General features: G+C 72.6%; 42 protein-coding genes (2 of these 42 running past the window's edge). 26 read left to right on the top strand and 16 right to left on the bottom strand.

Translation table 11 applies throughout. The annotated features are described in order from the left end of the window. Positions 1-1130: the 5' portion of a DNA replication/repair protein RecF gene (gene recF, locus WMF24_RS42450; RefSeq protein WP_437733172.1), read on the bottom strand. Its footprint begins 22 nt before the window's first position; 1130 of the gene's 1152 nt are visible here — the first part of the coding sequence; its start codon is at positions 1128-1130; its stop codon lies beyond the left edge, outside the window. Beyond that, entirely contained in the window at positions 1127-2257 is a 1131-nt protein-coding gene (dnaN, locus tag WMF24_RS42445) for a DNA polymerase III subunit beta (protein ID WP_437733171.1), read from the bottom strand. Before dnaN ends, recF begins: the two co-directional genes overlap by 4 nt. Before the next feature lie 750 nt (positions 2258-3007). Here dnaN and WMF24_RS42440 point away from each other — a divergent pair. Then, on the top strand, positions 3008-4390 hold the full coding sequence (locus WMF24_RS42440) for a serine/threonine-protein kinase (RefSeq protein WP_437738918.1): 1383 nt from the start codon (positions 3008-3010) through the stop codon (positions 4388-4390). Between the two features lie 26 nt (positions 4391-4416). Continuing rightward, complete coding sequence (locus tag WMF24_RS42435; RefSeq protein WP_437733170.1) at positions 4417-5073, top strand: ATP-binding cassette domain-containing protein; 657 nt, start codon at positions 4417-4419, stop codon at positions 5071-5073. Between the two features lie 987 nt (positions 5074-6060). Here the strand turns inward: WMF24_RS42435 and bioD are convergent. The 3 genes from bioD to zapA form a co-directional block, all read right to left on the bottom strand. Then, a complete protein-coding gene (bioD, locus tag WMF24_RS42430) occupies positions 6061-6708 on the bottom strand; it encodes an ATP-dependent dethiobiotin synthetase BioD (protein WP_437733169.1) in 648 nt (215 codons plus the stop codon). Between the two features lie 44 nt (positions 6709-6752). Continuing rightward, a complete protein-coding gene (locus tag WMF24_RS42425) occupies positions 6753-7919 on the bottom strand; it encodes an aminotransferase class I/II-fold pyridoxal phosphate-dependent enzyme (protein ID WP_437733168.1) in 1167 nt (388 codons plus the stop codon). A 65-nt stretch (positions 7920-7984) separates the two neighbouring features. Continuing rightward, entirely contained in the window at positions 7985-8314 is a 330-nt protein-coding gene (zapA, locus tag WMF24_RS42420; RefSeq protein WP_437733167.1) for a cell division protein ZapA, read from the bottom strand. A gap of 175 nt (positions 8315-8489) precedes the next feature. Here zapA and WMF24_RS42415 point away from each other — a divergent pair, with 175 nt between their 5' ends. Beyond that, positions 8490-9104, top strand: a complete 615-nt coding sequence (locus WMF24_RS42415) for a hypothetical protein (protein WP_437733166.1) — start codon at positions 8490-8492, stop codon at positions 9102-9104. A gap of 31 nt (positions 9105-9135) precedes the next feature. On the opposite strand, the gene WMF24_RS42410 is transcribed toward WMF24_RS42415, so the two are convergent. Beyond that, positions 9136-9903 (bottom strand): hypothetical protein, encoded by a 768-nt coding sequence (locus WMF24_RS42410; protein WP_437733165.1) that lies wholly within the window; start codon positions 9901-9903, stop codon positions 9136-9138. Between the two features lie 253 nt (positions 9904-10156). Here WMF24_RS42410 and WMF24_RS42405 point away from each other — a divergent pair, with 253 nt between their 5' ends. From WMF24_RS42405 to WMF24_RS42375, 7 genes are all read left to right on the top strand, one after another. Then, positions 10157-10495 (top strand): DUF167 domain-containing protein, encoded by a 339-nt coding sequence (locus tag WMF24_RS42405; RefSeq protein WP_437733164.1) that lies wholly within the window; start codon positions 10157-10159, stop codon positions 10493-10495. Then, positions 10492-11289 (top strand): diaminopimelate epimerase, encoded by a 798-nt coding sequence (dapF, locus tag WMF24_RS42400; protein ID WP_437733163.1) that lies wholly within the window; start codon positions 10492-10494, stop codon positions 11287-11289. Before WMF24_RS42405 ends, dapF begins: the two co-directional genes overlap by 4 nt. Then, complete coding sequence (locus tag WMF24_RS42395) at positions 11286-13172, top strand: diguanylate cyclase domain-containing protein (RefSeq protein ID WP_437733162.1); 1887 nt, start codon at positions 11286-11288, stop codon at positions 13170-13172. Before dapF ends, WMF24_RS42395 begins: the two co-directional genes overlap by 4 nt. Before the next feature lie 38 nt (positions 13173-13210). After that, positions 13211-14821, top strand: coding sequence for a DUF4388 domain-containing protein (locus tag WMF24_RS42390; protein ID WP_437733161.1), 1611 nt, complete (start codon positions 13211-13213; stop codon positions 14819-14821). Between the two features lie 148 nt (positions 14822-14969). Next, on the top strand, positions 14970-16082 hold the full coding sequence (ald, locus tag WMF24_RS42385) for an alanine dehydrogenase (protein ID WP_437733160.1): 1113 nt from the start codon (positions 14970-14972) through the stop codon (positions 16080-16082). A gap of 18 nt (positions 16083-16100) precedes the next feature. Then, a complete protein-coding gene (locus WMF24_RS42380; RefSeq protein WP_437733159.1) occupies positions 16101-17213 on the top strand; it encodes an isocitrate/isopropylmalate dehydrogenase family protein in 1113 nt (370 codons plus the stop codon). A gap of 260 nt (positions 17214-17473) precedes the next feature. Further along, complete coding sequence (locus WMF24_RS42375) at positions 17474-21319, top strand: response regulator (RefSeq protein ID WP_437733158.1); 3846 nt, start codon at positions 17474-17476, stop codon at positions 21317-21319. A gap of 16 nt (positions 21320-21335) precedes the next feature. Here the strand turns inward: WMF24_RS42375 and WMF24_RS42370 are convergent, their stop codons facing one another. Then, entirely contained in the window at positions 21336-22022 is a 687-nt protein-coding gene (locus WMF24_RS42370; RefSeq protein WP_437733157.1) for a hypothetical protein, read from the bottom strand. A 419-nt stretch (positions 22023-22441) separates the two neighbouring features. On the opposite strand from WMF24_RS42370, the gene WMF24_RS42365 reads away from it, so the two are divergent. From WMF24_RS42365 to WMF24_RS42345, 5 genes are all read left to right on the top strand, one after another. Beyond that, the gene (locus tag WMF24_RS42365; protein ID WP_437733156.1) at positions 22442-24208 is read left to right on the top strand and encodes a DUF2169 domain-containing protein; all 1767 of its coding nucleotides are present in this window, start codon (positions 22442-22444) and stop codon (positions 24206-24208) included. A gap of 208 nt (positions 24209-24416) precedes the next feature. Continuing rightward, positions 24417-24827, top strand: a complete 411-nt coding sequence (locus WMF24_RS42360; protein WP_437733155.1) for a hypothetical protein — start codon at positions 24417-24419, stop codon at positions 24825-24827. An 11-nt stretch (positions 24828-24838) separates the two neighbouring features. Next, complete coding sequence (locus WMF24_RS42355; RefSeq protein ID WP_437733154.1) at positions 24839-25819, top strand: DUF2169 family type VI secretion system accessory protein; 981 nt, start codon at positions 24839-24841, stop codon at positions 25817-25819. A gap of 8 nt (positions 25820-25827) precedes the next feature. Continuing rightward, positions 25828-26838: a hypothetical protein gene (locus WMF24_RS42350; RefSeq protein WP_437733153.1), complete on the top strand. Its 1011-nt coding sequence runs from the start codon at positions 25828-25830 to the stop codon at positions 26836-26838. Further along, on the top strand, positions 26839-27996 hold the full coding sequence (locus WMF24_RS42345) for a DUF2169 family type VI secretion system accessory protein (protein ID WP_437733152.1): 1158 nt from the start codon (positions 26839-26841) through the stop codon (positions 27994-27996). It abuts the gene before it with no gap. A gap of 4 nt (positions 27997-28000) precedes the next feature. On the opposite strand, the gene WMF24_RS42340 is transcribed toward WMF24_RS42345, so the two are convergent. Continuing rightward, positions 28001-28933 (bottom strand): hypothetical protein, encoded by a 933-nt coding sequence (locus WMF24_RS42340; protein ID WP_437733151.1) that lies wholly within the window; start codon positions 28931-28933, stop codon positions 28001-28003. A 9-nt stretch (positions 28934-28942) separates the two neighbouring features. Next, positions 28943-31111 (bottom strand): type VI secretion system Vgr family protein, encoded by a 2169-nt coding sequence (locus tag WMF24_RS42335; protein WP_437733150.1) that lies wholly within the window; start codon positions 31109-31111, stop codon positions 28943-28945. Between the two features lie 540 nt (positions 31112-31651). Here WMF24_RS42335 and WMF24_RS42330 point away from each other — a divergent pair. Together WMF24_RS42330 and WMF24_RS42325 are read left to right on the top strand one after the other, a co-directional pair. Further along, positions 31652-34018, top strand: a complete 2367-nt coding sequence (locus WMF24_RS42330) for a sulfatase-like hydrolase/transferase (RefSeq protein WP_437733149.1) — start codon at positions 31652-31654, stop codon at positions 34016-34018. Between the two features lie 459 nt (positions 34019-34477). Then, the gene (locus WMF24_RS42325) at positions 34478-35239 is read left to right on the top strand and encodes a hemerythrin domain-containing protein (RefSeq protein WP_437733148.1); all 762 of its coding nucleotides are present in this window, start codon (positions 34478-34480) and stop codon (positions 35237-35239) included. Between the two features lie 38 nt (positions 35240-35277). Here the strand turns inward: WMF24_RS42325 and WMF24_RS42320 are convergent, their stop codons facing one another. After that, complete coding sequence (locus tag WMF24_RS42320) at positions 35278-36156, bottom strand: SOS response-associated peptidase (protein WP_437733147.1); 879 nt, start codon at positions 36154-36156, stop codon at positions 35278-35280. 61 nt (positions 36157-36217) lie between these two features. On the opposite strand from WMF24_RS42320, the gene acnA reads away from it, so the two are divergent. The 5 genes from acnA (at position 36218) to WMF24_RS42295 (ending at position 44295) form a co-directional block, all read left to right on the top strand. Continuing rightward, the gene (gene acnA / locus WMF24_RS42315; RefSeq protein ID WP_437733146.1) at positions 36218-38971 is read left to right on the top strand and encodes an aconitate hydratase AcnA; all 2754 of its coding nucleotides are present in this window, start codon (positions 36218-36220) and stop codon (positions 38969-38971) included. 119 nt (positions 38972-39090) lie between these two features. Continuing rightward, complete coding sequence (gene serS, locus WMF24_RS42310; protein WP_437733145.1) at positions 39091-40392, top strand: serine--tRNA ligase; 1302 nt, start codon at positions 39091-39093, stop codon at positions 40390-40392. Positions 40393-40655: 263 nt separating this feature from the next. After that, positions 40656-42674, top strand: coding sequence for an ATP-binding protein (locus WMF24_RS42305; protein ID WP_437733144.1), 2019 nt, complete (start codon positions 40656-40658; stop codon positions 42672-42674). Continuing rightward, the gene (locus tag WMF24_RS42300) at positions 42671-43693 is read left to right on the top strand and encodes a hypothetical protein (RefSeq protein ID WP_437733143.1); all 1023 of its coding nucleotides are present in this window, start codon (positions 42671-42673) and stop codon (positions 43691-43693) included. Before WMF24_RS42305 ends, WMF24_RS42300 begins: the two co-directional genes overlap by 4 nt. 152 nt (positions 43694-43845) lie before the next feature. Continuing rightward, positions 43846-44295: a universal stress protein gene (locus WMF24_RS42295; protein WP_437733142.1), complete on the top strand. Its 450-nt coding sequence runs from the start codon at positions 43846-43848 to the stop codon at positions 44293-44295. Between the two features lie 15 nt (positions 44296-44310). Here WMF24_RS42295 and WMF24_RS42290 read toward each other — a convergent pair whose 3' ends face one another. Then, positions 44311-44853 (bottom strand): chalcone isomerase family protein, encoded by a 543-nt coding sequence (locus WMF24_RS42290; RefSeq protein ID WP_437733141.1) that lies wholly within the window; start codon positions 44851-44853, stop codon positions 44311-44313. A gap of 417 nt (positions 44854-45270) precedes the next feature. Between WMF24_RS42290 and WMF24_RS42285 the strand changes: the two genes are divergently transcribed. Together WMF24_RS42285 and WMF24_RS42280 are read left to right on the top strand one after the other, a co-directional pair. Further along, positions 45271-46779: a vWA domain-containing protein gene (locus WMF24_RS42285; protein ID WP_437733140.1), complete on the top strand. Its 1509-nt coding sequence runs from the start codon at positions 45271-45273 to the stop codon at positions 46777-46779. A 276-nt stretch (positions 46780-47055) separates the two neighbouring features. Beyond that, positions 47056-48252 carry an aminotransferase class V-fold PLP-dependent enzyme gene (locus tag WMF24_RS42280; protein WP_437733139.1) on the top strand — a complete coding sequence of 399 codons (1197 nt, stop codon included), beginning with the start codon at positions 47056-47058 and terminating at the stop codon, positions 48250-48252. Positions 48253-48408: 156 nt separating this feature from the next. Here WMF24_RS42280 and WMF24_RS42275 read toward each other — a convergent pair whose 3' ends face one another. Then, entirely contained in the window at positions 48409-48729 is a 321-nt protein-coding gene (locus tag WMF24_RS42275; protein ID WP_437733138.1) for a hypothetical protein, read from the bottom strand. 1751 nt (positions 48730-50480) lie between these two features. Here WMF24_RS42275 and WMF24_RS42270 point away from each other — a divergent pair. Both WMF24_RS42270 and WMF24_RS42265 read left to right on the top strand, forming a co-directional pair. Beyond that, complete coding sequence (locus WMF24_RS42270; RefSeq protein ID WP_437733137.1) at positions 50481-52103, top strand: thiamine pyrophosphate-binding protein; 1623 nt, start codon at positions 50481-50483, stop codon at positions 52101-52103. Between the two features lie 4 nt (positions 52104-52107). Beyond that, positions 52108-52629: a M17 family peptidase N-terminal domain-containing protein gene (locus WMF24_RS42265; RefSeq protein WP_437733136.1), complete on the top strand. Its 522-nt coding sequence runs from the start codon at positions 52108-52110 to the stop codon at positions 52627-52629. A gap of 15 nt (positions 52630-52644) precedes the next feature. On the opposite strand, the gene WMF24_RS42260 is transcribed toward WMF24_RS42265, so the two are convergent. The 4 genes from WMF24_RS42260 to WMF24_RS42245 all read right to left on the bottom strand — a co-directional run. Continuing rightward, a complete protein-coding gene (locus WMF24_RS42260; RefSeq protein WP_437733135.1) occupies positions 52645-54711 on the bottom strand; it encodes an ATP-binding protein in 2067 nt (688 codons plus the stop codon). 570 nt (positions 54712-55281) lie between these two features. Further along, positions 55282-55929, bottom strand: coding sequence for a hypothetical protein (locus WMF24_RS42255; protein ID WP_437733134.1), 648 nt, complete (start codon positions 55927-55929; stop codon positions 55282-55284). Then, positions 55926-56981, bottom strand: coding sequence for a chromosome partitioning protein ParB (locus WMF24_RS42250; RefSeq protein ID WP_437733133.1), 1056 nt, complete (start codon positions 56979-56981; stop codon positions 55926-55928). The genes WMF24_RS42255 and WMF24_RS42250 overlap by 4 nt, the downstream gene beginning before the upstream one ends. A 46-nt stretch (positions 56982-57027) precedes the next feature. Then, positions 57028-57671 carry the 3' end of an AAA family ATPase gene (locus WMF24_RS42245; protein WP_437733132.1) on the bottom strand. The gene runs 1720 nt beyond the window's last position, so 644 of the gene's 2364 nt are visible here — the last part of the coding sequence; the start codon falls outside the window, past its right edge; its stop codon occupies positions 57028-57030.

Genomic DNA, 57671 nt, shown 5'->3' with positions numbered 1-57671 from the left:
ACGTGGAAATCGCGCCGTTCCGAGGAAGGTACCCCCGGCGTGACGATGAGATCGCGCCGCGTCGTCGTCAGGAAAACCTGTCCGCGCGCCATCCCGAGAAACAGGAACAGCGCGGCCGTGCGATCGGGGTCGAGCTCGCTCGATACATCGTCGAGAAGCAGAATCGGCTCTACGCCCCGGACGGAAGCAATCGCAGCCGTCTCGGCCGCCTTGAGCGCGAGGGTGAGGGCCCTGTGCTGCCCCTGGGAGGCGACGACGCGGGCCGGGTGCCCGTCGAGCTCGAGGAGCAGGTCGTCCCGGTGCGGACCGAACCCGGCGCTCGGCCGGTGGGCGTCGCGCCGCCGCTGCTCGCGCAGCGCCTCGCGCGCCTGCTCGGCGTCCCCGGAGCCGCCCGGCGCGTACCGCGCGGCCAGCGACAGGTCCGGCGCCGCGATGCGCGCGAACGCGTGCGCGAGCTCCGGCGCGAGCGCGTGAACGGCGGCCTCGCGGGCGCGGGTCAGCGCCGCGCCGTGGAGGGCGCAGAGCTCCTCGAACGCGTCGAGCTCGGCGCTCGCCTGCGCCGACGCGCCAGCGCCGCGGTGGAGCAGCTCGTGGCGCGCGCGGAGCGCCTGCGCGTACCGGGCGCGGTGGTCGGCGCTCTGCGGGTCCATGAACAGCGCCAGCCTGTCGAGCAGCGTCCGCCGCGCGCTCGCGGGCCCTGTCGACAGCGCGAGCTCCTCCGCGTGGAAGGCGACGACGGGCGAGCGCGTCGCGAAGCTCGCGAGGCTCGGCGGCCGGTTCCCGTCGATCCGCACGACGCACCGCTTGTGCTCCACGGCGGCCGTCTGCTCGCGCGCCAGCGGCATCAGCGCGTCGCGGCGCTCGACGAAGCGCGCCCGCGCGCTCGCGACCTCGGCGCCGTGGCGCACCAGCTCCGCCGCGCGGTGCGTGCGGAAGCTCCTCGACGTGGCCGCGAAGTAGATCGCCTCGAGCAGGCTCGTCTTGCCCTGCCCGTTGTTGCCGGCGATCACGTTGAGGCGCGGCGCGGGCTCGACGTCCACGCGTCCGAGGTTGCGGAACTCGCGGATGTGGAGCCGCTCGAGGAGCAGGCTCGGGGTCCGTCCCGGGAGCTCGTCGGCGGGCGCGCTCAAATCCGCATCGGCATGACGACGGCGACGTAGCTCTGCTGGTTCGACTCGCTGCCGGGCCGGAGCACGGCCGGGTCGAGCTCGCCGGAGATGCCGAGGACGACCTCCTCGTCGTCGATGGCGGCGAGCACGTCGAGGAAGTACTTGGCGTTGAAGCCGATCGTGACCTCGGGCCCGCCGTAGTCGACGGACAGCTCGTCGAAGCCGGCGCCGGTGTCCGGGCTCTCGCTGGTGATGCGGAGCGTCCCGGGCGCGATCGACAGCTTCACGCCGCCGGTCCGGTCGTTCGCGGCGAGCGCGATGGCCTTGAGCGCCTCGGCGAACTGCACGCGCGGCGCGCGGACCGAGCGCTCGGTGACCGACGGGATGACCTGCTGGTAGGGGGGGAACTGCGCGTCGATGAGCTTCACCGAGAACTGCATCCCGGCGATGTTGAAGAACGCGTTCGGCCCGCTCTGGGTGATGGCGACCATCGGCGTCTCCTTCTCGGCGCGCGCCTCCTCGGCGAGCCGGCGGAGCTCCGTGATCGCCTTGAGCGGGATGAGCATCGTGGCGGTGGCGGAGCTGCCGGAGACGGTCGCCTCCATCTTCGACAGGCGGTGGCCGTCGGTGGTCACCATCCGGACGCGATCGCCGGCCCACTCGAACAGCGCGCTGTTGACGTGGGCGCGCGTCTCGTCGGTGGAGATCGAGAAGTGCGTCCGCGAGATCAGGAGCGCGAGCTGCTCGACGGGCAGCTCCAGCGAGGGCGCGTCCTGGGCCGGGGCGGGGAGCTGCGGGAACTCCGAGCCGGGGAGCCCGGGGAGCGTGTAGCGCCGCGGCGATCCGACCGCCTTGAGCGACGTGTGCGCGCCCTCGGTGGTGGTGATCTGGACGGGGCCGTCGGGCATCGCCTTCACGCGCTCGAGCAGGTCCCTGGCGGGGACCGCGACCGAGCCGCCGGTCTTGATGTCCGCGTGCGTCTGGCCAGTGACCCCGAGGTACAGGTCGGTCGCGGCGACGCGGACGGCGTTGCCCTCGGCGGCGAGCAGCACGTTCGCGAGCGCTGGCATGGCGCTCTTCTTGTCCGCCACGCCCTGGCAGCGCGCGACGAGGCGAAGCAGATCTTTCTTGGGGATCACAAGGTCCATGGCCGACTCCGGAGCCGCTCCCTTTAGCAGGGTTATCGCCCGGGCGTGGGGCGAAATGAGGGCGCCGTCGACCTTGCGCGGCGCCTCTACTTTCCATGAAATAGATAGGTAAATACGACGTCGTCGTCGTAGGCGCTGTGGAGGGCGGGGATAACTCGGAATGATCAATGATTTCCACAAGTTAGAAGCGAACGCCCTGGGGTAAATGGACCGTCCTCAGGGGTAGGGAGACAGGGGACAGCCGGCGAGCGGCGCGTCTCCCCCGCTTTGTCCCCAGGGTTCCGGAAGGGGTTATCCCCAAGATCCCCCGTGCCGAATGCGGGAATGTAGATTGGGCGAGCACAGCGACTGCCCCTGGCTTCGTGCGCTGTGCGATTCCGGGCGGCCCCTGGATGGAGTATTGCAGAATGTACGGACTTGAGTTCGGTGCGGTGCATCCATTGCGGTAACCCCCACGACGTTGCGGCGGTCGTGTGTCCCGCGACCGGGCTCGTCCTCGAGTCGAGCGAAGATCCACCTTCGCGTAGGGGCCGAGCCGGCGCGGCGCCCGTGGGTCCAGTGCCCCGACCGGCCGCGCCTCGGCCCGGATCGGCGTCAGCCTGGCCGAGGGACGCTCCCGCTGCGCGCGCTCGCCTGACCTCGTGCGCTGGGCCGCGCGCGGATCAACGCGCGGATCAACGCGCCGGTTTGCACGCTGATCCGCGCGCCGGCGCGCCGCGCTCTCCGTCGCCGTCCGGCGCGGATCTTCGGATGGCTGGGTGGTCGAGGGAGGACGGCGCCATCTCGACCTCGCTCGGCCGCTCCCTGCTCGGTCACGTGATCGGGGACAAGTACGGGGTCACCGCGATCATCGGGGAGGGCGGCATGGGCGCCGTCTACGAGGCGGAGCACCTCCAGATCGGGCGTCTGGTCGCTGTCAAGGTGATGCATGCGCGGGAGACGCAGCAGCGCGAGGCCATGTCGAGGCTCGAGCACGAGGCGCGCGTCGCGGGGCGCATTGGACATCCGAACATCTGTGAGGTGTACGACATCGGGCGGCTCCCTGACGGCAGCCCTTACCTCGTGATGGAGCGCCTGCATGGCGAGACGCTGGCGCAGCGGATCTGTCGCTGCGCCGTGGTGCCGCCGGGGGAGCTCATCGACATCATGCTTCAGGTCCTCTCGGCGCTGGTGACCGCGCACGAGCGGGGGATCGTTCACCGCGATCTGAAGCCGGAGAACATCTTCCTGTCGGAGCGGGCGGGCATGTTGCCGGTCGCCAAGCTGCTGGATTTCGGCATCTCCCAGGCTTCCGGCGTGGATGGTGCGGCGATGGACCTGACCCGCACTGGCATGGTGATGGGCACGCCGTACTACATGGCGCCCGAGCAGGCTCGAGGGGATATGGACCTTGACCACCGGCTCGATCTGTGGGCGGTCGGCGTGATCCTCTACGAAGCGCTGACCGGTCAACGCCCGTTCGTCGCGCACAACTACAATGCGCTGCTCATCCAGATCCTCACCCTGTGGCATCGCCCGGTGACGGAGCTCGATCCATCGATTTCGCCGGCGCTATCGAGGCTTGTGGATCGCGCGCTGGCCAAGGAACGGGAGGAGCGATTCCAGAGCGCGCGCGAGTTCCAGGAGGCGCTCCGGCGGATCAGGAGCCAGGCGCCGGCACCGCAGAAGCGCCGGCCGGATCGCCTCGCCGTGCGGAGCATCGTCGAGGATCGGAGCGACGACGGCACGATGATGTTCGCTCGGCTCGCGGGCGACAGGGGCGCGGCCGAGCCCCGGCATGTCGCTCTCGCGCGCGGTCGTACGCCCGCCGAGCCTGTGGGGCAGGGATCGCGAACGCCGGCAGGCAACGGGGTTCAGCTACGCCACAGCGTCTGGTCGTCGCGGGCTCTCGAGGTCGCGACCGCCGGCGGCTCTGTGCGCAGGCGAAGCGATCCTGCGCCGGAGATGATGGACGGCCAGCCCCGCGACGACGATGCGGAGGATCGGCCGACGATTCCGTCGCTGCACCCGCCCGTGCGCGCGGAGCTCTCGGACGATGCGGAGGCGACGCTTGTTGATCCGACGCCGTTCCCGGAGGATATGACCACGCTCATCCGGGCCGAGGGTTGCGCGCGAGACGGCGAACAGAGCTGATCCGCGCGCGTGAGCAGGGGAGCGATGTGAGCGCTGTGGGTACGGTCGAGCGCGTCGTGGCGCGCGGCATCGTGAAGACATACGGAACGACGGCGGCGCTTCGCGGGGTGAACGCGACCATCGAGTCGGCTCGGTTGACGCTCATCGAGGGGGCGAACGGGTCCGGCAAGTCGACGTTGCTCGGCATCCTCGGCACGGTCATCCGTCCCACGTCGGGCACGATCAACTACGAGCCGTTCGGCGAGGACGCCGGGCTGGCTCGCGGAAGCATTGGCTGGCTGTCGCACGAGTCGCTGGCGTACCCGGATCTCTCTGGCCGGCAGAATGTCGAGCTGGCGGCTCGCTTCCACGGCATCGATGCCCAGGAGGCGTGGCGCCACGCGGAGGAGCGGTTCGAGCTGGGGAGCTTCGCGACGAGGCCGCTTCGCACGTGCTCGCGTGGCCAGCGCCAGCGCATCGCGCTGGCGCGAGCGCTCGTTCACCACCCCTCGCTCGTGCTGCTGGACGAGCCCACCACCGGGCTCGATCGCTCCGGGGTGGCGCGGCTTCTGGCCGTTGTCGAGGCGGAGGTGGCGCGAGGCGCGGCGGTGGTCGTTGTGTCGCACGAGCCGGATGTTTTCCGGCAACGAGCGTCTGCCCGGCTGATGCTGGAGCGGGGCCGCGTCGTCACAGACGCGTCCTGAGCCCCGTCGCGGGATACCGTCGGTCGCTGCGCCTCGCGCGAGGCGAGGAGAGCTCCGCGCCTCGCCAGGCGATGCGGCATCTTGTTCCGGCTCGCGTCCTCGCCACGTACCCGGCCGCTGGACGGTCGCACACGGCGACGGCAGCCGACGCCGGCTAGCTCAGCTCCTGCCGGGACTCCGCACTTGTGGCCGGGCTCGGAGATGAACGACCAGGTTGGGAGATCGAACGCACGCGACGGGAGGCGGGGCGCGAAGTGCTGGCCTGAGGTACGGCGCTCCGATCGCCTGCCGCGGTGAGCTCCGCACCGCTCCGCTGCTGACCGTGGCTGAGGCAGAGGTGGCACGGGTGGCGCTGTCGTTGCCCGGAGGCGTTGAGCTCGCAGTCGACGTCGATCCGCGAGAGAGGGGCGGTCGGCCGCATCTGGCGCGATGCGCCAGCCGAAAGCGCCCCGGTCGGCTCGCAAGACGCCAGTTCGCGACAGCATCGCATTCGGCATGGCTCGGAGGCGCGAGTGTCAGCCGGCTGCGCCAGAGACCGGGTCACATGAACCGGCACGCCATCCGGACCGAGTCGATGCGACGTATTCGCCACGTCGCGGGCGCCTCGAGGACGGGGGAGAACGGACCCGCGGATCCCGAGGAGCCCCATCCCCGGCAAGGCTCAAGGAGGCCGAGGGATCTCCGCGAGGACGCGCCCGGCCAGCGTTCTCCTCCTCGCCGGTTGTTGGCCGTGGTTGAGGTCGGGTACCCAGCGATGACCCTGGCTGCTTACAGGCAAGTGGCTCCCGACCGTGGTTGAGGTCGGGTATCCCGGCAGCCCGGTTGAGGTCGGGCAGCCGCCATCTCGGACGTGCTTGCCGCCGCCCGGGGGCGACTCCGTTGGCTTCTGCTGCCCAGCGAGCGCTGTCGACGCGCTCCTGAACCAGCCATTCGCAGGCCCGGGTAGTTTCACGTGAAACAGCGCGCCGCCCGTCGCGCGACCGACCGTCAAAGTCCGAGGCGTTCCAGCGCGAGCTGCGCTGCATCGAGCGACGCCGGTGCCGTGGAGGCATCGCGCGGCATGGCGATGGCGCCGGAGGTGATACCGAGCGACTCGAGCTCCGCTGCGTTGGTGCCGGTCGAAGCGTCAGGCGCCGCCGGTGGATTCAACACCACCAGCGCCGGCGGCAAGCCCGGAGCGAGCGTGCGCAGCGCCAGCAAGCAACAGGTGACCTCGTGGAGGACACCGAGCCGGTCGAGCCCGACCAGCACGAGGGCGTCCGGGGCCAGCGCACGCACGAGGTCAGCATTCGTCAGGCCAGGTCCGAGCGGGGAGAGAAGCGCGCCGGCGCTCTCGACGACCAACACCGGAGCTGGCTGCCTGGCCACCCAGGCGGCCGCGACGTCCAGCGAGATGGCGAGGCCGCACCGGCGCGCGGCCAGGTGAGGGGAGACCGGTTCGGCGAAGCGATACGGCGCAGGCTCGGCTGGGATCGAGCTGACACGGGCGAGCTGATCCGCGTCGGTCAGCGATGTGCCGTCGACTCCCGACTCGATGGGCTTCAGTCCGCTGACCTGCGCGCCGCGAGCCGCCAGCGCGGCCACCAGGGCGACCGACGCGTGCGTCTTGCCGACGCCGGTCCCCGTGCCGACCACGGCGACGCGGAGCGGCCCTGTTTCACGTGAAACAGTCCGGCCCCTCACCGCACCGCCTCACGGAACCCTGCGAGGGCGCGCTCGACGTCGGCCTCGGAGAGGGAAGCGCTCGACGTGATGCGGAGGCGCGATGTGCCTGCCGGAACCGTCGGCGGCCGGATCGCCTGCACAAGGATGCCCTCCCGCGCGAGCCGCTGCGACATCTCCACAGCGGCCGCGGGGGATTCCAGGATCCAGGGAAGGATGGGACCCGAGGACGCTGGAAGCAGCCGGGCCCCGAGTGAGCGAAGGCCGGATCGGAGCTGGGCGGTGACCATGGCCAGGCGCGCCCGTCCCGCGTCGTCCGCAGCGGCACGACGCACGCGGTCCACGGTGGCCAGCGCCAGCATGGGACTGATGCCGGTCGAGAAGACGAAGCTCCTGGCGCGATTCCACAGGTAGGTCCGCAGCGTCGAGGACCCCGCCACGAAGGCCCCGTGGAGCCCGAGGGATTTGCCGAGCGTGCCCACGAAGACATCCGGGCGAACCCCCGTTGCGGCGCACAGACCAGCGCCGCGTGGCCCGCAGACCCCGAGCGCATGCGCCTCGTCCACGATCAGCGCAGCGTCGTGACGATCGCAGAGCGCCCGGAGGGCGCGGAGGTCCGGCGTGTCGCCATCCATGCTGAAGAGCGACTCGGTCACCACCCACCGGCGGCGCGCGCCTGCGGCGCGAACGAGAGCCTCCTCGACCGACGGCAGGTCGCAGTGGCGTACCACCTCGACCGCCGCCCTCGACAGACGACACCCGTCGATGATGGACGCGTGATTCAGCGCGTCCGAGACGATGACGTCTCCAGGCCTGGCCAGCGCGGCGAGCGTACCGACGTTGGCCGCGTACCCCGACGAGAACAGGAGCGCCGACTCCGTTCCGAGCCAGGAGGCCAGCTCGCGCTCCGCCATCAGGTGCGCCTCGTGCGTCCCGCTCACAAGCCGCGACGCGCCCGCGCCGCTCGCGGCATCGCCGCCAGGGGACCAGGGGAGATCGGCGTAGCCGAGATAATCGTTGGAGCACAGCACCAGCATGCCGGCGGGAGCCGAGGCCACGGCTGGCGTGCGCAGCAGCCCGGCGCGCTCCAGCTCGGAGAGCTCGTCCTGGAGATGGCGGAGGGCGCCCGGGCCGTCGGGGGAGAGGCTGGGTATACGAACGAGGTCGTCCACGGTTGATGGCATGGCATCTCCAGTCGGCAGCAGGGCCGGTCGGCAGGGTCGCCCGGACTCGGCGGGGACTCCAGCGCTCAGGGCGTGCTGTCGTTCGCTTCGCCGGAAGAGGACGCCTCCGGGCCGGCGCCGAGCACCGCGTCCACCCGCTGAAGGATACGTCCAAACGCATCCCGCGCCCGCACGGCGATCGCGGCCGTGCGGGTTCGCTCCTGCTCCAGATCGTGGGCGAGCGCGATGGCAGCCAGCAACATGGCCTGGGGCGTCACAGAACGACCGGCGGGCACGACAGTCGCGAGCTTCTGGTCGACGACGGCAGCGAGCCGCTGGAGCTCCTCATCGCTCGCGGACGTCACCACGCGGTAGGTCTGACCCCCTACCCGTAGCTGCACAGTGCGGCGCGCCATGGCTCCCGGACGCTACCATGAACCACACCCGGCGCGCAGGGCGCGCTGCACCGCACGAACGGAGCGACTCGCTGTCAACGGCCTCGATCCATGAGCCCGGAAACCTCGGCTCCAGGGCGCGTCAACCGCAGTTTGAAGCGCGCTCTCCGGCAGCGCCCTGTAGCATCGCACCACCATGGCCACGGCGCGTTTCCGAGCCCTCTCGATCACCGCGCTCCTGGGGATCACCCTCGCGCACGGCACAGCGCGCGCCGAACCCCAGGCGAGCGTCGGTGTCACCCTGGGAGTCGCCGGCGCCGGCCTCGAACGACGCCTCTGGGACGCCACGCTCTTCCACGCGGGCGTGAGGGGAGACGTCCTGTTCGGCCGCGCCGCGAACGACGAGCTCGGCGTCGGGCCCTACGCCGAGGTGCTCACCCACGCCTTCGACGAGCTCCAGATCGGCGCCGGCGTCTCCGCGCTCGCGCCGCTTCTCGATCTGTTTCCGCTGGTGGTCTCGACCGGACTCTACGGCCGCTGGAGCGAGGACGCCGACGCCGTGGAGCCAGGGGTCGCCGCCGCCGTCTTCTGGGGCATCCGCAGCTACAACTTCCACTCGAGCTATTCGACGAGCGCAGGCCTGCTCGCCCAGGCGCGGATCGGCCTCGGCGCCTCGAAGGAGACCTCGGTCGTGCTCGCGGCCCAGCTCGACGTCGCGCTGCTGGGCCTGCCGTTCGTCTATGCGATCAACGCCATCAAGGGACCGTCTCCGGAAGCGGCCCCTGTTCGCCGAGCCGCGTCGGCGCCGTGAAGGCGCCTCGCTCCGGCCCGCGCCCGACGCCTCAGCGCCTGGGCCTGACGTCCGCGAGGTGCTCCTCGCAGGTTTGCCCCAGGCTGCGGCAGTCGCGGGGGCCCCGGATGCCAGGGCAGAACTCCTCGACGTCCTCGAGGTCCTCGCACTGCTCGTTCGGCTCGCCGTAGCAGCAGTCTACCGGGAGCGTGTCCACGCACGGGCTGCAGTCGAAGCAGACCCGGACGGGGTAGGACCACTCGGGGGCTTCGACCTCCTGGCCGCCGAGCGTCCTGCCCCGGACCACGATCGACGCCAGCACCTCGATGTCGCGCCGGGCGTCTGCCGCCTCGCCGCGCAGCCTGTCCATCGTGGCGCCGTCGATGAGGAGGACGTCGGTGCAGTTGTAGCCGGCGTTGCTCCCCGAGCCCGGGTCGACCACCCCATGGATCGGCACCACGTACCCCTCGTTCACGGGGCTGCCATCCATGTAGGAGAGACGGACCTCGGCCTCGTAGAGCTGGACGCGCGAGGTCTCGGTGCGGAGCACATCGGAGTCGCCGCGCTGCACGATCTGGTTGCCGACGAGGATCAGCGCGCTGTGGCTGCCCACGTAAGCCGAGTCGATGGCGTCCGCGCTCCAGAACGCCTCGGTCGGGCTGCAGCTCACGGTGCATTCCCCCGTCGTCGGCATGGCCATGCGCTGTCGGACGAACAGGCTGCTCTCGTTGTCGGCGCACGCGGACGCGAGCAGGCCACCCGACGCCGCGAGCAGCGCGAGCGTACACAACCTCGTCACCAGGCCGGGCGATGCGTTCACGGACCCTTCTCCCTCATCAGTCATGGCAAACGCCTCCACCGCGGAAATGAGCATCAGCGGCGAACATCGGAAACCGCTGGCGCGAATCGCCCCCGCCCGTCGTGGCCGCGCGAGCTGGCCAACGACCCGGCGAAAAGAGTAGCGGGTCAGCCTGCCGGGCGGCAAATTCGCGGTGGCCGGCCGGCGAGCGGCGTCACCGCGCCTCGCGGAATCCACGCGTGCGCTCGAGATACGCTACGATGCTGGCGGCGAGATGAGCAAACCCGAGGAGAGCGGCGCCGCCCACGACTGGAGTCGCCTCGCGATCACCGAGCGTGACGACGGCGTCCGCATCTCGGTCCAGGTGCGCCCGCGATCGTCGCGCTCGGCCATCGTCGGGGTGCGCGAGGGCGCGCTCGACGTGGCGCTGGCCGCGCCGCCCGTCGACGGCGCCGCGAACGCGGAGCTCGTCAAGCTGCTCGCGCGCGCGCTCGACGTGCGCCAGAGCGATGTCCAGATCGCCCTCGGCGCGAGCGGCAGGAGCAAGGTCGTCGCCGTCCGCGGGCTCAAGGTGACCGAGGCGCGAGAGCGGCTCGCCGGGGCGAAGCGATGAAGGAAAACGTTGTCCGGTTCGAGAAGTGGGAAGGTCTTGGCAACGACTTCATCCTCGTCGAGGCGGTCCCGATGACCGCCGAGGCGGCGCGGCGCCTCTGCGATCGGCGGTTCGGCGTCGGCGCCGACGGCGTGCTGGTCATCGACCGCGAGCGGCCCCGCATGCAGGTCTGGAACGCCGACGGGAGCCGCCCCGAGATGTGCGGCAACGGCATCCGGTGCGTCGCGGCCTACCTCGTCTCCCGGGGGACCCCCCAGAAGGCGCTCACCATCGCGACCGACGCCGGCGACAAGCGCTGCGAGGTCACGCGGACCGGCGACCGCTTCGACGTGCTCGTCGGCATGGGCAGCGCCCGCGTGGGCGAGCCGCTCGTCGTCGCGGCGCTCGGCGCAGAGCACCGGTTCGCGACCGTGGACGTCGGCAACCCGCACGCGGTGACGTTCGACCCCTACACGGAAGACGCGATCGACGAGCTCGGGCCGATCGTGGCGACAGCGCCGGCCGGGGGCATCAACGTCGAGTTCTGCCGCGTCCGGCCTGCCGCGCAGGGCGAGGCGGCGTGCATCGACGTCACCGTCTGGGAACGCGGGGTCGGCCGCACGCTGGCGTGCGGCACGGGCGCCTGCGCCGTGGCCGCCGCGGCCTGCGCGCAGGGCCGCGCGCCGTACGGGGCACCCCTCCGGGTGGTGCTGCCCGGCGGCTCGCTGCGGATCACCGTCGCCGCCGGATCGATGGATCTGCTCATGCAGGGCCCGGCGCGCCGGGCGTTCTCGGGCGAGGTGGTGATCGCGTGACCGCCTCGTTCGAGGGGGTCCTGAGCCCAAGCCGGGCGCCGGTCCACGAGACCTCGCTCAAGGTGCTCGCGGTCATCGCGGACGAGGCGACCCACACGTTGTTCTCGCGGGTCATCACGTCGGACGAGCTGATGCTCGCCAGCGACCTCGCGGAGGGGATCGCGCTGGCCGAGGCCGCAGCGCCGGACGTCGCGTTCATCGACGTCGGGCTCGGCGAGGGCGCCGGCCTCGCCATGGTCCACCACCTGAAGGCGCTCGCGCCCGAGGCGACCGTGTTCGCGCTCGCGACGCGCGCGGCGCTGGAGGCGGGTGCTCACGCCGTCGCGCTCGGCGGGGCCGGGCTCTTCCTGCTGCCGCTCGGCGGCGACGAGGTGCTGAACGCGGTCGGCTCGGTGCGGCTGCGCTTCGCCGAGCGAGCGCTCCGGATCCAGCTCGAGCAGGAGTCGGCGCGCAGCGCGCGAGCGGCCGGGTGGATCGCCCGCGTGGCCGAGCTCGCCGACGCGCGCGACCGCAACGCGGCGGCCCAGCAGCTCGCCGAGGTGTTCGTCGAGGCGACCGGCGCGGCGGCCGCGGCCGTGTACCTGACCGTGGGCGAGCGGTCCACGGAGCTGGCCCGCGCCGCGCTGGCCGGGCCGCTCGACCGCGCGCCCGCCTACGGGACCGAGGCGGACATCCTCGACTTCGCCCGGCGCGATCAGCTCGTCGTCGTCCCGCTCGCCCTCCGCAAGCTCGCCGCCGGGCACCTCCTGCTCCAGAAGGAGCCCGGCCGCAGCTCCGCGTTCCCCTCGGTCAGGCGGCCGGACAGCAGCAGCGCCTCGGCGTCGCGGCGCGCGCCGCTCCTCGACGGCCTCGTCAAGCTGCTGGCAACCCAGGCGACGACGGCGCTCGCCCTGCTCGGCGAGCGCGAGCGCTCGACAGGCGGCGCAGCGATGAAGGACCCGGCGACGAGCGCCTACTCGTTCGCCTACTACGTCGACGTCGCCGGCCGCGAGATCGACAAGGCGCGGCGGTACGGTCGGAGGTTCACCATCGCCACGATCGTCATCGAGCCGGAAGCGGCCCCGCCGGAGCGCCCAGGCGAGCTCGCGTTCTGGAGGACCACGCCGCCGCCCCCGCCGAGCGCGCTCAACCCGGGTCAGGTCGCCGAGCACCTGCTCCGCGCGGTGCGCGACACCGACATCCTGGCGCGCGTCGACGAGAACGAGTTCCACCTGCTCATGCCCGAGACGGCCGGGCTGGAGGCCCACGCCTGCCACCGCCGGATGCTCTCGCGCGTGGCCGGGAGCGAGAAGCGCGCGGGGTACCTGCCGAAGGGGCTGCTCGTCGGCGTCGCCACCTTCCCCCATGACGGCCAGAGCCTCGCGCAGCTCCTCCGCGTCGCCCGCCGGCGCGCCGACGCCACGAAGTCGTCGATCGTCCACCGCATCCCCCAGGATCGGCGGAGCATCGGCGAGATCTTCAGCCTGCTCGTGCGCGAGGCGCCCGCCGCCGACGGACCGTTCGCGGTCTCGGCGCCGCGCGCGCTCGACCTGTCGGTGTCGGACGCGGCGCTGCTCGCGACGTCGGTCGTCAGGAACGCGCTCCGCGGGGGGCCCGTGTTCATCCTTGTCGCGCACCACGACGGGCTCCAGCTGGGAGCGCAGGTGCGGACGCTGCTCGGCACGCCGCGCGAGGACGTGGTGGTGCACGCCCTCGACCTCCGGTCGTCGCCAGGCTGCGACGACATCGAGGCGCTCTGCGTCCTGGCAGAGCACGGCGCGTATGCCCTGGTCGGTCGCAACCAGGGCGGGTTCGTGAGGGGTATTCACGCGGCCGATCCGCTGCTCGCCGACTTCCTCGCCGAGCGGCTCGGTCGCGCGGTCGGGCTGCGGGTCTTCGGCTGATCGGGGGCGCGGAACCAGTGTCTCGCAGGGTGCTGCTGGTGGATTCGGACGTGGACGCGCTGGGCGCGCTCGCGTCGGCGCTGCGGGCGCGCGGCCTCACGGTGACCAACGCGAACGGCGCGTTCGAGGCGGTGGAGCAGGCGTTCAAGCGTCGGCCCGACGTCGTGCTCGCCGCCAGGGCGATCGACGAGGACAGCGCGCTCGCGGACGCGTTCGCCGCCGTCCCCGACCTCGCCGACACGCCGATCCTGTTCCTCGTCGACGGGGCGGAGGGCGAGCTCGGCCCCGACGACGTGCTGCGCGGCGACGTCGATCACATCGTCTCGCGCATCACCGAGGCCTCGCCGCGCGGCTCCAGGCCGACGGTGCTGCAGGAGACCCGTGGCGACCTCGAGCAGGTGCCGCTCGTCGACCTGCTCCAGCTCCTCGCGATGAACCGGCGGAGCGGCGTCCTCGGGATCACGACGCCGACCGGCGCGGGCGAGCTCCGGCTGTCGGCAGGGGAGGTGCTCGACGCCGTCTACCGTCGCCTCGAGGGGGAGAAGGCGCTGTACCGGCTGCTCGGCGAGCGCGACGGGCAGTTCGCGTTCTCGCCGGGCGAGCCGACGAGCGCGCGCCGCATCATGGCGCCGACGTCGCGGCTGCTCATGGAGGCGCTCCGCCAGGTGGACGAGGTCCAGCGCCGGCGGGGCGAGCTCGCGCCGGCCGGCGAGGCGTTCCTTGTGACCGAGCCATCGAGCGACGAGCTCGATCTGTCCCCGCTTCATGGACATGAACCGTTCGGCGGCCGTCCGGCGACCGGCGACGTCGCCGCGGCGGGCGAGGCCGGCGCGCCGACCTCGGTGCCCGACATCACCGCCGCGCTGCTGTCCGCCAGCGCCGCCAGCGCGGGCAGAGGGTCGATGCCGCCGCCGCCGACGCTCCGGGCGGCGGAGCCGGCCGCGGGCAAGGTCGACGTGGCGCGCTACCCGACGACGCCGCCCCCGGCCTCGGTCGGCGAGCCGACAGAGCGCGCGGCCGTGGCCGAGAAGATCACGGCGCTGCTCCAGATGCCGCACAACCTGGACGAGCTGCTCGACGAGATCGGCGCGCCGGATCTCCTGATCCTGGAGGTCCTGCTGGAGCTCGTCGCGGCCGGGAAGGTCCGCCGCATCTCGCTCGCGGACCTCACCACCCCGTTCGCGCCTCCGGAGCACTTTCCGGTGCTCCGGTCGCTCGTGACGCGCCTGGCCCGCCCGGGCTTCGCGCCGCCGCCGCACGTCGTCGTCGCCGCCAGCGCGCGCCGGATGACGACGCTCTCGCACGCCGTCCGCCGCATCGCGGACGCCATCGTCCCGGCCGAGCCCCCGCCGCGCGCGCCTCTGCCGAGGCCGCTCGGGGTGATCCGGCTCGGCGATGGTGTGGAGCTCGCCCTCGTCGGCCTGCCAACGGACGAGACCTTCGCCCCGACGTGGCCGCTCGCCCTCCACGGCGCGGCCGCGGTCGTCCGGCTCGGGGATGCCGGGAAGGACGCGCTGGCCGCGCACTGCGAGGCGCTGGAGCTGCTGATGCTCGACGCCGAGGCGGTGATGGGTCCGCTCGATCTCGCCTCTCCCGGACAGATCACGCTGCTCGTGCGCACCGCGCTCGAGGCCGCCGCGGGCGTGTGACCCGCCGGGGCCCGGCGCCGGCTGGAACGGATTTTCGGGTTTCTCCGCTTGAAAACCGGCGGCCGCGGCCATTGCGGCCCGCGTTGCAGCGGCGGCTTTCTGCTATCGTCGCCACGCCTCGCGCAGTACGGCGGGGCGAGGAGAGCGCGTGCTTATCGGAGTTCCCAGGGAGATCAAGACACGTGAATACCGCGTCGGCATGACGCCGGCGGGCGTCCGGGCCATGGTCGGCCACGGACACAAGGTCCTCGTGGAGACCGGCGCCGGCGAGGGCAGCGGGATCTCCGACGAGGCCTACGGGCGCGCGGGCGCCCTCATCGTGCGATCGGCCGCGGAGGCGTGGAGCGCCGACATGGTCGTGAAGGTGAAGGAGCCGCTCCCCTCCGAGTACGGCCACTTCCGCCAGGGTCTCGTCCTCTACACCTACCTTCACCTGGCCGCCGAGCCCGATCTCACGAAGGAGCTCGCCAGGCGCGGCGTGACCGGCGTGGCGTACGAGACGATCCAGCACGAGGACGGCTCGCTGCCGCTGCTCCGCCCGATGAGCGAGGTGGCCGGCAGGATGGCGGTCCAGGTGGGGGCGTCGTGCCTCGAGAAGGAGCGCGGCGGCAAGGGCGTGCTGCTCGGCGGCGTACCCGGGACGCGGCGCGGCCGCGTGGTGATCCTCGGCGGCGGCGTGGTCGGGCGGAACGCGGCGACCATCGCGGTCGGGATGGGCGCGCAGGTCACGGTGCTCGACGTCCGCGCCGAGACGATGAGCTACCTCGAGGACGTGTTCGGCGGGGCGATCGAGACGCTCTACTCGAACGCGGAGAACATCGAGACGATGTGCGAGCGCGCCGACCTCGTGATCGGCGCGGTGCTCCTGCCGGGCGCCAAGGCGCCGCTGCTCGTGACCGAGGACCTGATCCGCCGCATGGAGAAGGGGACGGTCGTCGTCGACGTCGCCGTGGACCAGGGGGGCTGCATCGCGACCTGCCGCCCGACGACGCACGACCACCCGACGTACGAGGTGCACGGGGTCGTCCACTACTGCGTCACCAACATGCCCGGCGCGGTCTCGCACACGAGCACCTGGGCGCTCACGAACACGACCATCGGCTACGCGGTGGCGATCGCCAACCAGGGCATCGTCGCGGCGGCGAAGGCCGACCAGGCGGTCGCCCTCGGCATCAACACCTACGGCGGGCACGTGACGTACGGCCCCGTCGCGGCGGCCCACCGGCTGGAGTACGTGCCGGTCGAACGCGCGCTCGGCTGAGCCCGGAAGCGCGACGACGTGGCAGCCGGAAAGCGGAAGAAGATCGCGATCATCGGGGGCGACGGCATCGGTCCGTCCGTCACCGCCGAGGCCAAGCTGCTGCTCGAGCTCTACCAGGAGCGGGCGGGGCTGCCGATCGATCTCTGGGAGCTCGACCTCGGGGCGGACAGGTACCTGCGCGACGGGACGACGTTCCCGAACCAGATCCAGGTGGCGATCCAGCGCGAGTGCTCGGCGGTGCTCCTCGGTGCGCTGGGCGATCCGCGGGTGCCGAACCTGGAGCACGCGCGCGACATCCTGTTCGGGATGCGGTTCGGGTACGACCTTTACGCCAACGTGAGGCCGGTCCGCGTGCTGTCGGACCGGCTCGTGCCGCTCAAGGGGCGGACCGCGAAGGACATCGACATCGTCGTTTTCCGCGAGAACACCGAGGGCATCTACGTCGGGGTCGGCGGGCAGTTCAAGCGGGGGACCGCCGACGAGGTCGCGATCAACGAGGACATCAACACGAGGAAGGGCGTCGAGCGGATCATCCGCGCGGCGTTCGATTACGCGCGCGCGAACGGGCGGACGCGGGTGACGATGGCCGACAAGTCGAACGCGATGCGGCACGCGCACGAGCTGTGGCTGCGCGTCTTCCAGGAGGTGCGCGCGCAGTACCCGGAGATCCAGTCGAACCACGTCTACGTGGACGCGCTCTGCCTGTACCTGATCCAGGATCCGTCGCAGTTCCAGGTGATCGTGACGAACAACCTGTTCGGCGACATCGTGACCGACCTCGGGGCGGCGCTGCAGGGCGGGCTCGGCATGGCGGCGAGCGCGAACGTGCACGCGTCCGACCCGGCGCGGGTCGCGCTGTTCGAGCCGGTCCACGGGTCGGCGCCGCCGCTCGCCGGCAAGGACGTGGCGAACCCGTTCGCGGCGATGCTCACGGCGGGGCTGCTGCTGGCCCACCTCGGGTGGCCCGAGGAGGAGCGCCGCATCGAGCGCTGCGTCTCGCGGGCGCTCGACCAGGGGATGTGCACGGTCGACGTCGGCGGCACGCTCGGCACGCGGGCTGCGGGGGCGTGGGTCCGGGAGCAGATCGCCGCGGAGCTGGGGCCGGCGGTTGGGACGAGCGACCCGGGTTGAGGCGGCCGACCCGGGTTGAGGCGGCCGACCCGGGTTGAGGTGACCGACCGAGGTTGAGGTGACCGACCCGGGTTGAGGTGACCGACCCGGGTTGAGGTGACCGACCCGGGTTGAGGTGACCGACCCGGGTTGAGGTGACCGACCCGGGTTGAGGTGACCCGGCGGGGTGGGCGCCGTGGGCGTGGGTCCGATCGCCGAGAAGTTCGGGTGTCCGATCCTCCTGTGATACGGGACCGCCAATGGGCGTAGGATCGAGGGCGGTGGAGCACGCGGGACCGCGTAGCAATGCAGCGGGCGACGCTCGGCACGAGCGGCTGGGCGGGGCGCGGGCCGAGTTCGTGGCGAACCTGGGTCGCCGCGTGGCCGAGCTCCGCGCGATGGTCCGGCGTATCGAGGCAGACGACGATGCGCCGCGGCTGGTCGAGGACCTGAAGCGGCGTCTGCACTCCCTCGGCGCAGGAGCGCGCCTCCTGCGCTTCGCGCGGGTCGCCGAGCGGCTCGCCGAAGGGGAGTCGCAGCTCGTCGCCGCGAACGGCGCGCGGCTGACCAGCGAGGCGGCAGCGGCCCTGCGAAAGGTGCTCGAGGAGCTGCCCGCCCTCGCCTGGGGGCAGTCGGCCATCGGCGAGCAGGCGGCGGCGCCCCGCGAGCAGGCCGCCGCGAGCCAGCCGAGCGCGCGGAGCGCCGGACCCCAGCAGAGAGCCGCGGACGCAGGCAGCGCCAGGCCGCAGAGCGCGACCTGGATCGCGACCGTGAGCAACGGGCGCGCGCTCGCGCCCGAGCCGCCCGCGCCCGAGCCGCTCACGCTCGATGACGACGAGGCGTCGAGCGCTCGTTCCTCCGGCCTGCGCAGCGCCGAGCACGCCGCGCGCGCCGAGGCGCCGGAGACCGCGGCGCTCGAGGCGCCGATCACCGTGCTCGTCGTGGGCGCCGCCCCGCTCGCCGAGGCGCTCGATCCGGCCGACGCCGACGTCGGGCCGTCGTTCGAGGTGGAGCGCACCGACGATGTGGAGACGGCCATCGATCTCGCGCGCGCCTTCGCGCCGGACGTGGTCCTGCTCGACGCGGATCTGCCGGGAGCGCGCGGGCTCGCGGAGGCGCTCGCCGGCGACCCGCTGACCGAGCTGGTCCCCGTCGTGGCCGTCGGCCGCTTCGCGCGGCCGGAGGACGCGGCCCCCTTCGTGGCGCTCGGCGCCGCCCGCGCGCTCGCGAAGCCCGCGTCGCCCGACGCGCTCCGGCGCGCGGCCGTGGACGCGGCGGCGGCCTGCGTGCGCTCTGGCGACACGCGCGCCGCGCGCGGGCCGCTCGGGGCGGTGAGCCTCGACGCGCTCGGGGCGCGCCTGGCCGAGGAGCTCCGCCGGGGCCTCTGCGACGCCGCGGAGCCGAGGAGCCGCGGGGCGCAGGTGGATCTCGGCGACGGGGCCGAGGTGCTCGCGGCGCTGTGGGGCGCGGTGGCGCGCATCCGCGACCTCGTGACGATCCGCTCGCAGGGCGGCGTGCGGTTCTCGCCGAGCGGGCCGGAGGGCGCGCTGCCGCTCGCGCCGTGGATGAGCGCGCCGGGCGCTCCCGAGGGCGAGCGCGCCCGGCAGCACAGCGAGATCCGCGCGAGGGCGCCGTCGCGCGGGGGCGAGCCGAGCGCCGCGGCGCCGGCGCTCGGCGCCATGGACATCGTCGTCGCGGACGACGACCCGGCGGTGACGTGGTTCCTCGCCGGCGTGCTCCGGGCCGCGGGGGCGACCGTCCACGAGGCGCACGACGGCGCCCGGGCGCTCGACCTCGCGTACCAGACGACGCCGGAGCTCGTCGTGAGCGACGTGCTCATGCCGCGCCTCGACGGCTTCGCGCTCTGCCGCGCCCTCAAGCGCGACGTGGCGCTGCGCGACGTGCCCGTCATCCTGCTGTCCTGGAAGGAGGACCTGCTCCAGCGGCTCCGCGAGCTCGGCGCCCAGGCCGACGGCTACCTCCGCAAGGAGGCGAGCGCCGCGGCCTTCGTCCAGCGGGTGCACGAGGTCCTGCGGGGCCGGCGGCGCGTGGCCGAGCGCATCGCGACCGGCGGTGAGGTGCGCGGGCGCCTCGACGGCATGACGACGCGGACGCTGCTGTCGCTGTCGTGCGCGCACCGGCCCGACGCGCTCGTGTCCGTGCGCGACGCCGCGTTCCTGTACGAGGTGCTGATCAAGGACGGCCGCCCCGCGGGCGCGACGCGGACGGCGCAGGACGGGACGTTCCACCGCGGGCCCTCGGTGCTCGCGGCGCTGCTCGGCGTCGGCTCCGGCCGCTTCACGGTGGCGCCTGCGCCGGAGAGCGAGCTCGAGGCCCCGCCGCGGCCCGGGTTCGAGGGGACGCTCGCCGAGCAGCTCGTGCCCGCGATCGCCGCGGCCCGGGCCGCCCAGCGGCTGCTCCACGGGCCGCCGCTGATGCAGGTCGAGCGGGTGATCCTGGACATCGAGGGGATGGGCGCGACGGCGGACGCGACGCCCGAGCCGGCGCGGTCGCTCCTCAGGGCGCTCGCGCGGGGGGCCTCGCCGCGGTCGGTGATCACCTCGGGGGAGTTTGCCTCCAGCCTCGTCGAGGACGTGCTGAACGACGTCGCGGCGCGCGGCGGTGTGCGGCGTGTCATCGGCCGCGACGGGGACGACCTGCTCGCCCCCGCCGTGACGTACGAGGAGGAGACGCTCCGCGGCGTGCGGCGCGCCCCGGAGCGCGCCGCTCCGGCGGCGGCGCTGCTGCCGGAGCTCGCCGGCGATGCGGTCGCGTCGTCGCGCGGGTCGATCGAGCTCGGCGACGACCAGGTCACGGTGGTGCCCGGCTCGGTGGCGCCCATCTCGGGGGTGTCCGCGGCGCCCGGCTCGGCGGCGCCCGGCTCGGCGGTGCCGATCTCGGTGATGTCGGCGCCCGGCTCGGCGGTGCCGATCTCGGTGATGTCGGCGCCCGGCTCGGCGGTGCCGATCTCGGCGGCGTCGGCGCCCGGCTCGGCGGTGCCGATCTCGGCGGCGTCGGCGCCCGGCTCGGCGGTGCCGATCTCGGCGGCGTCGGCGCCCGGCTCGGCAGCGCCCCTCTCGGTGTCGCCCGGCTCGGCGGCGCTGGTCTCGGCGGCGTCGGCGCCCGCGTCGGCGGCGTCCATCCCCGTCGTGTCGGTCGACGGGGACGACGAGACCGTCGCGCTCGCCAGCGCGCGCAAGCCCGAGGCGAAGACGCTCGCCAGCGCCCGCGTCCCGCGCGAGTTCGGCGAGCTCCAGGGCGAGGTGCTCGGCGCACGCGTGACGTGGACCACGCCGGCCGAGGCCGCGGCCCTGGCGGGCGTGACGCCGGCCGTGCCGGGGGTCGCGCCGGCGCCGCGCCGGAGGGGCGCCACGACGCTGCCGCCCCTGGAGTACCCGAAGCCCGAGCAGCTCGTCACCCTGGGCTCGCTCCAGCCGCCGCCCGTCGTCGAGGCGCCGCCCGCGGCGCTCAAGGCGCCCGCCCCGGCGGTGCGGACCGCGGCGCCCGCCCCCGCGCCCGCGATCGACGAGTCGCCCACGCCGCGCCGGGTGCGCCGGCCGTCCGCCTACGTGCCGACCGCGCAGAACCCGCCGGCCCGCGACAACCGGATGACCATGTGGGTCCTCTTCGCGGTCGCGGCGTTCGTCTTCGCCGTGGGCGCTCGCCTGTCGCGCGACCACGAGCTGCAGGGCGCCGCGCCGTCCGCCCCGCCGCCGCCGTCCGCCGCCGACCCGGCGGCAGCCGCCCCGCCGGGCGCCGCGGCCCCGGCGGCCGTCGTGCCGGGCGCCGCGGCCGCGCCGGCCGTCGACGCGACGCAGGCGGGGGCTGTCGCGGCGCCGACCGGCGAGACGGCGGAGAGCCCCGTGCTCCCCGAGGATCTGCCGCTCCCCGCCGAGCACAAGGTGCCCGAGGGGCAGGGGATGCTCGAGGTGATCGCCGGATCGGGCGACACGCTCTATGTGGACGGGCGGAAGGTGGGCACCGGCAGCGTCAAGCTGCCGCTCGCCCCGAAGTCCGGCGTCTACGAGATCCGGGCGAAGCTCCGCGACGAGGAGCGCGTGCGCTTCGCGCTCGTCAAGGCCGGTCGCCTCACCCGGCTCCGCATCGCGCCGCCGTGGCGCCGCTGAGCGGCGACCCGGCGCGCTAGGCCGGCGGGCTCTCGACGGCGGGGGCGGCCTTGGTCCTCTTCGTCCCCTGCGAGCTCTTCTTGAAGAACCGCCCCGGCCAGTCCTTCGGCAACCTCCGCTCCTCCGCGCGCTGGATCAGCAGGCCGTAGCGCGTCCGCCGCGCGGCGTTGAGCTCATCGACGAACCGGACGATCTCGCGCACGCGCTGATCGGCGGTGGCCGCGACGGCGCGCTGCCGCTCATCGACCGCGGCGTCGCCCCGGGCGATGTCCGCCTCGAGCCTCGCGCCGAGCGCCTGGAGGGCGGCCTCGCCCTCGGTCTTCAGCGAGGCCGGCCAGGCGCGCACCACCTCGAGCTCGCTCTCCAGCCCGAGCCGGACGATCTCGTGGCGCGCCCTCTTGAAGTACCGCTTGCGCTGCGGCGCGTCCCGGTCGCGGAAGACCCGGAGCAGATCGTTATCGATCTCGTCGATGGTGTCGTCGAGCAGGTCGTCCTCGGCGTCGACGCCGGCCTGGGCGACGATCTCGGCGCGCCACGCGCTCCGCTGGCCGGCGTTCACCTGGGCCCAGCGCTCCACGAGCGCGCCGGCCTCGGGCGCGAGGTCGCTCGCGTTCCTGTCCTTGAGCAGCCGCGCCTCCTCGTAGACCAGGATGCTCCAGATATGGTCGAGGGAGTCGTCGTGATGGATGGTGTTGATGGCCATGGTGTCCCCTCTCTCGTGCTTCCTTCGAGCGCCGCCGGCGAAGGGCCGGCGAGCGCCGAGGAGCCCGGAGGATAAGAAGGGCGGGAGAGCTCGGCAATCGAGCGAGGCGCCGCCAGGGGCGATGTCGGCGGCCAAGCAAGCTTCTGACGCGGCGCCAGAGGCGATGTCGGCGGCCGAGCAAGCTTCTGACGCGGCGCCAGAGGCGACGTCGGCGGCCAAGCAAGCTTCTGACGCGGCGGCGGGAGCGATGTCGGTGGCCGCGCAAGCTTCCGACGGGGTGTCGGGGGCGGTGTCGGCGGCTGCGCGGGCATCCGGCGTGGTGGCGGGAGCGATGTCGGCAGCTGCGAGGGCTCCTCGAGGCCGCGCCGCGACGCCCGCCCGAGCTGACGGGAAAGGCCCTCCCGGGTATGTTCCCCTGGATGCAGATCGTGGCGCGCTGTCCGCTGAAGGCCGCCTCCCTCCTGTGGCATCCGCGGGCGGGGGCTACCGCGCTGACCCTCCTCTGCAAGGCGACCTTCGAGCTCCGGCCAGGTAGATCGCGGCTGGCCGCGGAGCATGATGCGCTGTCGACGCTCGACACCTATGCTGACGAAGCGCGCGCCGTCCTGATCACCGCGAGCGACATGTGCCCGTTCAAGCGGCGTGCGGACATCCTCTTTCACGGGCACGCGTGCGCCCCGAGCGGGCACCACGCTCCCGCGATCGTCGCAAGGCTCATCGTCGGCAAGCTCGACAAGTCGGTCGAGATCCATGCGGGCGGCGGCTGGATCGGGCAGCAGGGGTGGCCCGTGGCCAACCTCGGACCCCTGGCGCCGACCTCGCCCGTGCGCATGGCGCTGCTCGGGCGGCACGCGATGACATGGAATCATCAGACATGGCATACGCGGCCGCTGCCCGACGACTTCGACGGCGCGTTCTTCAATGTAGCGCCAGCGGACCAGCAGCTCCCGGAGCTCGCGGGCGATGAGATCATCGTGCTCGAGCATCTCTCGCGCGTCTACCCGCGGCTCGTGACGCGGCTCTCGAGGATCGTGCCGCGCGCGACCGTGCAGCGGGAGAACGCGGACGTGGAGCAGGTGCGGTTGCGCTGCGACACGTTGAGCATCGACGGCGACAGGGCCGTCGCGTCGCTGGTCTTTCGAGGGCTCGTGCCGCTCTCGCATCCAGGCGAGCCAGGGCTCGTCACCATCACGGCGGAAGCGGAGGAGGTCCCCGCCGAGGACGAGGGCGCCGACGCCCGCGCGAAGGACGCCCGATCGAGCAAGAACAAGCCAGGGACCATGGTCCTCACGGCCAGTCAGCTCGTCGGAGCGGTGAAGCCGGTGCTTCCGTTCGTCTCCGGTGCGCCTGCGCCGGGGATCGAGCGAGGGTCCACGGCACCGCTCGAGGATCCTGCCGTGATGTGCCGCATTGGCACGGGCACGGGTCCGCTGAGTCCGACGCTCAGCCGAGGCGCCCTGCCGTTCCATCCCTCATTCCCGGAAAAACCGGGCACGCCACCTGCTCCTCCCGGGTCGCTGGGCTCCGTCGCGGCGCTCGAGCTCGAGCCGGAACTCCCCCGGATGGGCGCCGCTGCGCCCGAGGCAGAGATCGAGCGCGAGGCGCCCATCGACATCCCTCCGCCGCCGATGTTCGGCCCGCTGCCGGTGCCGGCGAGACCTGCTCCGGGCGAGGCGGCCGCCAGCGTGCTCCCCGCGGCAGCCGCCGCGGGGAGCACGCCGGCCGTGGCGGAGGACAGGGAGGCTTCTGCGCCGGAGCCGCCACCGTTCGAGCTGTCGATCGAGCAGGTCGCCGCGATAGCGGCGGAGATCGCCGAGCGCAGGCAGGACCAAGCCGTGGTGTTGGACGCGCACGGACTGCATGAGCCCGGGTGGAGCGAGAACCAGCGGCGCTGGACAGCGGCGATCGAGGAGCAGGCGTCGCGCGGATCGCACGCGCTGCGAGCGGCGTACGACGCGGCGTACGTGGCCCAGGTGGAGCAGTTCCGAGGAGCGATCACCCCGGAGGAGTACGCGAGGATCCTCCTCGCGCTCGATCGACGGCGCACGGACGAGACGCTGGATGCGCTCAAAATCCAGCGTCCCGCGTTGATGCCGATCGTCCGGCTGTGGACGAGGGCGCTGGCCAGGGACGCGGCGCTCGCGGACGCGGTCACGGACGCGTTGCGAGCGGCGCAGCGCGCCTAGGAGCAGGCGTCATCGACGTGCGACGGACCACGAGGGGCCGGAAGTGCCACATCGAGGAACGGGTCGTGCCCGCTCGTGCCCTGAGCGACGGCGCTGCGAGCGTTGCGAACGCCGGCTCCACGGCGAGGAACTGTGCTAGAGACGCACGAGCGTCGTCGCCGGCGTGCCGCGCCGGCGCGGCGGTCGAGCTCTCAAGGGGGATATCCTGATGGATGCAGTCAGGCCTGACGAGCCTACACGTGAGATCGTCGAGCTCACGGGGCGGCAGCGGCTGGTCGTCGTGCGACAACCGGACGGCGACGTCGTCCGGTTCCTCAGCCCGAGCGGCGCGGTCACCCTGTCCGTCTCTCTCACGGAGAACGGACCGGTGCTGCGCTTCGAGGGGGCGTCGCTGGTCCTGCAGGCGGCCGGCAGCCTCGCGATCGAAGCAGAGCAGCTGCAGCTCCATGGGCGCGCCGGCGTCTCGCTCAGCACGGACGGGGACCTGACCTTGCAGGCAGCCGGAGATCTCCACAGCGAGGCGCGCATCCAGAACGTCACTGCCACCCTCGGCGACGTCAACGTGCGCGCCAACGACGACGTCAAGCTGTCCGGAGAGCGCGTCCGGGTGAACTGCTAGCGCGACGCGAGATGGAACTCGTCAACCACGCGGGCTTTCCGGCCGGCATCTTCCGGACCGTCATCGACGAAGACCGGATCGCGGCGTCGGTCCTGGCCCGGATCACGTTCGATTGGAGGGGAGGCGCGCTCACGCCCAGCGAGGAGCAAAGCTGGAGCGTCTCGGGCCCACCCTGGGAGTCTCCGTATGGGCCGATGGACAGCGACGAGGTCTTCTACAAGGGCGGCGTCGATGTCTTTCTCTTCGGGCACGCGCGGGCGCCGGGCGGTCGGAAGGTCTCCCAGATGGAGGTGAAGATCGCCGTCGGAGACTGGAGCCGCACCATCCTCGCGATCGGCGACCGGGTGTGGCGGCGGAGCGGCGACCAGCTCAGGCCCAGCGCCCCGATGCCGTTTCTCGAGATGCCCCTCACGCTGGCGCACGCGTTCGGCGGCAAGGACGAGTGGGATGGATTGAGCGTCGAATACCCCGAAAACGAACAAGGGAAGGGGTATTACCTGGAGGAAGATCACGCCGAAGGGGGGCCGCTCCCGAACCTCGAGGAGCCGGACGCGCTCATCGCGGCGTGGACCGATCGACCCGAGCCCGTCGGCCTGGGCGCGTGCCCGATCACGTCCGGCCAGCGCCTCCGCAACGGGCTGGGGTTCGACGACCAAGGAAGGATCACGGAGCTGCGTCCGACGCTCTTCAACGCGGCCTTTCCGAGCATGATCCTCCCCGGCGCGCGTCCCGGCGACCCCGTGCGGGTCGACGGCGTGCTCGTCGAGGGGCCGCTCGCGTTCCAGATCCCCGACGCAGCGCCGCGCGTCCGCCTCACCTTCGGCGACGAGGTCATCGAGCGGCCGCTCGCGATCGATCAGATCGGCATCGAGGCGGATCGGTATCGGGTCTTCATCGCGTATCGCTACCCGTTCCGGTACGTCATCCATCCGCTGCAGCGCCGTCGTTGCGAGCTCTTCGGACACCCGTCCACCATGACCGCGAAGGGATAGGCGAGCCGATGCAGTTCAACGTCCTCAAGCACTACCACCCGATGATCGCCATCCCGTGGTTGGAGATGCATCAGGCGGTCTTCCCCCCCGTGATGGCCCCGGTCCCGAAGGTCCCTCACGTCGCCGCGGCGGTCCTGTGCTGGGGCCCGTGGGGCATCCTGACGGGGAAGCGAAACGACAACGAGGTCAGCGCTTCCGGGGGGATGATGATGAGCCAAGGCACCGACATCGGTCCCCTGATCCCTCACTACAACCTCACCCCGCCCGCACCGCCCAATTCGCTCCTCGTGGTCATCATCCCGACGAGCGGCTCGAAATCCCATTTCGGCGCGCATGGCCATGTTGCCCCCCAAGGACCCATTGCGTTCGCTTGCCTGAAGGTGCTCAACCTCAACCTCAACTGTGCCGGGCCTGCCTGGCCTCCGCTGCCTTCTGGCGTCGTTCCCGCCTTCAACACGCACACCGTGGGCGTCACGGTCGGTGATCTCGTCGCGGGCGCGCTCCACATGGGCGTGGACCTCCTGCTCCAGTTCGGCCTGAACCGGTTGTTCTCCCGCCCCGCCATCGGCAATTTCTTCGAGAACGTTGCGGAGAGAGCGCTCGGGCCGGGGCTGAGGGCGCTCGGCTACGGAAACGTGCAGGCGCTCATCGAGTACGGGATCCCGGGGCTCGGCCGACTGGGAAGGTACGTCGGCTCGGCGGCCGAAGAGTTTCTGTTCAACCTGCCAGGGAGCCTCGTCGCCGTGGGCATCGGCAGCCCGGTCGGGTACTCGCCTCAACGGTCGCCTGTCGGAGGGTGGTTTGGGGGGAAAGTGGATGCGGGACACAGCGCCGTTCAGCAGGCGGTGGACAACTACTTCAATTCGCCGGCCGTGGAGCAGCATCCGTCTCAAGGGCCGGCCTCTGCTCAGCCGCCAGGCCCCGCGCAGGCGCCGCTCAATCCATCGCCATCCGAGCCGGGGGACTACCCCACTCCAGGTGACCCGACCATGCCGGACGACGGCACCAGGACCGCATAGATGGAGATCGTGACCGCGCCGTCACCCGTGGTGTGCCAGATGTCGGGCACCGATCCCGAAGGACGCAACATCCTCGCCGTGCGCTTCAAGGTGACGTACACCCTGACGAGCGAGGGGCGCGTCCATCGGGCCCGAGAGCAGGCTCCTCTGACGCTGCCGGTCCTGAATGACCCGGAGAACAAGCGCCTGCTCGCCGCCGATACTGACCTGTACCCGCACAAGCTCGCCACCGACGTCGTCCTCAAGGGACACGCGTACGCCTACGAGGATCCCCGGTCGTTCGATGTCTCGCTCGGCGTCGAAGGCCTCCGCAAGACGATCCGTGTCGTCGGGGACCGGCGATGCACGCTGAGCAGCACCGGCCAGATCCTCTTCTCCCCACCTGAGCCGGTGACCCGGGTCCCGCTGCGGTACGATCGTGCCTATGGGGGACAGGACAGGGCGGCGATGGCAAGGTACGGTAACCCTTTTGACGAGCTGCGACCCTTCCTGGCGCGCGAGCTCGCCGCCCTGGAGCCGAGCCCCTACGACTACCCGAGGAACCCGGCGGGCCGAGGCTATCTGATCGAGCCGACCCCCGCCGCGATCGAGCAGCTGGAGCTCCCCAACCTGGAAGACCCGCTCGATCTGCTCACGCCGGAGCGTCTGGTGTGCGGACACATCGATCACTGGCCGAGCATGCCGCTGCCCCAGGCGATGGAGTGGGTCGGCCTTGGGTGGTTTCCGAGGCTCGCCTACTTCGGTATCGTCCCGGAGCACAAGCCGCTTGCCGGGTTCGTCGCCGAGGCAGCTCGCGGTTACGCGCCCGCGGACATCCTCCAGGAGAAGCCGATAGCCGAGAAGTTCGATTTTCGTTGCGCCAGCGGAGCCTCGTTGGGCCTCCAGCTCCCGTACCTGACGGGAGGAGAACAGATCGAGCTCATGAACCTCCATCCGAGGCGCCCTCGGTTCCTGTTTCGCCTTCCCACGGAACGCCCGAAGATCTGGACCGATGGCCGGAAAGGCAAGCTCAACGAGACCGAGCCGGTCATTCACACGCTGCTCATCGAGCCGGATGAGGGGAGGGTCTCGGTTCTGTGGAGAGGCTCGGCGCCCGCCCTTCGCCCGTACCTGCCTGACGAGCTCGAGAAGATGCCCCTTCGCGTCGAGATCCCATAGCCTGTCACAACGTGGGCAGACCGAGGGCCTTCGCGAGGGCGATCCGTGCGCGCTCGTGCTCCTTCTCACCCCGGCGTAGCTCGGGGATGACCGGCAGCGCTGCGCCCGTCGCGGTCCGCAGGACGAGACGTCTGCCCCTCGGCGGAGCCTGACCGCGCGGGGTGTACCAATTCGGCGCGGGTCTCTGTTCGATCTCGACCTCGGTGACGTCGGGCGGTACCACGAGCTCGTGCACGCGCAGCGGAATGCCGAGGACCGTTCGCGTCACGCGCAACCGCAAGCGCTCGCGCGGGCTGTCTTGAGCTTGGACCCGATATGCGCCCGTCGGGAGCGCGGCGGCGCTCGTCCCGGGCTGCTCGCGCGGGTCGTCGCGAACCTCGATGCGATATCCCCCCAGATCGCGACAGCCGTGGACGACGATGGTTATCGTGAGACCCATCGCTAGACCCCCCCACAACGCGATCCATGCTACTTCCCAGTACGAAGGGAGCACCTCGATCAGCAGGGTGGAGCCATCCTGGCCTTGCAGGAACCGCTGGATTCGCTCGGTGTTGAGCCGCGCTTGCTCGACCGTCGTGCTGCCGAAGCCCGTCTCGTGCCCGTGCACGTCCACGAGCACGGTCTTCCCACCGACGACGCCCGGGCCCTTCGTGGCGTGCACGTCACGGTATCTCACCGCACGCACGGCGCCTGCATCGAAGCGCTCGCTGCGCGCGGGCAGCAGGGGGGAGATCCACCGCCTCTCGCACGTCGCCACCTCGCCTGGCGGACGCACGCACTGGAGCGTCTCGGTTCGAGACTCGTAGACGGCGTCCCCGAGCATAGGGAACGCCAACAGCGCGAAGATCAGTGCCAGGGGCACGAACCGGAAGCGCCCCTCGAACGGCCCGTAATGGATCTTGGCCACAAGCTCGCCAGCTCGGGTCTTCATGGTCATCGAAGACCCTCAGTTGACCTTCACGACGTCGCCGGTGATGGTGACCGAGCCCCCCGAGATCTTGATGAGCGGACCGCTCACCTCGACCCCCCCTCCGTTGATCTTGATCTCGGCGCCACCGGCCGAGAGCAAGATCTCACTCGCGTTGATCTTGACGCTCGTCCCGTTCAGCTCGAACGTCGGCGTGTCGATCGTCGCCGCGCTGCTGGCGCTCACCGCCAGGTTCGCCGACTTCAACGACTGCTTGCCGCCCGCGCCGATCTCCTGCTCCGGCGCGGTGATCTTCTGGCTCGCCGCGGAGTTGAGCGCCTGAGCCCCCGTCGCGTCCACCGTCTGGCTGCCGCCGACCTTCACCGTCTGGTTCGCGCCGACGGTGACCGACTCGCTCCCGGCCACGACCTCCGAGTTGTCCCCGCCGACCGTCGTGCGACGGTTCGACCCGGTGCTCTCGCTGCGGTTCGTGCCGACCTTGGAGTCGCTGTTGTTGTCGACCTTCTCGCTCCTGTCATTGCCCGCGTGGGAGTTCCAGTTGTACGGCGTGTGCATCTTGATCTGCTCCTTGCCCGCCGTGTCGTCGAACGTGAGCTCGTTGAAGTCCCCTGTCGCCGGGCTCGACATGGTCTTGAAGGTGCTCACCGTCTTCGCCCCGCCCGGCGGCTTGTTCCTGCCGTTGTAGACTCGCCCCACGACGATCGGCCGATCGGGGTCGCCCTCGTCGAAATCGACGATCACCTCCGCGCCCACGCGCGGGTGCCAGACGCCGCCCTCCCCGGCGCCGGCGAAAACCTGGCTGACGCGGACCCAGCAGGACGTCGGCTCCACGGCGTGACGATCCGCCTCGGTGTCCCAGTGAAATTTCACCCGCACGCACCCGATTTCCGCCCCAGGAGGGCCGCCGACGTGGATCTCGGCGCCGTGGGTGTCGGGCTCGGCGGTGACGAAGGCTGTCTGGGTGCCATGAATGCCAGGCTTGGGGGTGACGCGGGCCGGGCGGAAGCGGGACTCGGCGACGGCGCCCTCCTTGCCGCGACGGGCGCACTCGAACGTGGCAGCATACGGCCCGTCGAGCGCGGCGTTCTGCGGCAGGGCAGAGCGCGCGGAGGGCGCCAGGACGCCCTCCTGGCGGGCGCGAACGTCGAGCTGGGTCACGAGGTACTCCCCCGCATGGCGAGGTTTGAGGCTCTCCAGAGCAAAGATGGATCCGGCCGCGAGGACGCGGCAAGGGCCCTCTCCGACAGCGTAGCTGGCCTCGACACCGAGGCGATCCAGGCGGGCGGCAGCGAGGGGGCGGCCCTGCTCGGGGGTGTCAGGGTAACGGCCGGGATAGGCGTGGTCGACGAGCTCGGCTACGCCAGGGCCGGCGGGAGCAGCGACGGCCATGTCGAGGGCGGGGTTCTTCCAGTTGTAGTCGGTGAGCGAGACCTTGCGGGGGCGGAGGCGGGCGCCGAGCTTCATGCGGGTGACGGCGCGGCCGGCGATGTTGGGGCCGAGGGGGGTGAACGGCTCGAGGCGGGCGCGACCCGCGTCGGAGTCGGAGAGGACCAGGAGGCACACGCCATCGCCGTGCTCGAAGTGGTACGAGATACCCTCCTCTTCGAGCAGGCGCGCGACGAAGGCGAGATCGCTCTCGTTGTACTGGACGCAGTAGGTGCGGGCCGCGACCTGATCGATGCGCGAGGTGTCGGCGACACGCCAGGCAAAGATCTCGCGGGCCGGGCTGAAGGCGCGCTCGACGTCGGCGGCGGGTGCGGTGGCGCCGTCGTTACGGCGGAGCTGCGGGTCGCCCTGGAGGACAGCGTCGATGATCTGCCGGGTGGTCTTCTCGAGGAAGATGCGGCAGCGCGTGCGGTACGCGGCGCGTGCGAGCGGGGGGACGAGGACGACGCGGTAGAGCGTGCCGTCCTGGACCGCGCCGAGCTCCTCGGCCTCCGCGACGATGCCGTGGACGAGGCGGACGGAGGGCTCGGCGCCCGTGACGATGCGCAAGGTGGCCCGCGCCTGGATGAGCTCCTCGGGATCGACGTCGGGCGCCGGCTCGCGCGCGAAGAGGATGATCTCATAGCGGTAGGGGCGCGAGATGGCCTCGGTGCCGTGGAGCTCGACGACCTGGAGGTGAGCCCAGGGGCCGACCGCCTCCAGGGCACCTTCCCATGCGAACGCGAAATCGGCTTCGTTCATCGTCTCCTCGCTCGTCGCCCGTTCAGGCGGCGCGCCTCGCGGCGGGGTGTGCGGCCGCACCTCGCGAGGAGGACGATACACGTCCTCCTCCGCAGCGTCTCGGGTGCAGCACGGGATCCAAGGTTGCTTGTCGCGCGGGGTGGGGGATGGGCCGATGCCGACGGGGGCATCAATGGACTGGCGATGGTCCCGCGGAGACGGTGCTTGTCGCGCGGGGTGCGGATGGGCCCATCTCTGAGCTTCTTTCGAGCCCAGTAGCCCTCTCGCCTCCGGCCCTGCCGGAGACGAGAGCCCAGGTCGGTTCGGCGGGGCCCGACCCCGCGCGACGAACGGCCTCTCCGCGGCCCGGGCGGCTCGGCGAGACCTCCGGTGCCCGGTGCGACCAGGCATGTACCTGGGCGGCGTGGTACCAGACGCCCAGCCTCCGCGTGAGCCGTACCTGGACCCGGCAGGGGTCCACCATCGGCCGCGTGAGCGTCACAACGGGCGGCCCGACGACACCGGCCGCCCAGGACGCGCGCTCGTGGTACAGCACGCCCCGTGCGCGCCCGAGTCCCCACGCTGTCCCCCCGCTCCGCCGCGCCTCGCCGCGCCGTGGCTCGCTCCGCCGCGTCGGGCCCCGCCGCGCCCGGCCGCGCCCCGCTCGCGCTCGCCTCCCTCGCCGCCGCGCTCCTCGCCGGCTGCAACGGGTGCGGCACCTCGCCCCGCGAGCTGCCGGCGGGCGCGGCCGACCCGTCGGCGAGCCCGGAAGCGCCGCCGCTGCCCCCGGCGCGCGAGCTCGTGCACCTCGTCGACGAGCTGCCGATCTGCGACCTCGAGCACCGCGGGCTCCTGTTCGATACCGGCGCGGGCGCGCTCCTCGGGCGCTTCGCCTGGCAAGGGACCGCGCCCGCCGGCATCCGCGCCGTCGAGCACGACGGCTCCACCTGGGCGCGCATCTCCGAGCGGCAGATCAAGCTCACGTTCGTCCTGCCGTCCGCGAGCCCGATCTTCGTGTCCGCCCGCGCGGTCGGCCTCGCGTCCAGGTACGCCACCGTCTCCCTCGACGACCAGCCCCTCGGGACGCTCCGCTTCCAGCGCGACCAGATCCGCATCGCCTCGACCCCGACCACCTCGCTCCCCGCCGACCCCGGCCTGCACACCCTCACGGTCCGGTTCTCCGGCCGGCTCCGCGAGGGGGAGTCGTTCGCCGACCTCGACTGGATCCGCGTCGGCATCCCCGACGAGGACCCGTCCACCTACGGCCCCCCGACCCTCCGCGACGTCGTCTCGCCCGCCGCCGCGCTGTCCGGCGTCCCGCACCGGTCCATCGCGCTGCGCGCCCCGGGCGCCGTCCGCTGCGCCTTCCGTCCCTCCAGCGCGACCCGCCTCCGCACCGCCGTCGGCGTGCTGGGCTCCGGCGAAGGGGACGCCGAGATCCGCGTCCTGCGCGACGGGCAGGAGCCCATGGTGCTCCACCGCGTCCACGTCGAGGGCGGCGACAAGGCAACCTGGACCGACGTGGAGCTGCCCCTCGCGCCGTTCGCGGGCTCCCTCATCTCCCTCGAGCTGCGCGCCGCCGCCGCGGCCCGCGGCGCGCGCATCCTCTTCGGCGACCCCGTCCTCGCCGGAGCGCCGGAGCCGCCGCCCTCGGTGCCCCCGGCGCGCGCCGTCGTCATCGTCGCCCTGAACGGGGTCGAGCGGCCCGATCTGCCCCCGTGGAGCGGCCGCCCCCAGCCGACCCTCGCGACGCTCTCCGATCTCGCCGCGTCCGCGACGACGTTCGATCACCACCGGGCGCCGAGCACGGTCGTCTCCGCCGTCGCCGCGTCGCTGCTCACCGGCTTGCCGCCGTCGGCGCACACCGTCACCGACACCGGGGCCCGCCTCCCCGCCCGCATGACGACCATCGGCGCCATCGCGAGCGACAGCAGCGTCCGGACGGGGTTCTTCACCGGCGTCCCCACCACCTTCCGGGCGTTCGGCTTCGGGCCCGGCTGGTCCCGCGTCCTCGAGCACCCCCCGACGAGCGGCGAGACCGCCACGACCCCGATCGACGCCGCCGCCGCCTGGATCAGCGAGACCGTCCGCCAGGACGCCGGGAACCGCCTGCTCGCGTTCGTCCACGCGCGCGGCGGCCACCCGCCCTGGGAGGTAAGCCCGAAGGAGCTGAACGCCCTCAAGCCCGCCGACTACGCCGGCCCGATCGAGCCGCGCCGCGCCGCCCAGGTGCTCGCCAGGCTGCGGAACCGGCGCCGCGACGTCCTCAGCCCGGACGACAGGGACCGCATCCGCGACCTCTTCACCATCGCGCTCGCCGGCCAGGACCGCGCCCTGGGCAACCTCATCGGGACCCTCAAGACCGCCGGCCTGTGGGACGAGACCCTCTTCATCGTGACCGGCGACCTCGCCAGCGGCCGCTCCGACACCGCGCTCTACGCCGAGGGCCTCGACCTCCAGGAGCCGGCCCTGACGCTCCCCCTTTATGTCCACTTTCCCGGCGACCTTTACGCCGGCCAGCGCGTCTCTGCCCCGACCGAGATCATCGACATCGCGCGCACCGCGGTCGCCGCCCTCGGCCTCTCGTTCGCCCGCAAACCGCTCGGGAAGGATCTGGCGGCCGTCGCCTCGGGCCTGGAGGGCATCGAGCGCGACCCCCAGATCGCCGCCCTCGGCGATCGTTACTCCACGCGTTGGGGCAACCTCGTGCTTTCGGGGCGACTCGGCGTTCCCCCCTTTCTCTGCGACCTCAACGTGGACCCGACCTGCGCCTTCAACCGCCGCGACGTGATGCCGCTCGCCACCATGGCCCTCTTCCGCCGCACCGTCACGTTCGACCTGTCCGTGCGCGCGCCCGCGGCGCAGCGGGAGCCCGCCACGATCGACGCGGAGACGGCGGCCGTGCTCAACGTCTGGGGCGCGCAATGAGGGCCCGGGGCGCGCAATGAGGGCCCGGGGCGCGCAATGAGGCCCGCGCGGCGCGCGCCCGCGGGCGGACGACGCTCGCAGGTGAGAGCCCGCTGACGGCGCCCGGGCGGCGCGCCGGCGCCCGGCGCGAGCGAGGGCGTCCGCGACATCGCGCAGGCCGCGCGAGCGCGCGATGCCGCAACGTCATCATGCCCCGCAGCGAGGCATCATGCCCCGCAGCGCGCTCGCCGCGGCCGCGCCGCGCGCGCGTCGAGCGACGTACGCCCGCGCCCGCGCGTACGCGTGGCGCGCCCGCGCTCCGCGCCCCTGCGCGCCGCCGTGCGCGTGGAGCGCGCGCATCCCGCGCACGCCGGCGCGCGCGGGGCGCCTGGCATGCTTCGCGCAAACGCACACCGCCGACAGCCGCACAGGGCAAAGCGCCGCGACGGCGCGTCATCTTTCCGTGAGAGGAGTCCCCGCATGAAGGCGACCGACCTTTTGAAGGAGCAGCACCAGGAAGTCGACGAGCTCTTCGAGCGCATGTCGCAGGCCGGCGACGACGAGATCGACGCGCTCCGCGACGAGCTGGTGGCGAAGCTCGTGAGCCACACGGCCATCGAGGAGGAGATCCTCTACCCCGAGTCCCGGGAGGTGCTCGGCGCCTCCCCCCTGATCCCGACCTCGTACGAGGAGCACTCCCTGGTCAGCATCATGTTGCAGAAATTGCTCAGCACCGAGCCGGGTGACGAAAGCTTTCACGCCAGGCTGGGCGTGCTCAAGGAGCTCGTGCAGCACCACGTCCAGGAGGAGGAGCAGGAGCTCTTCCCCAAGCTCGAGAGCGCCATGGGCGCCGAGCGCCTGGAGCAGCTCGGCGACCGCCTGGAGGCGCGCTTCACCCAGGTGCGCGAGGGAAACGTCGAGGCGCTCCTGACACAGAGCGTCGCGAAGAGCATGCCCGCCGCCGCCACCAAGGGCCGCCGCACCCGGGCGGCGAAGCCGGCGGCGCGCAAGGCGGCGGCCAAGCGTCCGCCCGCGAAGCGCGCGTCGACGCAGCGCGCCGAGCCGGCGCGGGGCGCCCAGAAGGGCCGCCGCGGCGCCGCGGCCACGACCGGGCGGAAGAAGGCCGAGACGGCGCCGTCGAAGACCGGGCGGGCCGCGCCCGCGCGCAAGCCGAGCCGGCCGGCGAAGACGACCCGCACGGGCCGCAAGGGCGGTCGCTCGAGCAGCGCGTCCCCGCGGTGACGCCGGCGCGCGCGGGCGTCACCGCGCGCGAGCGCACGTCAGCGGCGCGAGGTCCGTCCGGAGGGGACGGCGGGCCCCGCGCCGCCCTCCAGATCGAACAGCGGAAGCGTGCCGCCGGCCTTCGGGGCGGCCTTTGCGCCGCCGGCCCTGGGTTCGGCGGCCTTCGAGGCAGCCGCCTTCGGGGCGGCGGCCTCCGCCGCGAGCTCGTCCAGGAGGGCAGGGTCGTCGTGGGCGACCGAGTTGACCCGCGGCGAGACGGGGCGCGCGTCGAGCGTGCCGGGGGGCGCCGGCCGGAGCAGCGCCTCGGCCCGCCCCGCGTCCGCGCCGCCCGCGACGCCGAGCCAGAGGTCCACGTCGTCGGGGCCGAGCAGGACCGGCATGCGGTCGTGGACCGCCGCGACGTCGGCGCTCGCCTCGGTGGTCAGGATCGTGAAGCGGAGGTCGACGTCCCCCGTGTCGGGGTCCTTCGCCGGCTGGCAGAGCCCCGCCATGCGGAGCAGCCCGCCGCCGGCCGGGTGGAACCACGTCGGCCGCCGCGCGCCCTTCGGCCCTGTCCACTCGTAGAAGCCGTCCGCCGGCACGACGCAGCGGCGCGCCGCGAACGCCTCGCGGAACGTCGGCTTCGTCCGCGCGCCGTCGGCCCGCGCGTTGGCGAGGAGCGTCGGCCCCGCGCCACCCCTGGCGAAGCGCCCGAGGAAGCCCCAGGTCGCGGGCACGAGCGCGCGGTGGCCGTCCTGCGCGCGAAGCACGGGGTGGACGGTCGAAGGGGCGATGTTGTAGCGGGGCCGGTAGCGGGCGGCCGCCCTCGGGTCGGCGTCGATCGCGCGGGCGGGGCCGCCGCCCGCGCCGAGGGACGCCTCGAGCATCGCGACCAGGGCGGAGAAGTCCGGAACGGCGAGGGTAAAGCGCGCGCACATAACACTAGATTAGCGCCTTCGGCGCGCCTACAAGGGCGCTCCGGACGTTGGAGGAGGCCGCATGGTGGACAGCTTTGGCACGAAGAGCACGCTGACGGTTCAAGCCGATACATACACCTACTACAAGCTCACCTCGCTGGCGCAAGGCGGCGCTTCGCTCGACAAGCTCCCGTTCTCGCTCCGCATCCTCCTGGAGAACCTCCTCCGCCACGAGGACGGCCGCGTCGTGCGCAAGGACCACGTGGAGGCCGTCCTCAACTGGGACCCGAAGGCCCGCCCCGCGCAGGAGATCGCCTTCCACCCCGCGCGCGTGCTGCTCCAGGACTTCACGGGCGTCCCGGCCGTCGTCGACCTCGCGGCCATGCGCGAGGCGCTCGCCAAGCTCGGCGGCGACTCGCTCAAGATCAACCCGCTCCAGCCCGTCGACCTCGTGATCGACCACTCGGTCCAGGTCGACCGGTTCGCGTCCTCGACGGCCCTGAAGGTGAACGCGGCGCTCGAGTTCGAGCGGAACCAGGAGCGCTACGCCTTCCTCCGCTGGGGAGCGCAGGCGTTCACGAACTTCCGCGTGGTTCCGCCCGATCAGGGCATCTGCCACCAGATCAACCTGGAGTACCTCGCGGGCGCCGTCATGCGGCAGGGCGCGCTCGTCTACCCGGACACGCTCGTCGGCACCGACTCGCACACGACGATGATCAACGGGCTCGGCGTCGTCGGCTGGGGCGTCGGCGGCATCGAGGCCGAGGCGGCGATGCTCGGCCAGCCGCTCTCGATGCTCATCCCCGAGGTCGTCGGCTTCAAGCTCCACGGCAGCCTGCCCGAGGGCGCCACCGCGACCGATCTCGTCCTCACGGTCACCCAGATGCTGCGGCAGAAGAAGGTGGTCGGGAAGTTCGTGGAGTTCTACGGCCCCGGCCTGAGCGCGCTCTCGCTCCCGGACCGCGCCACGATCGCCAACATGGCGCCCGAGTACGGCGCGACCATCGGCTTCTTCCCCGTCGACGACGAGACGATCGCCTACCTGCGCTTCACCGGCCGGCCCGCGCCGCTCGTCGCGCTCGTCGAGGCCTACTACAAGGAGCAGGGGCTGTTCCGCACGGACAGCACCCCGGACCCGGTCTTCAGCGACACGCTGTCGCTCGACCTCGGCGACGTCGAGCCGTCGATCGCCGGCCCGAAGCGGCCGCAGGACCGCGTCCGCCTCCGCGACGCGAAGCGCGCCTTCCGCACCTCGCTCCAGGGCATGCTCGAGAAGGAGTTCACCGCCGCCGACCCGGCCGCGGTGAAGGCGTTCGTCGAGGAGGAGACCGGCACGACCGCCGCGCGCGCCCCCGCGCTCGAGAAGGTCATGCGCCCGGCGGAGATCACCGAGGGCGACACGCGCTACACGCTGCGCCACGGCTCGGTCGTGATCGCCGCCATCACGTCCTGCACGAACACGTCGAACCCGGCGGTCATGCTGGGCGCGGGGCTCCTCGCGAAGAAGGCCGTCGAGCGCGGGCTCACGGTGAAGCCGTGGGTGAAGACCTCGCTCGCCCCCGGGTCCAAGGTGGTCTCGGACTACCTGAAGCAGGCGGGGCTATTGCCGTACCTCGAGGCGCTCGGCTTCCACCTCGTGGGCTACGGGTGCACGACGTGCATCGGCAACTCCGGGCCGCTGCCGGACGTGATCGGCGACACGGTCCGCCACAACGACCTCGTCGTGGCGAGCGTCCTGTCGGGCAACCGCAACTTCGAGGGCCGCATCAACCAGCACGTGCGGATGAACTTCCTCGCCTCGCCGCCGCTCGTCGTGGCCTACGCGCTGCGCGGCGACGTCGACGCCGACCTCTTCAAGGAGCCGGTCGGCACGGATCGCAACGGCGAGCCGGTGTACCTCAAGGACATCTGGCCGAGCTCGGCCGAGGTCAACGAGGCCATCCGGACGGCGGTGCGTCCCGAGCAGTTCCAGGCGCAGTACGAGAACGTGTTCGCCGGCGACGAGGAGTGGCAGAAGCTGTCGGTCCCGGGCGGCCAGACGTTCGTGTGGGACGAGGCCTCGACGTACGTGCGCAGGCCGCCGTTCTTCGAGGGGCTGTCGAAGGACCCGGCGCCGCTCGGCGACATCCGCGGCGCGCGCGTGCTCGCGCTGCTCGGGGACTCGGTGACGACCGACCACATCTCCCCGGCCGGCAACATCGCCAAGAACAGCCCTGCCGCGAAGTACCTGATCGAGCACGGCGTCGCGCCCGCCGACTTCAACTCGTACGGCGCCCGCCGCGGCAACCACGAGGTGATGATGCGCGGGACGTTCGCGAACATCCGCCTGAAGAACCTGCTGCGCCCGGGCGAGGAGGGCGGCATCACCGTGCACCTGCCCGACGGCGAGAAGACGACGATCTACGACGCGGCCATGCGGTACAAGGAGGAGAACGTGCCGCTGGTCGTGATCGCCGGCGCCGAGTACGGCACCGGGTCGTCGCGCGACTGGGCGGCCAAGGGGACGAAGCTGCTCGGCGTGCGCGCGGTCATCGCGAAGAGCTTCGAGCGCATCCACCGGTCGAACCTGGTCGGCATGGGCGTGCTCCCGCTCGAGTTCGCGCCGGGCGAGGACGCGTCGACGCTCGGGCTCACCGGGCGCGAGGTGTTCGAGATCGGCGGCATCGCGGACAACCTCACGCCGGGCAAGAAGCTGAAGGTGGTCGCGACCGGCGAGGGCGGGAAGACGACGACGTTCACCGTCACCGCGCGCATCGATACGCCGAACGAGGTCGACTACTACCAGCACGGCGGCATCCTCCAGTTCGTGCTGCGCAGCCTGGGCGCCTCGGCCTAGCGCCCGCTCGCACCGCCGCTCCCCGCCGCCTGGACCGGCGGGGAGCGGGCCCCGCCGGAATGCGGAGCGGCGCGTCGCGGCTGCTGACGCGCGTGCGCGCTTCGGCTACACCCTGGCGCATGCTCGATCCCCGCCACGTCGCAGATCACCTCGATGAGGTGCGCGCGGCGCTCGCCCGTCGCTCGCCCGCCGCCGCCGCCGCCCTCGGAGACGACTTCGCCTCCACGGTCAGCGAGCGCCGGTCGCGGATCCAGGAGCTCGAGCGGTGGCAGGCGGAGCGCAACGCGGCGAACGACGCGATGGCGCGCCTCGACAAGAAGTCGCCCGAGTTCGCGGCGAAGCGCGACGAGCTCAAGGCCCTGTCCGCGCGGATCAAGGAGGCCGAGCAGGTCGTCTCCGAGCTCGAGAAGCGGATGACCGAGCTGCTGTCCGGCGTCCCCAACCTGCCCGATCCCTCGGTGCCCGACGGCGCGGGCGAGCAGGACAACGTCGTCGTCAGGACGTGGGGCGAGAAGCCGAGCTTCTCGTTCACGCCGAAGAACCACTGGGACATCGGCACGGGCCTCGGCGTCCTCGACTTCGAGCGGGCGGCGAAGCTCTCGGGCGCGCGCTTCACGGTGCTGATGGGCGCCGGGGCCCGCCTGGAGCGGGCGCTCATCTCGTTCATGCTCGACCTGCACACGCGCGAGCAGGGCTACCTCGAGGTGCTGCCGCCGTTCCTCGTGAAGGACTCGGCGCTGTTCGGCACGGGCCAGCTCCCCAAGTTCGCCGAGGACCTGTTCAAGACGCACAAGAGCGACCCGGACAGGGCGTACGACCTCTACCTCATCCCGACCGCGGAGGTCCCGGTGACGAACCTCCACGCCGACGAGATCCTCGACGGCGCGTCGCTGCCGATCGCCTACACGGCGTACACGCCGTGCTTCCGCAGCGAGGCGGGCAGCCACGGGCGCGACGTGCGCGGGCTCATCCGGCAGCACCAGTTCGACAAGGTCGAGCTCGTGCGGTTCTCGGCGCCGGAGGACTCGCCCCGCCAGCACGAGCTGCTGACCGCCCACGCGGAGGAGGTCCTGAAGCGCCTCGGCCTTCACTACCGCGTCTCCGCGCTCTGCACCGGTGATCTCGGCTTCGCCGCGCAGAAGACGTTCGACCTCGAGGTGTGGCTGCCGGGCCAGGGGGTCTACCGCGAGATCTCGAGCTGCTCGAACTTCGGCGAGTTCCAGGCGCGCCGCGCGCAGATCCGCTACAGGCCGGAGCCGAAGGCGAAGCCGCGGCTCGTCCACACGATGAACGGGTCGGCGCTCGCGGTCGGGCGGACGGTGATCGCGATCCTCGAGCAGTTCCAGCAGGCCGATGGGACGGTGGTCGTCCCCGAGCCGCTCCGGGCGTACATGGGGTGCGAGGTCCTCCGCGGCAGGTAGCACGCATGGCAGCGGACGAGGGTTCCAGGCGCGAGCTTCCTGAAGCGAGGGGCGCGCGCGACGGGGGAGGGGAAGGCGAACGCCGATCACAGCTCCCGGAGGGGAGGAGCGCGCGCGACGCACGCGAAGGCGGGGAGGGCGAGCGGCGCTCGCAGCTGCCCGAGTCGCGGGGCTCGCGCGACCTGGGAGACGGCGAGCGGCGGTCGCAGCTGCCGGAGTCGCGGGGCTCGCGCGCGCTGGGGGACGGAGAGCGGCGCTCGCACGTGCCGCCGGTCCACGCGCCGAGCCACGCGGAGACGTCGATGGCGCTCGCGCGGCGGCGGCTGCTCGAGCTCTGCAAGCGCCACAAGGACGAGCTGATCGACGACTGGATCGAGAACGTGCTGGCGCTCCCGCCGGAGCGCGGCCGGTACACCGACAGGCCCGTCGGTGAGGTGACGGAGAACGTCCGCTCCTGGCTCGCCGCGTTCATGAGGATCCTCGAGGACGGCAGCGCCGAGCTGCTCGACCAGTTCATCACGCACCTCGTCGAGCAGCGCTACGCGACCGGCTACTCGATCAGCGGCCCGCTGATCGCCGCCTCCGAGTTCCGCACGGCCGTCGCGGGCGTGCTCGACACGACGCACGACGAGGGCGTCACCGACGGCACGTCCTCGATCGACGTGCTCCGCGCCGTCGACGCGCTGCTGCTCCAGTTCGAGCACCGCTTCGCCGAGGCGTACGCGCAGCGCTCGCTGTTCGCCTCCGAGGAGCGCTACCGCGAGATCGTCGAGCTCTCGTCCGACGTGCTCGCGACGATCGACCAGGAGGGGATGCTGACGCGGCTGAACGTGCGGTTCGAGGTGCTCTTCGGGCACTCGCGGCAGGCCTGGATCGGCCGGCCGATCACCGCGCTGGCGGTCGCCGCCGACGTGCCCGTCCTGCGCGCGCTCGTGATGAGCGCCTCCCGCGCCGAGGCGCCGCGGGAGGCCACCGTCCGGTGCGCGACGCGCGCCGGCCTGACCAAGGTGATGACGGTCCGGATCACGCGGCTCTACGGCGAGGACGCCTCGCTCGCGCTGATGCGCGACGTGACGGAGGAGGTCGCGCGCCGCGCGCAGATCCTCCACAGCGAGAAGCTCGCCTCGATCGGCCAGGTCGCCGCGAGCGTCGCGCACGAGCTCAACAACCCGATGGCGTGGGTGATGGCGAACCTCGAGCAGATCCGGAGCGGCGCGCACAAGCTCGTCGCCGCGGCGCGCCCCGTCGCCTCGGGCTCGTACGAGGACCTGCTCCGCGCCATCGATCTCATCGACCGGTCCTGCCACGAGGCGCTCGCGGGCGTCGAGCGGATGCGGGACATCGTGACCGACCTCAACCTCTTCTCGAGCAGCAGCGAGCGCAAGCCGGAGCGGGTCGACCTCGTGGACGTGATCGAGCTCGCGCTGCGCATGACGGGGCCGCAGCTCAGCCAGCTCTGCCGCATCGAGCGCCGGTACGGCGAGATGCCCCCGCTCGTCGGCTACCCGGGCAAGCTCTCGCAGGTCTTCGTGAACCTGTTCATCAACGCGGCGCAGGCGATGCCGAACCGGCCGCGCGACGAGAACCTCGTGCGCGTGACGACGCGCTTCGACGATGGGGTCCACCACGTCGAGGTGGAGGACAACGCGCGCGGCATGACCCCGGAGGTCGTCGAGCGGATCTTCGACCCGTTCTTCACGACGAAGGAAGAGAGCGCCCGCCCCGGCATCGGGCTCTGGGTGTCGCGCAACATCGTCGAGGAGCAGCACGGCACGATGACCGTGTCGAGCCAGGCCGGCATCGGCACCATCTTCACGATCCGCCTGACCGGGCTCGACCCGGCGGATCTGCCCGCCCTGCGGCCGCCGCCGGAGCCGCCGCGCCCCTCGTCGCGCGGGACGATCCTGTTCGTCGACGACGAGCCGATGCTCCTCAACGCGTTCGCGCGCGCGTTCGAGGAGCGGCACGAGGTGCTCGTGGCGAAGAGCGGCCACGAGGCGCTCGACCTGCTGCGCGACCGCGGCGGCCGGATCGACGCCATCGTGTGCGATCTGCTGATGCCGCAGATGAGCGGCATGGCCCTGTACGACGAGATCGGCGAGCGGTTCCCGCAGCTCCAGCCGAAGATGGCCTTCATGTCGGGCGGCGCCTTCACGCCGAGCGCGCGCGAGTTCGTCGAGCGGGTGGACAACCCGAAGATCGCCAAGCCGATCTCGCTCGACGACCTCGAGCGGGTCATCGCCGACCTCCTCAGCGGCGGCCAGAAGCGGGGCGCGCGGTGACAGACGCGCGGGCGATCCGCGAGCGGGCGAACCACGCGCGCTACCGGCCGGGGCAGCGGGAGGGCTTCTACGAGAGCTTCTTCCTGCGCGCGAACCACCCGACGCGCCCGCTCGCCTTCTGGATCCGGTACACGCTCTTCAGCCCGGACGGGCGGCCCGAGGCCGCGGAGGGCGAGCTCTGGGCCGTCTACTTCGACGGCGAGACGGGGCGCCACGCGGTCGCCAAGCGCGAGGTCCCGTTCGCCGGGCGCTGCTCGTTCGCCCGCGACGCCTTCGCCGTCGACGTGGACGGCGCCCGCCTGCGCCCTGGCAAGCTCGCCGGCGCTGTCGGGGAGGGGGAGGACGCCATCGCCTGGGACCTCGCCTACGAGGGCGGCGGGGAGCCGCTCCTGCTGCTCCCGGCGGCGCTCTACGAGGCGCCGCTGCCGAAGGCGAAGGCGCTGGTCGGCGCGCCGCTGGCCGTCTACAGCGGCGTGCTCCGCGCCTTCGGGCGCGACGTGGACGTGTCGGGCTGGGTGGGCAGCCAGAACCACAACTGGGGGACGAAGCACACGGACCTGTACGCCTGGGGGCAGGTCGCCGGCTTCGACAGCCACCCGGACAGCTTCCTGGAGGTCGCCACGGCCCGCCTGAAGGTCGGGCCGCTCTGGACGCCGAGCATGACGCCGCTCGTCCTGCGCCATCGCGGCGAGGAGATCGCGCTGAGCTCGCTGATCCAGACGATCCGCGCCGAGGCCTCGTTCGACTACTTCACCTGGCGCTTCCGGACCGAGACCGCCGCGCTGCGCGTCGAGGGGCAGATCTCCGCGCCCGCGGGCGACTTCGTCGGCCTCGCCTACAGGAACCCGCCCGGCGGCGTGAAGCACTGCCTGAACACGAAGATCGCGGCCTGCACCGTCACGCTCCGGCGGAAGAGCCTGGGCCGCGAGGTCGCGGTCGAGACCCTGACGACGGCGCGGCGCGCTGCGTTCGAGATCCTCACGGACGACCGCGGCCACGGCGTCGCGATCCGCGCCTGATCCGCGCCGGACGCACCGCGCCGGGCGCTGCGAGCAGGCGGCCGGGGCGGGGCGCGTCCGCGGGTGGCGCGGCGGCGGCGCGACGTGGTGCGCGTCAGGCGTGGCGTCGGCTAAAGAGTCCTGGGAAAGCCACCGCACGAAAGGCGGACGCCATGAGCCTCAAGCACCCCCGGACCATCCTCGTTGCCCTGGACAGCTCTCCCAGGGCGTCTCTCATCCTCGCGGAGGCCGTCGACCTCGCGCAGAAGCTCGGCGGCCGGCTCGTGCTGGTCCGCGGCATCGGGCTGCACCACAGCCTCCCGGCCGAGGCGCTGCACGAGTCGCCGACCCGCGTCCCCGAGATCCTGGAGCGGGGCGACCGCGAGGAGCTGGAGCAGCTCGCGCGCGACGTGCCGCCCGAGCTCCTCGCGAAGATCGTGGTCCACGTCGGCGTCGCCTGGGAGGTCATCTGCCGGACGGCCGACGAGGAGAACGCCGATCTCATCGTGATCGGGTCGCACGGGTACTCGGGCATCGACAAGGTGCTCGGGACGACCGCGGCCAAGGTCGTGAACCACACGAGCCGCTCGGTGCTCGTCGTGCGCGACAAGCCGTCGGACTGACGAGGATCCGCGCCGTCAGGGCAGCTTGGCGATCAGCGCGTCGCCGAGCTCGGGCTGATCGATCTTGCCGAACCAGATCCGCCAGGTGGCCTTCATGAAGTCGAGGCCGCCGACCGTCGCCGTCCCGCCGGGCACCGTGACGGTGGTCGTCTTCTCGCGCGTATCGTACTCGATGGTGACCTCCGATCCCGCCTTGAGGTCGCCCTCGAACGCCGCCACGAACCTCCCGATCTTCGCCATGTCGGTATAGTCGTTCATCGCATAGGCGTCCCTCAGCGCCTGGACGATGCTCGCGCGATCGACGTCGCGCAGCATCGTCCAGACGAACTTCTTCCCTGTGTCCATGTCGATGACGGCCTGCTTCGACCTCGTGGGAGGGAGCTCGTCCATGTAATGGCTGATCCGATAGACCTCGATCTTGACGATACCGACCGTCCTCGCGCGGACTCCGGTGCCCGTCAGCGTGTAATCCGGTAGGGCGAAGAGGCTCGTGACAGCCAGGAAGATCGCCGCAAACGCGGCGAGGAATGCTGGAGACTTGCTTCGAGCGAGATTCATGCGATCGACCTCCTCCGGCATCGCCGGGTTCTGCGGCGCGCCGTGCGCGGGCGCCGCGCTCCGGGGATCACCCGTCCAGGGCCATGGGGCCATCACCTGGCATCGCACCGAGCGAGCAAGACCCGGACCATGGGCGGAGAGACGTTGGGAGTCGCCGTTCGTGCGAGATCTCGAGTTGTGCCCTGGAGTCCGGCAGGGACGACCCATGGACGTGTGCTCGGAGGGGGCTCTGGACGTGACGCGGCGGCGCGCCGCCGGGCGGTCGCCGTCGGCGATGGCGGCGGGGCGAGCGCCGCGTGAGATCTTTTTCCAGCCCGGTCCGTAGAAGCCGCGCGCTGCGGGGGTCGAGAGAATGCGGCGGAGGGCGCGAGGTCCTCCGGTGACCGCGTCATGGCCTGCGGCGGAAGGAGCTCCTCGATGCGGACGATGCTCGCTGGATTGCTGATGGGATGGGCGGCTCTGGGCTGCGCGGCCAGCGCGGCGGCGCCGCCGGGCGCGGGCCCCGCGGCCGGACCGGCGGCGGAGGCGCGGGGGGAGCGCGCCACGGCGGCGGCCGCGGCTCCGGCCGCGGCTCCGGCCGCGGCGGTGGCCGCGGCCCCGGCGGCGGCGGTGGCCGGCGCGCCGGCGGCGGAGCCGGCCGCCGGCGCGAACCGGGGCGTCTGGATCGGCGCCGCGGGCGCGAGCGACTTCATGCTGCCGGGGACGAGCGAGACGCAGCTCGGCGTGTGGGTCGACGCCCCGGCGGCGCGCGCGCTGTCGAGGCGGGCGCCGGCCGCTGTCGCGCTGCTCGTGGACGCCTCCGGATCGATGCAGGGGCCGAAGATGGAGCACGCCCGCGCGGCGGCGCAGGCGTTCGTCGACGGCCTGCCCGACGGCGACGTGGTGTCGCTCGCGTCGTTCTCCGACACGGCGGAGGAGCGCGTGGCGCCCACCGTGCTCGGCCCCGCCACGCGGCCGGCGGTGGCGCGCGCCATCGCCGCGCTCGGCCCGGAGGGCAGCACCAACCTCTTCGACGGCCTGCGGCTCGCGGAGCGGCACGTCGCCCTGGCGCCGCCCGCGCACGCCGTGCGGCGCGTGGTGCTCATCTCGGACGGCCAGGCGAACGTCGGTCCCTCCTCGCCCGACGTCCTCGGCGCGCTCGCCCAGCGCGGCGCCGACCGCGGGGTGCAGATCACGTCGCTCGGGGTCGGCGCCGACTACGACGAGCGCACCCTCAACGCGCTCGCCGTCGGCTCCAGCGGCAGGCTGTACCACCTCACCGAGGCGCGTCAGATGTCGTCCGTCCTCGAGCGCGAGCTCGCCCTGCTCCAGACCACGGCGGCCACGGGGGCGTTCGTCGAGATCGTCCCGGCGCCCGGGGTGGCGCTGCTCGACGTGCCGGGCGAGCGCACCGACCGCTCCGGCGACACGATCCGCGTGCTCCTCGGCACGATGTTCGGCGGGCAGCACCGCGAGATGCTCGTGCGGGCGCGCGTCACCGCGCCGTCCGCCGGCTCGCACCCGCTCGCGAGCGTGCGGCTCCATTTCCGCGACCCGGAGAACGGCAACATCCCGCGCGTGCAGGAGGTGGTGGCCCGCTACGACGTGACGAGCGACCCGGCCCTCGTCGCCGCGCACCCGAACGAGAAGACCCAGACCCTCGCGGCGGTGATCGAGACGGGCATGGCGCAGCTCGACGCCGCCCAGGACGTGAGCTCGGGCAATTTCAGCGCGGCCGAGGCGAAGCTCGCCGCGGCGGAGGAGCGCCTCCGGCAGCAGGCGGCGCGCGCCCGGTCGGCCCCGGAGAAGGAGCGCGCCGCCGGCGCGGCCGACGTCGTGGCCAGCGCGCGGAAGACCGCGCGCGGGGCCGCGGCGGCCCCACCCGCGGCGCGGCGCATGGAGGCGCTCAAGATGAATGGCGCCTCCCAGGTCTGGGCGAACCGCTGAGCCTATCGGGAGCGCCGCGTGCGCGTGCGCCATCCATGATGGACGAGTGAGGCGTCCATCATGGATCGTTGACCAGGATCTTCAGATCTCTGGCAACCGAACCGTCGTTGATCAACATCCACAGGTTGATCAACCTTTTCATGGTTGATCAAGACAGGCGACCCCGTAGTGCCCTCCTGTTGTCCTCGACACGGCGGCGGGTCCCGCGCGACATTGCACCGGTCGCTCCGGCACCTCGCCACCCCCCCACGGTGCCCAGCCTCCACCCCGCCCACCATGAGCCCGAACGCCTTTCCCGACGCGTGCGCCGGCGCCGTGCGCGAGCTCTGGCCGCTCGACCCGGCCGTCACCTTCCTGAACCACGGCTCGTTCGGCGCCTGCCCGCGCGCGGTGCTCGAGGCGCAGCAACGCTACCGCGACCTGCTGGAGCGCCAGCCGGTCCGCTTCTTCCTCCGCGAGCTCGAGCCGCTCCTCGACGCGGCCCGGGCCGAGCTCGCCTCGTTCGTCGGCGCCGACCCGGAGGACCTCGTGTTCGTGCCCAACGCGACCGCCGGGGTGAACACGGTGCTGCGGTCGCTCGCGTTCGCGCCCGGCGACGAGATCTGCGTCACCGACCACGGGTACAACGCGTGCCGCAACGCGGTCGAGGCCGTCGCCGCCCGCGCCGGGGGGCGCGTCGTCGTCGCGGCGGTGCCGTTCCCCGTCGAGGCGCCCGAGCAGGTGATCGAGGCGGTGCTCGCGGCCGTCGGTCCCCGGACGCGGCTCGTGCTCGTCGACCACGTGACGAGCCCGACGGGGCTCGTGCTCCCGGTCGCCGCGCTGACCGCCGAGCTCGCTGGGCGCGGCGTGGACGTGCTCGTCGACGGCGCGCACGCGCCCGGCATGGTGCCGCTCGACCTCCGCGCCCTCGGGGCGGCCTACTACACCGGCAACTGCCACAAGTGGCTGTGCGCGCCGAAGGCCGCGGGGTTCCTCCACGTGCGGCGGGACAGGCAGGGCGCGATCCGCCCGCTCGTCATCAGCCACGGCGCCAACTCGCCGCGCACCGACAGGTCGCGCTTCCTCCTCGAGTTCGACTGGACGGGCACCGCCGATCCCAGCGCGGCCCTCTGCGTCGCGGACGCGATCCGCTTCATGGGCGCGCTCCTGCCCGACGGCTGGCCCGCGCTCCGGGCGCACAACCGCGCGACAGCGCTCGCCGCGCGCGACCTCCTGTGCGAGGCGCTCGGGTGCCGGCCGCCGGGCCCCGATACGATGATCGGCGCGCTCGCGACGGTGCCGCTCCCCGACGCGCCGTCATCGGGGCGGCGCCTCGACCCGCTCCAGGACGCGCTGCTCGAGGGCTGGGGCATCGAGGTGCCGGTGTTCGCCTGGCCCGCCTCGCCCCGGCGGTGGCTCCGGATCTCGGCCCAGATCTACAACGAGCGGCCGCACTACGAGCGGCTCGCGGCGGCGCTCGCCGCGCTGCTGTAGCGAGCGGGCAGGGTGCGCGCTCCAGGGAGTGGGACCTTCGCGACGACGCCCCGAGCATCCTCCCGGTCCAGGCGCGCCTCGGCGCCGAGGCGCACGTCGGCCCGCTGATCGCGCGCGCCCAGCTCGGCCGGGGTTCGGGGCGGAGCCCCGAGGGAGCTAGGCGCCGCGCGCGCGGCTCGCCTCGCCGATCGCGTGGGTGATGTGCCCCTCGAGCTCGCCAGCAGGGAGCTGCTCGGACTCCACGACGACGAGCCGCGCGCCCGCGTCCTCCGCGAGCAGCTCGAACGTCTGCGGCGCGCGGTCGTGCAGGTGGCTCGGCAAGATGATCGCCAGCGGGCGGAGGCGAACGGCCATCCCCCACGCCGACGCCGCCTCGCAGGAGCGGACAAGGAAGCGCGCCCGCGCCGCAACCCTGCGGCAACGAGCCAGAAAGCTGGGGCTGCAGTCGAGCGCCAGCACGACGGGAATCCGGATCAACTGACTGCTACTAGGCGGCTCCGACATAGAAAGATGCTACTCCAGCGAAGCGCGATTGCGCGTCCTCTTATTCCGCATAACCGATACAGAGCTTTCCCGAAATAGAAAACAACAAGGTCGCCAGCTCATGTAAGCAGTCACGCGTTGTCTTGGTGTATTGGATAACGTTCTGTGAACACAGGATGATTGAAATGAACGCTGCGAGAGGAGGGCGGCCGGCGCACGGACAGCCCACGAGCGCGGCGCGCGCATCCTCCGGGAATCGTTCCGGGAAAAAGGCGCCTCCCCGCCGCACCAGGGGCGCGCGAGATCGCAGTCGATCGCGCCTCGATGAAATGATGTGCCATGGACGGAGACGAGCCCGGCCCCGTGCGGCGAGCGCTTCGCGGCAATCTTCGCGGCGATCGACGTCCTGCACGCGCGTACCGATGCGCGCGCGAGGGATGGACGCTCGGAACGCAGGGTGTGCGGCCGGCGTCCACGAGAGCGGCTCACGCGAGGGCTCGATTTCACGCCTGGGTTCACGCCTGGGTTCACGCCTGGGTTCACGCATGGACCTGGCGAGAACGCCGCAGCGGCGCGATGGCATCTCCAGCGCGTCGACGCTGCCGTACCGCAGGGGAGTTGGCGCGCACACGTCATGGAGATCGCGTGTCATCGCGACCCGCGGGGGAGCCGCGGTCACGCCGCCGCGCGCCCTGGCCGCCCTCCGGTGACAGCGGCCCTCCCGCTCCGGGCGCCCGGAGATCGCGACCGTCGGCGCCGGGGCGCGGGCGGCGCGCGAAAGATGCTGTTTCTCACAAACCACCCTGCGCAGGCAGATCGCATCGGCGCTGGTGAGCGGGTCATGTTCCTCACAGCGGCTCATGCGCTCGACCCCCCGCACCTCCACCTGGATGTTTCCGCCAGGTTTCGAGCTCCACCGAGGGGCGCAACACCGGTCCCCGGCGGGCGCGCCCCCTCTTGCCGGGATCGGGGCCGTCTCCCAGACCGGCGGCTGCAGGGCAGCGGCACCGGGAGAGGTCGAGAGAGAGGGCGGTGTCGAGCTGGCAGCCGCAATAAGGAGCCGACTATATCATGTGTTGGCCCGCCGGGAACAGGGTCAGCCAGGCGGCCGCGAAGGCGCCGCTCGCGCCGATCGGGCGACGATCTCCGCAGGCAGGGGCGCCGCCGAGCCGGGCCTGGCGCGTCGCGGTGCCCTGGTGCGTGCTGTAGCATGGCTGGATTTTTACAGGTCCGCCCCGGCGACATAGGGTATCCCCCTCGGGTGCGGCATAGACGACCTGATCCTGCGATAGCGTGGTTCTGGTCCGGGAAGGCGGCTCACCCGGCAAGCCGCTGCCGCGCCTCTCGACATGAAAAGACATCACGAGACGCGGTGGTTAGGAAGGACACTAAACTTTCTCTTGAACTCGCCGTCTTCTCTCCTGCGACAGCGAAGTTGCCCCCTGCGCCGCGGCGCGGCGGAGGTGGATGCCTGTCGTACGTTGGCCTGCTCGGCCGCCGCTCCGCCTCCGGTCCCCTCGGTGCCTGGGAGCCGGGCGCGTCAGATGCGTGAGGCGGCTTGCCTCCGCCCGAGCGCGGCGGCTCGGCTGCGGACCGCGCGGCTGCGGACCGCGCGGCTGCGGACCGCGCGGCAGCCGACCGCGCGGCAGCCGACCGCTCCGCTGCGGACCGCGCGGCAGCCGACCGCGCGGCAGCCAACCGCTCGGGGGGAGGACGCTGGGGCGCTCGTGGTATATGGCGGCCCCATGGCGCAGGTGCACGGCGGCAGGCTCGTCTCGAAGGCGCTCGCGAGACACGGGGTGACGCACCTCTTCACCCTGTGCGGCGGGCACATCCAGGCGATCTACGACGGGTGCCTCGACGACGGCATCCGCGTCGTCGACGTGCGACACGAGCAGACAGCCGGCCACGCCGCCGACGGGTACGCGCGGGTGACCGGCAGGCCCGGGGTGTGCGCCGTCACCGCGGGGCCGGGCGTCACCGACGTGGTGACCGCCGTCGCCAACGCGCAGCGCGCGGGGATCCCGATGGTGGTGATCGGCGGCGCCGGGCCGCGGGTCCTCGCCGACATGGGCTCGCTCCAGGACATGAACCACGTCGAGCTGATGCGCCCCATCGCGAAATGGAGCGCCGCCGTCCCCTCGACCGACCGCATCCAGGAGTACGTGGACTCGGCCTTCCGCATCGCCCAGGCGAACGTGCCCGGCCCGGTGTTCCTCGAGATGCCGCTCGACCTCCTGATGGGCTTCGCGGGCGACGACGCGCCGGCCACCGCGCCCATGCCCCCGCCCAGGCCCGGGGGAGATCCGGCCGACATCGCGCGCGCGGCGGCGATGCTCCGGGAGGCGGAGCGGCCGATGTTCCTCGTCGGCAGCCAGCTCCGCTGGTCGCCGCGGCGCGACGCGCTGCGTCGCTTCGCCGACGCGGTGAGGGCGCCCTTCTACCTGAACGGCATGGCCCGCGGCGCGCTGCCCCACGCGCACCCCGGGCTGATGAGCCGCTCGCGCCGCTTCGCGCTGTCGCAGGCCGACCTCTGCGTCGTGCTCGGGACGCCGTTCGACTTCCGCCTCGAGTACGGCCGCGCGATAAGCCCGGCCGCGAAGGTCGTGCAGATCGACCTCGACGGCGCCGAGCTCGGCAGGAACCGCCGCGTCGACCTCGGGATCCACGCGGACAGCGGCGTCGCGCTGGAGCAGCTGCTCGCGGAGGTGCCCGAGAAGGCGGCCGACGCGTGGCTCGCGGCCGTGCGCGAGGCCGAGGAGCGGTCGCGCGCGAAGATGCTGGCCGAGATCGCGAGCGACAGCGACCCGCCGAACCCGCTGCGCGTCTGCGCCGAGATCGGCAAGCGGCTCGGCAAGGACGACATCGTGATCGGCGACGGCGGGGACTTCGTGGCCACGGCGGCGAACGTGCTGAAGCTCGAGTGGCCGCAGCTCTGGATGGACCCGGGCCCGCTCGGGACGCTCGGGGTCGGGCCGGGCTACGCGATGGCGGCGAAGCTCGCGCGGCCCGAGGCGAACGTCGTCCTCGTGTACGGCGACGGGTCGTTCGGGTTCCACGCGCTCGAGTTCGAGGCGATGGCGCGTCAGGGCATCCCCGTCGTGAGCGTGATCGGCAACGACGCGGCGTGGACGCAGATCCGGCGGGGGCAGGTGGAGCTCTACGGCGAGGGCCGCGCGCCCGCGACGGCGCTCGACTTCACCCGGTACGACCGCGTCGTGGAGGCGCTCGGGGGCTTCGGGGCCTACGTGGAGCGGCTGGAGGAGCTCGGGCCCGCGCTGGACGAGGCATTCCGGTGCGGGAGGCCGGCGTGCGTCAACGTGAAGATCGCGAAGAGCGACTTCCGCAAGGGCGCGATAAGCGTCTGATGCCGTGGAGCTGAGGTTCGTCTCCCCCGACCTGCAGAGCCTCGACGAGCTCGACTCGGAGGTGCTCGCGTGCGCGCCCTTCAGCGACGCGCTGCCCGCCCACGGCGTGGCCGGCCTCTGCGACTGGCGCCTCGGCGGCCGGATCTCGGACCTCAGGCGGCAGGGCCTGATCACGTGCGAGCTCGGCGAGGTCGTCATGATCCCGTGCAAGCCGCGCATGGCGTTCGACAAGCTCGTGCTGTTCGGCGCCGGCCGGCGCGACGCGTTCGACGAGGCGGTCTTCCGCGAGGTCGTGCGCCGGATGCTCGCGACGATGGGCGGGCTCTGCACGCGCGTCGCCGTGGTGGAGCTGCCGGGGCGGCACGACGGGCTCATCCCCGCCGAGCAGGCGGCCGACGCGCTGCTCGACTGCGCGGGCCGGGAGCGCGGCGACAACGTGTGGACGCTCGTGGAGCGCGCCGAGGGCAGGCAGCAGATCACGCAGCACATGATCGAGCAGCGCCGCCGGGTGCGGCGGGCGCTCTAGCCGCGCCGCCCGGCGTCAGCCAGGCTGCTTCGGCAGGTCGACCTTGAAGGTCGCCCCCTCGCCCGGGCGGCTCTCGACCTGGATCGTCGCCCCGAGGGCGTCGGCGATCTGCCGCACGATCCACAGGCCCATGCCGAAGCCGCTGTAGTTCTCGCTGGAGACGGCGCGCTCGAAGCGCTCGAAGATGCGGGCCTGCTGGTCCGGCGCGATGCCGATGCCGCGATCGCGCACGGTGAGGCGCGCGCGATCCCCGTGCTCGACGAGCTCGACGTCGATGGGCCTGCCGGCGCCGTACTTGATGGCGTTCGAGAGGAGGTTCGTGACGATCTGGTCGAGCCGGAGGCGATCCCACCGGCCGTGGAGCGACGCGGGGGTCGACACGTTCACGGGGCAGCCCGCGGCCGAGAGCTCCTCGCGGAAGCGCTCCAGCACGTCGTTCACCGTGGCCGCGAGATCGACGTCCTCGAGCTCGAGCTGGAGGCGGCCCGCGGAGATGCGCGAGATGTCGAGCAGGTTCGTGATGAGCCGGGCGAGCCGCTCGACCTGGCGCTTGATCATCTCCAGCCGCGGCGTCGCGCGCTCGGCGGTGAGATCGCCGCGCTTGCCGGCGCGCAGGAGGCCGTCGACCTGGAGCTGCATGGGCGTGAGCGGCGTGCGGAGCTCGTGCGATGCGATCGTCAGGAAATCGTCGCGCGCGCGGACCGCGAGCTGCGCCTCCTGGTACAGGCGGGCGTTGTCGACGGCCAGCGCCGCGCGCCGCGCGAGATCCTGCGCGAGGTCGAGGTCGACGGCGTCGTAGCGGCGGTGCGTGGAGGCGAACGAGAGCGTGCCCAGCGTCCGGCCGCGCGCGGTCAGCGGGACGGTGAGGTGCGAGGCCAGCGAGAGCGAGCGGAGCGCCTCGTAGTGCGCCTGGTCGAGGGAGATCGCGCGGACGAACGAGTCGGTCACCCTCGGGATGAGCTCGGGCTGCGCCGTGCGCAGGACCTTGCCGATGCCGCGCGCCGCGGAGTCGGCCGTGATCTTGCCGAGGAGCGCGGTCGCCGCCGCCATGGAAGGGTCCGCGTGGGCGGTCACCTGCCGCTCGATCGCGCCGGACTCGTCCTGGAGGAGCAGCACGCAGATCGACGCGAAATCAGGGAGCGCGACGCGGACCACGCGCCGCAGCGTCTCCTCGAAGTCGAGCGACTCGCCGAGGATCTGCCCGGCCGAGACGAGGATGCGCTGCGCCTCCTGGACCCGGCGGCGCTCCGTCGCGTCCCGGGTGACCTTCGCGAAGCCGCGCAGGCGCCCCGCCTCGTCGAAGAGGACGCTGATGACCTCGTTCGCCCAGTAGCGCGTGCCGTCCTTGCGGACGCGGTAACCCTCATGGACGGAGCGGCCGCTCTCCACCGTCGCGTCGAGCTCCGCGCCGGGCCTTCCTATCTCGATGTCTTCCGGCGGGTAGAGGACGGAGCAGTGACGGCCGATGATCTCGTCGGCGCGGTGGCCGTTGATGCGCTCGGCGCCCGGGTTCCAGCTCGCGATGCGGCCCGCGGGGTCGAGCATGAAGATGGCGTAGTCCTGGACGCCGTCGACGAGCAGGCGGAACCGCTCCTCGCTCTGCCGGAGGCGCCGGTCGGCGCGGGCCTCGGCCGCCTCCATCTCCCGGCGCAGCAGGAGCTCGCGCATCCTGCGGTTCTCGTCCTCGTAGTGCTTGCGGCGGAGCTGGGCGCGCACGCGCGCCTTGAGCACCGTGAGCTCGCCCGACTTGATGACGAAGTCGTCCGCGCCGGCCGAGAGGGCGTCGAGGATCGCCTTGTGATCGTCGCGGCCGGTGAGCATGAGGAGCGGGATCGGGCGCCACGCGGCGTTCGCCTTGATGCGGAGACACGTGGCCGGGCCGGAGAGGCCCGGCATCACCATGTCGAGCACGATGCCGTCGACGCGCGCCGACGTGAGCCGCGCGAGCGCCTCTTCCCCGGAATGGGCGAGCACCGGGACGTAGCCCTCGTCGCGCATCGCCGCGGCGACCTGGTGCAGGTACGTGGGGCTGTCGTCCACGACGAGGATGCGCGGAGGCGGCGTGTCTGATGGACGGTTCACGGGAGCCTCCCACGCGGGCTCCGGTGAGCGAGGACTGCCGCCCTGAGCGGGCGCATGGGCCTGGCCAAATCGGTACAGCACTCGCCGATAACCCTCCGTGGCGCCCCCGCCCTCATTGGCCACCCGTGCAGGTTGGCATGCGTTCTCCCCCGGCCGACGAGAAAAGCCTACCTGGCCCGTTGCACTTTGCGTACAGCATCCTCTTTCTAACAGACGCCGGCCGCCCGCAACGTTGCGCCCCCCACCGCGGATCGGAATCCCGGCAGGTGCGCACCTGGTGCGCTCCGTCAGTCCGGGCCGTCCGGAACGGGAATAGGGGAGATCCCAGAGGCCAAACCAGGCAAATGATGATTGACAGAATGCAGGTCGTCCGTCGTTCGTGCAGCGATCGGCCGATTCGAGCGCTGGGAGGGCGGAGCGTCGCTCGCGGGCGGTGCGCCCGCCTGGGACCGAGGACGCGAGTGCGAAAGCGGGCGGAGCTCACTGCCTGCCAGGAGCGCTTCGGGGCGTGAATCGAGCGGTGGCCGGAAGAGAGCGGCAGTCGGGAGAGCGCGGAAGATCGCGAGTCGATCACCCCTCGTCGATGAGCTCGATCATCATGGCTCGCGCCGGCCCGCCGGCGGGGATCCAGCGGCAGAGCTCGTCGACGCCGACGTCGTCGACGACGCGGCGGAGCTCCGCGCGCGCGGCGGCGAGCTCGCCCCGGGCGGCCAGCGCGTGCGCCCGCGTGATGCGGTTGCGCTGGCGCACCTCGGCCGGCTCGCCGCGCTCGCCGTCGCGGCGGCCGACCAGGGAGAGCGCCCCCTCGGGGTCGCCCGCGCGCGCGAGCACCGCGGCGCGCGCCGCCCGCACGAGCGGGCGCACCGACGCCGGCGCGCGATCCTCGTCCAGCTCGTCGAGGAGCCGCGTTGCCGCGTCGATGTCGCCCGCGCAGAGCTGCCACTGGGCGAGGTGGCTCAGGAGGAGCAACCGTACCTGCGGAAGTATCCAGTCGTGCGGGATGTCGCGCAGCGAGGCGGCCGCCGCCTTGTAGTTCCCCTCCCACGCGAGCGACCGGCCGACGACGTGCGCGGCGTAGGCGTAGACGACGCGGGGGTCGCCGAGGTGGGTCGGCGGCGCGGCGGCGGGATCCGCGGCGGGGAGCGCGGCCGGCGGCGCGGCGCGCGGGGCCCCGGCCGGCCGCGGGGGCGCGGGGAGGCGGGGCGAGCGCGGGATCATCCCGCGGGCTCCTCGGGCGGGCCGGCGGCGCGCGCGACCTGGTCGGGGCGGACGGAGGCCGGATCGAAGCGCTGCGCCGACGCCAGCATCTTGTTGAGCGTCGGCTCGAACGGCGCGTCCGGGGAGCGCTGGAAGCGGAGCGGGTTGATGCGGGCCACGACGAACGCCTTCAGGTAGGGGCTCTCGAAGCCGCGGGCCCGGAGGCCGTCGACGGCCTGCGCGACGGCGTCGTCGAGCGCGAGCAGGAGGTCGGCGCGCGCCCGCCGGGTCTCGAGCGCCTCCGGGAGCGGCTCGTCGAGGAAGCGGTCGATGTGCCGGAGGACGGACTGGTAAGCGCCGCCCGAGAAGCGCGGGCGGCGCTCGTAGCAGAGGCCGAGCGTGAGCAGGCTCGGCTCCTCGAACTCGAGGCGGAACTCCTGCTCGGGGCGGGGATCGAGCTCGGCGAGGGAGCGCGCCATGCGCGTCACCTCGAGCGCCTTCTCGCGGACGTTGTGCGCCTTCTCGGTGTTGAGGGCGAGGATGCGGTAGGCGATCCGCTCGTCCGGCAGCACGAGCGCGACGGCGCTCTTCGCGCCGAGGCGCGTGAGCGCGGCGCGCCGGTGGTTGCCGTTCGGCGTCCAGTACCGGCCCTCGCCGGGCGCGGCGGGTGCGGGGCGGCCCGGGCCGGACGAGAGCGGGGTCCGCACGGCGATGATGGGGTCGAGGAAGCAGTCGAGCTTGTCGATGACGTCGCCGAGGCGCGCGACGTGCGCCTCCGAGAGGTCGCGCTGGAACGGCGTCGGCTCCACCCGGTCGAGCGGCAGGCCGGCGAGGATCGCCCACGCGCCGCCGACGGGCTCGCGGTAGATCGCGAGCACGCTGCCGCCGTCGCTCCGGATCGCGTCGCCGAGCGCGGCGACCTCCCGCGGGGGCGCGCCGGCGGCGAGCTCGCCGGCGTCGAGGCCGCGCGTGGCCTCGGCCGGCGCGGCCTTCTTCCGCCGCGCCCGGGGGGCGGGCTTCGGCTCCTTCGGCTCCTTCGGCGCCCGCGGCTTGGCTGTGCGCTTCGCGGCCATGATCCTCCTCGGCGACCCCGGAGCGCGCTCCGGGGATCGACCCTCCTCAGCGACCCCGGAGCATGCTCCGGGGATCCGCGCCCGTCCCCCCTCTCATCGTGTCGGCGATCGCCTGGTGGAAGCGCTCGAGCCGCTGGTCCGCCGCGTGGAATACGGTCCCCTCCGGATACCTGCCGTCCGCGTCGGCGACGCCCGCGGGGACGCCGGTGATGATCTCGATGCCCTCCTCGATCGAGCTCACCTCGTACACGTGGAAGCGGCCGGCCTCGATCGCCGTGACGATGTCGCCGCGCAGCATGAGCGCGTCGCGGTTGGCGCTCGGGATCAGCACGCCTTGCTCGCCCGTCAGGCCCTTGGCGGCGCACAGGTCGAAGAAGGCCTCGATCTTCTCGTTGATGCCGCCCACGGGCTGCATGCTGCCCTGCTGATCGATGCTGCCGGTGGCGGCGAGCTCCTGGCGGATGGGGACGCCGGAGAGCGCGGACAGGAGCGCGTAGAGCTCGCTGGAGGAGGCGCTGTCGCCCTCGATGGGCTCGTAGGTCTGCTCGAAGACGAGCGAGGCGCCGAACGAGAGCGGGCGGTGCTGGGCGAACCGGGCGGCGAGGAAGCCCGTGAGGACGAGGACGCCCTTGCTGTGGAGCGGGCCGGACATCTCGACCTCGCGCGCGATGTTCACCGGGCCCTCGCGGC

The sequence above is a fragment of the Sorangium sp. So ce1335 genome (genome assembly GCF_051521615.1).
Taxonomy (GTDB): domain Bacteria; phylum Myxococcota_A; class Polyangia; order Polyangiales; family Polyangiaceae; genus Sorangium.
The sequence above is the reverse complement of the archived record's forward strand: the minus strand, read 5'-3'. Positions and strand labels throughout refer to the sequence as shown.

Bases quoted from the DNA above. Each gene is read 5' to 3' on its own strand.
- dnaN (WP_437733171.1), bottom strand. From the start codon at position 2,257: ATGGACCTTGTGATCCCCAAGAAAGATCTGCTTCGCCTCGTCGCGCGC.
- WMF24_RS42440 (WP_437738918.1), top strand. From the start codon at position 3,008: ATGGCTGGGTGGTCGAGGGAGGACGGCGCCATCTCGACCTCGCTCGGC.
- WMF24_RS42425 (WP_437733168.1), bottom strand. From the start codon at position 7,919: ATGCCATCAACCGTGGACGACCTCGTTCGTATACCCAGCCTCTCCCCC.
- zapA (WP_437733167.1), bottom strand. From the start codon at position 8,314: ATGGCGCGCCGCACTGTGCAGCTACGGGTAGGGGGTCAGACCTACCGC.
- WMF24_RS42415 (WP_437733166.1), top strand. From the start codon at position 8,490: ATGGCCACGGCGCGTTTCCGAGCCCTCTCGATCACCGCGCTCCTGGGG.
- WMF24_RS42405 (WP_437733164.1), top strand. From the start codon at position 10,157: ATGAGCAAACCCGAGGAGAGCGGCGCCGCCCACGACTGGAGTCGCCTC.
- dapF (WP_437733163.1), top strand. From the start codon at position 10,492: ATGAAGGAAAACGTTGTCCGGTTCGAGAAGTGGGAAGGTCTTGGCAAC.
- WMF24_RS42370 (WP_437733157.1), bottom strand. From the start codon at position 22,022: ATGGCCATCAACACCATCCATCACGACGACTCCCTCGACCATATCTGG.
- WMF24_RS42365 (WP_437733156.1), top strand. From the start codon at position 22,442: ATGCAGATCGTGGCGCGCTGTCCGCTGAAGGCCGCCTCCCTCCTGTGG.
- WMF24_RS42360 (WP_437733155.1), top strand. From the start codon at position 24,417: ATGGATGCAGTCAGGCCTGACGAGCCTACACGTGAGATCGTCGAGCTC.
- WMF24_RS42355 (WP_437733154.1), top strand. From the start codon at position 24,839: ATGGAACTCGTCAACCACGCGGGCTTTCCGGCCGGCATCTTCCGGACC.
- WMF24_RS42350 (WP_437733153.1), top strand. From the start codon at position 25,828: ATGCAGTTCAACGTCCTCAAGCACTACCACCCGATGATCGCCATCCCG.
- WMF24_RS42345 (WP_437733152.1), top strand. From the start codon at position 26,839: ATGGAGATCGTGACCGCGCCGTCACCCGTGGTGTGCCAGATGTCGGGC.
- WMF24_RS42340 (WP_437733151.1), bottom strand. From the start codon at position 28,933: ATGACCATGAAGACCCGAGCTGGCGAGCTTGTGGCCAAGATCCATTAC.
- WMF24_RS42335 (WP_437733150.1), bottom strand. From the start codon at position 31,111: ATGAACGAAGCCGATTTCGCGTTCGCATGGGAAGGTGCCCTGGAGGCG.
- WMF24_RS42325 (WP_437733148.1), top strand. From the start codon at position 34,478: ATGAAGGCGACCGACCTTTTGAAGGAGCAGCACCAGGAAGTCGACGAG.
- WMF24_RS42320 (WP_437733147.1), bottom strand. From the start codon at position 36,156: ATGTGCGCGCGCTTTACCCTCGCCGTTCCGGACTTCTCCGCCCTGGTC.
- acnA (WP_437733146.1), top strand. From the start codon at position 36,218: ATGGTGGACAGCTTTGGCACGAAGAGCACGCTGACGGTTCAAGCCGAT.
- serS (WP_437733145.1), top strand. From the start codon at position 39,091: ATGCTCGATCCCCGCCACGTCGCAGATCACCTCGATGAGGTGCGCGCG.
- WMF24_RS42295 (WP_437733142.1), top strand. From the start codon at position 43,846: ATGAGCCTCAAGCACCCCCGGACCATCCTCGTTGCCCTGGACAGCTCT.
- WMF24_RS42290 (WP_437733141.1), bottom strand. From the start codon at position 44,853: ATGAATCTCGCTCGAAGCAAGTCTCCAGCATTCCTCGCCGCGTTTGCG.
- WMF24_RS42285 (WP_437733140.1), top strand. From the start codon at position 45,271: ATGCGGACGATGCTCGCTGGATTGCTGATGGGATGGGCGGCTCTGGGC.
- WMF24_RS42280 (WP_437733139.1), top strand. From the start codon at position 47,056: ATGAGCCCGAACGCCTTTCCCGACGCGTGCGCCGGCGCCGTGCGCGAG.
- WMF24_RS42270 (WP_437733137.1), top strand. From the start codon at position 50,481: ATGGCGCAGGTGCACGGCGGCAGGCTCGTCTCGAAGGCGCTCGCGAGA.
- WMF24_RS42255 (WP_437733134.1), bottom strand. From the start codon at position 55,929: ATGATCCCGCGCTCGCCCCGCCTCCCCGCGCCCCCGCGGCCGGCCGGG.
- WMF24_RS42250 (WP_437733133.1), bottom strand. From the start codon at position 56,981: ATGGCCGCGAAGCGCACAGCCAAGCCGCGGGCGCCGAAGGAGCCGAAG.